Origin of the sequence: Streptomyces sp. NPDC052052 (genome assembly GCF_040680455.1) — a bacterium.
Lineage (GTDB): Bacteria > Actinomycetota > Actinomycetes > Streptomycetales > Streptomycetaceae > Streptomyces.
In genome coordinates, this window is sequence record NZ_JBFAWU010000009.1 from 170,890 (window position 1) to 228,384 (window position 57,495).

48 protein-coding genes and 1 pseudogene (2 of these 49 cut by a window edge) are annotated in these 57,495 nt (G+C 70.6%); 21 read left to right on the plus strand and 28 right to left on the minus strand.

Annotation, left to right across the window (positions count from 1 at the left end):
- Both AB0L71_RS13445 and AB0L71_RS13450 read left to right on the plus strand, forming a co-directional pair.
- On the plus strand, positions 1–1,230 hold the 3' portion of the coding sequence (locus AB0L71_RS13445; RefSeq protein ID WP_365241930.1) for a long-chain fatty acid--CoA ligase. It extends 570 nt beyond the left edge of the window; only the last 1,230 of its 1,800 coding nucleotides appear in the window; its start codon lies off the left edge, out of view; it ends in the stop codon at positions 1,228–1,230.
- Positions 1,231–1,371: 141 nt separating this feature from the next.
- Positions 1,372–2,208 carry an aldo/keto reductase gene (locus AB0L71_RS13450; protein ID WP_365241932.1) on the plus strand — a complete coding sequence of 279 codons (837 nt, stop codon included), beginning with the start codon at positions 1,372–1,374 and terminating at the stop codon, positions 2,206–2,208.
- A gap of 561 nt (positions 2,209–2,769) precedes the next feature.
- Here the strand turns inward: AB0L71_RS13450 and AB0L71_RS13455 are convergent.
- The 10 genes from AB0L71_RS13455 to AB0L71_RS13500 form a co-directional block, all read right to left on the minus strand.
- A complete protein-coding gene (locus tag AB0L71_RS13455) occupies positions 2,770–3,420 on the minus strand; it encodes a hypothetical protein (RefSeq protein ID WP_365241934.1) in 651 nt (216 codons plus the stop codon).
- 530 nt (positions 3,421–3,950) lie between these two features.
- Positions 3,951–4,928, minus strand: coding sequence for a class I SAM-dependent methyltransferase (locus AB0L71_RS13460; RefSeq protein ID WP_365241935.1), 978 nt, complete (start codon positions 4,926–4,928; stop codon positions 3,951–3,953).
- Between the two features lie 211 nt (positions 4,929–5,139).
- The gene (locus AB0L71_RS13465) at positions 5,140–5,445 is read right to left on the minus strand and encodes a 4a-hydroxytetrahydrobiopterin dehydratase (protein WP_365241937.1); all 306 of its coding nucleotides are present in this window, start codon (positions 5,443–5,445) and stop codon (positions 5,140–5,142) included.
- Between the two features lie 213 nt (positions 5,446–5,658).
- Positions 5,659–6,486, minus strand: coding sequence for a rod shape-determining protein MreC (locus AB0L71_RS13470; protein WP_365241939.1), 828 nt, complete (start codon positions 6,484–6,486; stop codon positions 5,659–5,661).
- A gap of 191 nt (positions 6,487–6,677) precedes the next feature.
- A complete protein-coding gene (gene ligA / locus AB0L71_RS13475; RefSeq protein WP_365241941.1) occupies positions 6,678–8,771 on the minus strand; it encodes an NAD-dependent DNA ligase LigA in 2,094 nt (697 codons plus the stop codon).
- Positions 8,772–8,850: 79 nt separating this feature from the next.
- Complete coding sequence (locus tag AB0L71_RS13480; protein WP_365241943.1) at positions 8,851–10,962, minus strand: phage holin family protein; 2,112 nt, start codon at positions 10,960–10,962, stop codon at positions 8,851–8,853.
- Between the two features lie 95 nt (positions 10,963–11,057).
- Positions 11,058–11,471: a hypothetical protein gene (locus tag AB0L71_RS13485; protein WP_365241945.1), complete on the minus strand. Its 414-nt coding sequence runs from the start codon at positions 11,469–11,471 to the stop codon at positions 11,058–11,060.
- Between the two features lie 161 nt (positions 11,472–11,632).
- On the minus strand, positions 11,633–13,072 hold the full coding sequence (locus AB0L71_RS13490) for a gamma-aminobutyraldehyde dehydrogenase (RefSeq protein WP_365241947.1): 1,440 nt from the start codon (positions 13,070–13,072) through the stop codon (positions 11,633–11,635).
- Positions 13,073–13,120: 48 nt separating this feature from the next.
- Complete coding sequence (locus AB0L71_RS13495; RefSeq protein WP_365241948.1) at positions 13,121–13,558, minus strand: nuclear transport factor 2 family protein; 438 nt, start codon at positions 13,556–13,558, stop codon at positions 13,121–13,123.
- Between the two features lie 41 nt (positions 13,559–13,599).
- Complete coding sequence (locus tag AB0L71_RS13500; RefSeq protein WP_365241950.1) at positions 13,600–15,141, minus strand: cytosine permease; 1,542 nt, start codon at positions 15,139–15,141, stop codon at positions 13,600–13,602.
- Positions 15,142–15,258: 117 nt separating this feature from the next.
- Here AB0L71_RS13500 and AB0L71_RS13505 point away from each other — a divergent pair, with 117 nt between their 5' ends.
- The 3 genes from AB0L71_RS13505 to AB0L71_RS13515 all read left to right on the plus strand — a co-directional run bounded on the left by AB0L71_RS13505 (position 15,259) and on the right by AB0L71_RS13515 (position 18,220).
- Positions 15,259–16,710, plus strand: coding sequence for a PucR family transcriptional regulator (locus AB0L71_RS13505; protein WP_365241952.1), 1,452 nt, complete (start codon positions 15,259–15,261; stop codon positions 16,708–16,710).
- 110 nt (positions 16,711–16,820) lie between these two features.
- A complete protein-coding gene (locus AB0L71_RS13510) occupies positions 16,821–17,603 on the plus strand; it encodes an MBL fold metallo-hydrolase (protein ID WP_365241954.1) in 783 nt (260 codons plus the stop codon).
- Positions 17,600–18,220: a DedA family protein gene (locus tag AB0L71_RS13515; protein WP_365241956.1), complete on the plus strand. Its 621-nt coding sequence runs from the start codon at positions 17,600–17,602 to the stop codon at positions 18,218–18,220. The genes AB0L71_RS13510 and AB0L71_RS13515 overlap by 4 nt, the downstream gene beginning before the upstream one ends.
- Positions 18,221–18,234: 14 nt before the next feature.
- On the opposite strand, the gene AB0L71_RS13520 is transcribed toward AB0L71_RS13515, so the two are convergent.
- Positions 18,235–19,299, minus strand: coding sequence for an MBL fold metallo-hydrolase (locus AB0L71_RS13520; RefSeq protein ID WP_365241958.1), 1,065 nt, complete (start codon positions 19,297–19,299; stop codon positions 18,235–18,237).
- Positions 19,300–19,342: 43 nt separating this feature from the next.
- Positions 19,343–20,593 (minus strand): aminotransferase class I/II-fold pyridoxal phosphate-dependent enzyme, encoded by a 1,251-nt coding sequence (locus AB0L71_RS13525; protein ID WP_365241960.1) that lies wholly within the window; start codon positions 20,591–20,593, stop codon positions 19,343–19,345.
- Positions 20,594–20,822: 229 nt separating this feature from the next.
- Here AB0L71_RS13525 and AB0L71_RS13530 point away from each other — a divergent pair, with 229 nt between their 5' ends.
- From AB0L71_RS13530 to AB0L71_RS13540, 3 genes are all read left to right on the plus strand, one after another.
- Positions 20,823–22,328 (plus strand): phosphatase PAP2 family protein, encoded by a 1,506-nt coding sequence (locus tag AB0L71_RS13530; protein WP_365241961.1) that lies wholly within the window; start codon positions 20,823–20,825, stop codon positions 22,326–22,328.
- A gap of 103 nt (positions 22,329–22,431) precedes the next feature.
- Positions 22,432–23,241 (plus strand): methyltransferase domain-containing protein, encoded by an 810-nt coding sequence (locus tag AB0L71_RS13535; protein ID WP_365241963.1) that lies wholly within the window; start codon positions 22,432–22,434, stop codon positions 23,239–23,241.
- A 24-nt stretch (positions 23,242–23,265) separates the two neighbouring features.
- A complete protein-coding gene (locus tag AB0L71_RS13540; protein ID WP_365241965.1) occupies positions 23,266–23,619 on the plus strand; it encodes a VOC family protein in 354 nt (117 codons plus the stop codon).
- A 67-nt stretch (positions 23,620–23,686) separates the two neighbouring features.
- Here AB0L71_RS13540 and AB0L71_RS13545 read toward each other — a convergent pair whose 3' ends face one another.
- A complete protein-coding gene (locus AB0L71_RS13545; RefSeq protein ID WP_365241967.1) occupies positions 23,687–25,657 on the minus strand; it encodes a DUF5107 domain-containing protein in 1,971 nt (656 codons plus the stop codon).
- A gap of 236 nt (positions 25,658–25,893) precedes the next feature.
- Between AB0L71_RS13545 and AB0L71_RS13550 the strand changes: the two genes are divergently transcribed.
- A complete protein-coding gene (locus tag AB0L71_RS13550) occupies positions 25,894–26,226 on the plus strand; it encodes a DUF6204 family protein (RefSeq protein ID WP_365241969.1) in 333 nt (110 codons plus the stop codon).
- A gap of 171 nt (positions 26,227–26,397) precedes the next feature.
- Here AB0L71_RS13550 and AB0L71_RS13555 read toward each other — a convergent pair whose 3' ends face one another.
- The gene (locus AB0L71_RS13555; protein WP_365241971.1) at positions 26,398–26,985 is read right to left on the minus strand and encodes a helix-turn-helix domain-containing protein; all 588 of its coding nucleotides are present in this window, start codon (positions 26,983–26,985) and stop codon (positions 26,398–26,400) included.
- Positions 26,986–27,228: 243 nt separating this feature from the next.
- On the opposite strand from AB0L71_RS13555, the gene AB0L71_RS13560 reads away from it, so the two are divergent.
- Positions 27,229–28,830, plus strand: a complete 1,602-nt coding sequence (locus AB0L71_RS13560) for an MDR family MFS transporter (RefSeq protein ID WP_365241973.1) — start codon at positions 27,229–27,231, stop codon at positions 28,828–28,830.
- 379 nt (positions 28,831–29,209) lie between these two features.
- On the opposite strand, the gene asnB is transcribed toward AB0L71_RS13560, so the two are convergent.
- Complete coding sequence (gene asnB / locus AB0L71_RS13565) at positions 29,210–31,057, minus strand: asparagine synthase (glutamine-hydrolyzing) (RefSeq protein WP_365241975.1); 1,848 nt, start codon at positions 31,055–31,057, stop codon at positions 29,210–29,212.
- 424 nt (positions 31,058–31,481) lie between these two features.
- Between asnB and AB0L71_RS13570 the strand changes: the two genes are divergently transcribed.
- On the plus strand, positions 31,482–32,072 hold the full coding sequence (locus AB0L71_RS13570) for a hypothetical protein (protein ID WP_365241977.1): 591 nt from the start codon (positions 31,482–31,484) through the stop codon (positions 32,070–32,072).
- A 48-nt stretch (positions 32,073–32,120) separates the two neighbouring features.
- On the opposite strand, the gene AB0L71_RS13575 is transcribed toward AB0L71_RS13570, so the two are convergent.
- On the minus strand, positions 32,121–32,624 hold the full coding sequence (locus AB0L71_RS13575) for a hypothetical protein (protein WP_365241979.1): 504 nt from the start codon (positions 32,622–32,624) through the stop codon (positions 32,121–32,123).
- Between the two features lie 92 nt (positions 32,625–32,716).
- Here AB0L71_RS13575 and AB0L71_RS13580 point away from each other — a divergent pair.
- Positions 32,717–33,873: pseudogene (locus AB0L71_RS13580) on the plus strand (IS701 family transposase).
- A gap of 288 nt (positions 33,874–34,161) precedes the next feature.
- On the opposite strand, the gene AB0L71_RS13585 reads toward AB0L71_RS13580, so the two are convergent.
- From AB0L71_RS13585 to AB0L71_RS13620, 8 genes are all read right to left on the minus strand, one after another.
- Positions 34,162–35,031, minus strand: coding sequence for an alpha/beta hydrolase (locus AB0L71_RS13585; protein ID WP_365241980.1), 870 nt, complete (start codon positions 35,029–35,031; stop codon positions 34,162–34,164).
- 115 nt (positions 35,032–35,146) lie between these two features.
- Entirely contained in the window at positions 35,147–35,647 is a 501-nt protein-coding gene (locus tag AB0L71_RS13590; RefSeq protein ID WP_365241982.1) for a hypothetical protein, read from the minus strand.
- 223 nt (positions 35,648–35,870) lie between these two features.
- Positions 35,871–36,362 (minus strand): hypothetical protein, encoded by a 492-nt coding sequence (locus AB0L71_RS13595; protein ID WP_365241984.1) that lies wholly within the window; start codon positions 36,360–36,362, stop codon positions 35,871–35,873.
- 128 nt (positions 36,363–36,490) lie between these two features.
- Positions 36,491–37,153 (minus strand): GNAT family N-acetyltransferase, encoded by a 663-nt coding sequence (locus AB0L71_RS13600; RefSeq protein ID WP_365241986.1) that lies wholly within the window; start codon positions 37,151–37,153, stop codon positions 36,491–36,493.
- Positions 37,154–37,263: 110 nt separating this feature from the next.
- Complete coding sequence (locus tag AB0L71_RS13605; protein ID WP_365241988.1) at positions 37,264–38,208, minus strand: LD-carboxypeptidase; 945 nt, start codon at positions 38,206–38,208, stop codon at positions 37,264–37,266.
- Positions 38,205–40,193, minus strand: a complete 1,989-nt coding sequence (locus tag AB0L71_RS13610; protein ID WP_365241990.1) for a prolyl oligopeptidase family serine peptidase — start codon at positions 40,191–40,193, stop codon at positions 38,205–38,207. The genes AB0L71_RS13605 and AB0L71_RS13610 overlap by 4 nt, the downstream gene beginning before the upstream one ends.
- Before the next feature lie 22 nt (positions 40,194–40,215).
- Complete coding sequence (locus tag AB0L71_RS13615) at positions 40,216–41,559, minus strand: M20/M25/M40 family metallo-hydrolase (protein ID WP_365241992.1); 1,344 nt, start codon at positions 41,557–41,559, stop codon at positions 40,216–40,218.
- Positions 41,552–42,385: a M55 family metallopeptidase gene (locus AB0L71_RS13620; RefSeq protein ID WP_365241994.1), complete on the minus strand. Its 834-nt coding sequence runs from the start codon at positions 42,383–42,385 to the stop codon at positions 41,552–41,554. The genes AB0L71_RS13615 and AB0L71_RS13620 overlap by 8 nt, the downstream gene beginning before the upstream one ends.
- Before the next feature lie 203 nt (positions 42,386–42,588).
- Between AB0L71_RS13620 and AB0L71_RS13625 the strand changes: the two genes are divergently transcribed.
- From AB0L71_RS13625 to AB0L71_RS13635, 3 genes are read left to right on the plus strand one after another with little or no spacing between them, the layout of a single operon-like run.
- A complete protein-coding gene (locus AB0L71_RS13625) occupies positions 42,589–43,533 on the plus strand; it encodes an ABC transporter ATP-binding protein (protein ID WP_365241996.1) in 945 nt (314 codons plus the stop codon).
- Complete coding sequence (locus AB0L71_RS13630; protein WP_365241998.1) at positions 43,530–44,504, plus strand: ABC transporter permease subunit; 975 nt, start codon at positions 43,530–43,532, stop codon at positions 44,502–44,504. Before AB0L71_RS13625 ends, AB0L71_RS13630 begins: the two co-directional genes overlap by 4 nt.
- 45 nt (positions 44,505–44,549) lie before the next feature.
- Positions 44,550–44,954: a GntR family transcriptional regulator gene (locus AB0L71_RS13635; RefSeq protein WP_365242000.1), complete on the plus strand. Its 405-nt coding sequence runs from the start codon at positions 44,550–44,552 to the stop codon at positions 44,952–44,954.
- 139 nt (positions 44,955–45,093) lie between these two features.
- Here AB0L71_RS13635 and AB0L71_RS13640 read toward each other — a convergent pair whose 3' ends face one another.
- On the minus strand, positions 45,094–46,140 hold the full coding sequence (locus AB0L71_RS13640) for a chitinase (RefSeq protein WP_365242001.1): 1,047 nt from the start codon (positions 46,138–46,140) through the stop codon (positions 45,094–45,096).
- Positions 46,141–46,448: 308 nt separating this feature from the next.
- Here AB0L71_RS13640 and AB0L71_RS13645 point away from each other — a divergent pair, with 308 nt between their 5' ends.
- From AB0L71_RS13645 to AB0L71_RS13655, 3 genes are read left to right on the plus strand one after another with little or no spacing between them, the layout of a single operon-like run.
- On the plus strand, positions 46,449–46,862 hold the full coding sequence (locus tag AB0L71_RS13645; protein ID WP_365242003.1) for a hypothetical protein: 414 nt from the start codon (positions 46,449–46,451) through the stop codon (positions 46,860–46,862).
- Positions 46,859–49,123: a bifunctional polysaccharide deacetylase/glycosyltransferase family 2 protein gene (locus AB0L71_RS13650; protein WP_365242005.1), complete on the plus strand. Its 2,265-nt coding sequence runs from the start codon at positions 46,859–46,861 to the stop codon at positions 49,121–49,123. Before AB0L71_RS13645 ends, AB0L71_RS13650 begins: the two co-directional genes overlap by 4 nt.
- Positions 49,123–50,265, plus strand: coding sequence for an acyltransferase (locus AB0L71_RS13655; RefSeq protein ID WP_365242007.1), 1,143 nt, complete (start codon positions 49,123–49,125; stop codon positions 50,263–50,265). Before AB0L71_RS13650 ends, AB0L71_RS13655 begins: the two co-directional genes overlap by 1 nt.
- 48 nt (positions 50,266–50,313) lie before the next feature.
- Here the strand turns inward: AB0L71_RS13655 and AB0L71_RS13660 are convergent, their stop codons facing one another.
- Positions 50,314–52,776 (minus strand): MFS transporter, encoded by a 2,463-nt coding sequence (locus tag AB0L71_RS13660; RefSeq protein ID WP_365242009.1) that lies wholly within the window; start codon positions 52,774–52,776, stop codon positions 50,314–50,316.
- Positions 52,777–53,015: 239 nt separating this feature from the next.
- Complete coding sequence (locus AB0L71_RS13665; RefSeq protein WP_365242011.1) at positions 53,016–53,459, minus strand: SRPBCC family protein; 444 nt, start codon at positions 53,457–53,459, stop codon at positions 53,016–53,018.
- 248 nt (positions 53,460–53,707) lie between these two features.
- Here AB0L71_RS13665 and AB0L71_RS13670 point away from each other — a divergent pair, with 248 nt between their 5' ends.
- Positions 53,708–54,253 (plus strand): GNAT family N-acetyltransferase, encoded by a 546-nt coding sequence (locus tag AB0L71_RS13670; protein ID WP_365242013.1) that lies wholly within the window; start codon positions 53,708–53,710, stop codon positions 54,251–54,253.
- A 291-nt stretch (positions 54,254–54,544) separates the two neighbouring features.
- Complete coding sequence (locus AB0L71_RS13675) at positions 54,545–56,143, plus strand: alpha/beta hydrolase (RefSeq protein WP_365242015.1); 1,599 nt, start codon at positions 54,545–54,547, stop codon at positions 56,141–56,143.
- Positions 56,144–56,266: 123 nt separating this feature from the next.
- Here AB0L71_RS13675 and AB0L71_RS13680 read toward each other — a convergent pair whose 3' ends face one another.
- The gene (locus tag AB0L71_RS13680; RefSeq protein ID WP_365242017.1) at positions 56,267–56,845 is read right to left on the minus strand and encodes an adenylosuccinate lyase; all 579 of its coding nucleotides are present in this window, start codon (positions 56,843–56,845) and stop codon (positions 56,267–56,269) included.
- A gap of 338 nt (positions 56,846–57,183) precedes the next feature.
- On the opposite strand from AB0L71_RS13680, the gene AB0L71_RS13685 reads away from it, so the two are divergent.
- Positions 57,184–57,495 carry the 5' portion of a 3-hydroxybutyryl-CoA dehydrogenase gene (locus AB0L71_RS13685; RefSeq protein ID WP_365242019.1) on the plus strand. 1,470 nt of this gene lie beyond the right edge of the window, so only the first 312 of its 1,782 coding nucleotides appear in the window; it begins with the start codon at positions 57,184–57,186; the stop codon falls past the right edge of the window.

A 57,495-nucleotide genomic window follows, 5' to 3' on the forward strand; every position in this document is an offset into this window, starting at 1 on the left:
ATCACGCACGCCAACCTGATGTTCGAGGCGGACACCATGGCCTCCCGGTGGGAGTCGGTCTTCCGCTCCAGACCGGGCGACGAGGCCGCGACCCTGCTCTTCCTCCCCCTGGCGCACGTCTTCGGCCGCATGGTCGAGGTGGCGGCAGTCCGCGGCCGGGTGAAACTGGGCCATCAGCCGGATCTGTCGGCGAAGGCCCTGATGCCGGACCTGGTCTCGTTCCGGCCGACCTTCGTCCTGGCGGTGCCGTACATCTTCGAGAAGGTCTTCCACACGGCCCGGCGCAAGGCCGAACGGGAGGGCCGGGTCGGGCCGTTCGACAAGGCCGTGGACATCGCGGTGAAGTACGCCGAGGCAATGGAGGCACGGGCGTTCGGCACCGGTCCCGGGCCGTCCGCCGGGCTGCGGATGCAACACCAGCTCTACAACAAGGTCGTGTACCGGAAGGTGCGCGAGGCGATGGGCGGCCGTATGCGGCACGCCATGTCGGGCGGTTCGGCGATGGAGCGGCGGCTCGGGCTGTTCTTCGAGGGCGCCGGCATCACGGTGTACGAGGGGTACGGGCTGACCGAGTCGACCGCGGCGGCCACCGCCAATCCGCCCGAGCGGCCCCGGTACGGCACGGTCGGACAGCCGATCCCCGGCACGACCGTGCACATCGCCGAGGACGGCGAGGTGTGGGTGCACGGCGGGAACGTGTTCTCGGGGTATCTCGGCAACCCGCAGGCCACCGCCGCGGTGCTGCACGACGGCTGGCTGGCCACCGGGGACCTGGGCGCGCTCGACGAGGACGGCTATCTGACGATCACCGGGCGGAAGAAGGAGATCCTGGTGACGTCGGGCGGCAAGAGTGTCTCGCCGACCGGTCTGGAGGAGCGGGTGCGGGCGCATCCGCTGATCGCGCAGTGCCTCGTGGTCGGCAACGACCGGCCCTACATCGCCGCGCTGATCACGGTCGACCAGGAGGCGGTGGACCACTGGCTCTCCCTGCAGAACCTGCCACCGATGCGACCGGAGGACCTGGTGCGCGATCCCGGCCTGGAGAAGGAGGTACGACGTGCGGTGGTCGCCGCCAACACCGCGGTGTCGCAGGCCGAGTCGATCCGTACGTTCCGGATTCTGGCGCATCCCTTCGACGAGGAGCACGGTCTGCTCACACCGTCCCTGAAGCTGAAGCGCAAGGCGATCGAGGCGGCGTACGCGGCGGAGGTCGACGCGCTGTACCGCTGAGGCGACGCCGCGCCCCGGCGGCACGGCGTCACCGCGAACGGGGCCGGCACGTGTGGGCCACCGGCGCGTCGGGGAATGCAGGGGTGCCGCTTGATCGTTGTGCAGGTCGGCATCAACCGACGACCCAAGGATCGCCCCCTCGTGAACAAGGTCCCCACGATCACCCTCAACAACGGCATCGAGATGCCTCAGCTCGGTTTCGGTGTCTGGCAGGTGCCGGACGCCGAGGCCACGAAGGCCGTCGCGACAGCCATCGAGGCCGGCTACCGGAGCATCGACACCGCCGCGATCTACGAGAACGAAGAAGGCACCGGCCGGGCCATCGCCGACTCCGGTGTCGCCCGCGAGGAACTCTTCGTCACGACGAAGCTGTGGAACTCTGACCAGGGGTACGACTCGACCCTGCGCGCCTTCGACGCCTCCCTCGACAAGCTGGGCCTGGACCATGTCGATCTGTACCTGATCCACTGGCCGGTGCCGGCCAAGGACGCCTACGTCGACACGTACAAGGCCTTGGAAAAGATCTACTCCGATGGACGTGCGCGGGCCATCGGCGTCTCGAACTTCCTGCCCGAGCACCTGGAGCGCCTGCTCGGCGAGACCTCCGTGGTCCCGGTGATCAACCAGATCGAGCTCCACCCCCAGCTCCAGCAGGCCGCATCGCGCGCCTTCCACGCCCAGCACGGCATCGCGACCGAGGCCTGGTCGCCGCTCGGCCAGGGCAGGGGCCTGCTGGACGTCCCGGCGATCGTCGCCATCGCCCAGAAGCACGGCCGCACACCGGCCCAGGTGGTGCTCCGCTGGCACATCCAGACCGGCAATGTGGTGATTCCGAAGTCCGTGACGCCGTCCCGGATCGTGGAGAATCTCGATGTGTTCGGCTTCGAACTGGACACCGACGACCTGGCCGCGTTCGCCGCCCTCGACGAGGGCAGGCGCCTGGGACCGAACCCGGGCGAGTTCAACGTCGGCGCCTGAGCCGTACGGCCGGCTCGATGCCTGAGCCGGGCCACCGCTGACGTGTACTGGACGGGCACGGCGTGGCCTGCCCGGACGGTTTCCTCAGCGGGTTCGTCCTCGGAAACGACCGGCGACCGCACAACACTCGGTGCGCTCGTCCCGCAGGGGTGGCTCCGGCTCCCCCGGCCAGTGGCGGCAGGGGGAACCGGAGCCCGGCACCCGGATGGGTCAAGCCGTTCCGTGGGCATTCGATCGCCCGGACGGTGGCGCCGACGGGTTCGCGGCCCAGAGCCTGGCCGGGTTACCGGCGGCCGGGTCGTGGGCGGCGTCTGCCGCGCCGGCGCCACGTTCTGCCGTCCCGGTCGCCGGGTCCCGCCAGGGCTCGGAGGCCGCGTACGGCGCGGCTGTTCCAGCCGGGCTGGCAGCGCCCCGCCGTACCGCTCTACTATGGCGAGGCAGAAGTACCCAGACTGGAACCCCGGCCCGATTCCGGCGGGCCGGGGTTCTACGTCAGGCGGGTGAGTCGTTCACCAGCCTTGTGTGCGGTGCCAGGTCACCGACCATCGTGAGGATGTTCGGTCACTTGTCTCCGTAGCCGCCCTCGTCGCCGCCACCGTAGCCGCCCTCGTCCTCGCCACCGTAGCCACCTTCCTCGCCGCCGTAGCCGCCGCCGTGGTGACGCTCGATCACGCGGAAGCTGCCGACCACGCCGTTGCGGACCTTCACGCCGCCCTTGACACGGCCCGGGTGAACGCCATCGCTGGAGCTCCACGGCCCGACAACCGCGAGCGGGGCGCCGTTGTCGCAGGTCGCGCCACGGAAGACCTCGACGGTCTTGCGGCTGTCGTTGCGGATGTTGAGGGTCTTGGAGCCGAGGCCGCTGACCACCGTCACGCAGCCGAGGCCGTCGGCAGTGTAGGTGCGCTCGTTGATCTGGATGCGGCCCTTGAAGTAGTGCCGCTTGCGCTCCTTGTGCTCCCTGTTGTTGCCCTTGTTGCCCTTCTCGTAGCCACCCTTGCCCTCGTTGCCCTTGCCCTCGTTACCCCTGCCCTCTTCACCATTGCCGGTGTCGCCAGTGAGAGCCGAAACGGGGGCGGCTGCCTGCTGCTGGACAACCGGGGCAGCTTGGGCCGGCTCCGTGGAGGCGGCCGAGGCGTACGTGATGCCGGTGGCGGCCAGAGCCGCGGCTGCCGCAAGTGCGGCGGTAACGCCTGTGGAACGCGTAACCATGTCACTTCTCCTGTCTCAGACAGATCGGCCGAGCAGCCGACCCGAGATTGAACGTACTGAGGGCCCACAAAGCTGTCATATCGGACACATTGAAGGGTCGGCACCCTAGGCGCCGATCGAGGTACACGCGACACCCGAATGCCATTTCCCGATAATCTGACAAGCTGTCAATCACCCTTATTTAAAGGCTCATTACTGTCTCTTTAGCCTGTCCAGGCGACTTGCTCATCACCGCTCACTCCTCGCGGCAGCGTGTCTTCGTTGACACGTCGCGGAACGGACTTGCGGGCCACTGCTCCGGCCCTCTGCCATCCATCGGCCCATCAGCCGTGACCTGCAGGAATCCGGCGATGAGGCGCGACGACGAAGTCCGTCCGCCACCGCCGGGAATCCGGCGGTGGCGGACGGACTTCGCATCCGGAGGGCTGTCTCCGGGGTGGGGCGCGCGGCCCGGTGCAAGGCGGCGCCCACCGGGCCGCGCCCCTGGATCAGGGGCCCCGGTGCACGGGGATCGCGGTGCGGGTCAGCGGTCAGCCCCGTCGGGCCAGGTGCACCGTACGGGCCGTCAGCAGGAAGAGATCGGGGCGGTGGTGCAGGCCGGCCGGATCCTCGGGATCGAGCAGCCGGTCCAGGACGGCGACGTCCTCGGCCGACAGAGAGGGGGCCAGCATCTCTCGTCGGCGGGCGAACTCGGCGATGACGTGGTCACGGGCCGGGCCGTCGAGCGGCGCCGGAAGGTCCAGCAGGAAGCTGCGGGTGCCCTGCGGGTCCAGACCCACCGCGGTGAACAGGGCGTTCCAGTCCTCGGTCTCCCGCCTCGTGCCGGGCAGGGACGCCCGCATGTCCTGGAACCAGTCCGCAGTGATCGCGTCGAGCCTGGCCTCCAGGCCCGGTCGTCCCATCCCGATGTCGCGCGGGAGCTGACGGGCCGGCAGCCCGCCCTCGACCAGCGCGAGCGTTCCACCAGGAGCCAGCAGTGCGCCAAGCCCGGCGAGGGCCGCGCGCTGGTCACCCACGTGATGCAGAGCGTTGCCCACCCAGATCAGATCCGCTTCCCCCAACACGGAGAGACCGTCGGGCATCTCGGCCTGCCGGGTGCGGACCCGGTCTCCGAGACCAAGCCGCTGCGCGCGGGCCCGGGTGCGTTCCAGGAGTGCCGGAGTGCCGTCGACGGCGACGACCTCCGCCTCGGGGAACACCTCGGCAAGCAGGCAGGTGATCACGCCGGGGCCACTGCCGATGTCGAGGACCCTGCCCACCCTCGGGGCCGTGGGGAGGGCGGCGACCCAACGGGCCGCCTCCTCGTACTGCGGGCGGCTGAGCTCGGCTTCCCGCTCCAGCAGCGGGCCCATGACGTCCCAGTCGAATGCGGTGGTGTCGTGGTGATGGCCTGGAGCGCCGCCGTGGTGATGGGCGTGAGCGGTGCCGTGGTGATGACCTGGGGAGGTGTCGTGCTGATCGCTGTCGGCTGCTTCGTGCCGGTGGCCGGGGTCGTTGTGCTGGCTCATGGGGACAGCCTCACCACACAGCAGTTGCGGCGACAAGCGTTGTTGCCGTTCCGGCAACCCGCCGCGCGTCGGGCCGGGGCGTTCGGCGGATCGGCAGTTCGCCGCCGAGCCGGTGGCCCGCTGCCCTCTGCCCTCTGCCCTCTGCCCTCTGCCGGGCCGGTGTACCGCGTTCATGACTCCCGGCGGGGAGGGAGCCATGAACGGGATCCGGTTACCTCACGCCGTGCCCGGGGGCGATCGCCGCCACCCGCGTGGCCAGGCGCAGATCGTGCTCGGTGACGACATGACCGGCGTCATGAGTGTTCACGGACAGGCTGACGGTGTTGTAGCCGAGGGTCAGATCGGAGTGGTGGTTCAACTCGTCCTGGATCTGGGCGACATGCACGGTCAGTCCGACGGCGGCGAAGTGCGTGTGGAGCCGGTAGGTGCAGGTGATCCGGTTCCCCTCCAGCGACCACCCGGGCAGATCGCCCAGGCGCTCCTCGATCTCCTCCTGCGACAACGGTGCGGCAGGCATGGTGCGACTCCCTCGTGAGCGTTCGGTTCCGGTCGGCGGTGCCGGTGACGTTACGGTCTGGATGCGGCGGCTGTCGCGCCTGACACGGAGGTGGTGTGTCGCCGCACAGCCGGTGGGAGCAGCGCCGTATCAGTCGGCCGGAGCCGGCACGGAGTACGCCGGAATCGGTGCGCCGCCTGACCTTCGTCGGGACGTTCCCGCCCGCCGGCCGGGCTACCGTCGGCCGTCCTCGGTGCCTGCCGCACCGGCGTGGTGGAGCACGGAGCTGAGTACCAGTCCGGCGCCGCGTACCACTGTGGTCGCCGGGTCGTCGGGGAGACGGACCGGAACCGAGAGCCCGGCCGCGACCCGGTGGGTGATGTCGGAGCGGGCGGCGCCGCCCCCGGCCAGCAACGGGCCTCTGCGCAGGGCTCCCAGGACGGCGCCGTTCCGGTCCTGCCTCCGCATCTCGTCGACCATGTCCACGACGGTGCGTACGACGGTGGTGGGTGGCTCCAGGGGGGCCAGATCGGTCAGCCCGGTCTCGGCCTGACGGGCGTCGCGGACCTGTCCGTCGACGAGGAGGGTCACCTCGGTCAGCTCGGCGCCGATGTCGACGACGAGCAGCGGGCCGCCGTTCCGGGGGCCGGCGCACGCGGCGGCGGCCCGCGCGCTGTCCAGGGCGATGACGGTCGTCGGCCCGAGTGCGGTGATCAGCTCGCGGGCCGCGGCGCGGTGCCCGGCCCCCGCCAGGACGGGGAGACTGAGGACGACCACGGCACCGGTGCGGTCGGCGCCCAGTGCCCGGTCGGCGATACGGTCGAGCATCCGGCCGCAGGTGACCGGGTCGACGATCCGCCCCCGGCGGACCGGTCCGCCCGGCCCCGGTCCGGCGTTGGCGTCGGCGGCGTCGCAGGTGTCCGTGTCGGGCAGGACGCCGAGTCCGGGCATCCAGGCACGGGTCCGGGAGCTGCCGAGGTCGAGGGCGAGGCCCCGGGTGACACCCCGGTACTCCCGGAGGCCGGACCGGCCGAGTCGCGGACCGGCGTGCGACACCCGCATGGCTCCTCCCCCCGGCCTGTCGAAGCGGCCGTTGGCGCACCCATCGCCCCGCTGAAAGCGTGGCGTGATCGAGCCCTCACTATGCAATAGAGAGGCAAAGAAAGCCACTCCCGGGCAGGATCGAAGGGCGGCGGTCCCTAGAAACCGCTGAGACGCCCCGCCCCTCACCTGTTTTCTGCTGCGGCTGGGAGCTACGGCAGGTAGGCGGCGATCAGTTCGGCGAACTCGTCGGGAGCGGCGATCCGGACCCCGAGGTCCTCGGCCTTGGTCCGCTTCGATCCGGCCTTCTCGCCGGCGACCAGGAGTGTGGTGCGCTTGGAGACACTGGACGAGGACTTCCCACCGGCTCGTTCGATCAGCTCGTTCATCTCGTTCCGGGACAGTGTCTCCAGCACCCCGGTCATCGCGCCGGTGACCACGACGGTCATCCCGTCCAGGGGCAGGCCCTCGGTCCGCTCCCCGTCCGCGGCGGGCGTGTCCTCGGCACCCGGCTCCGGCGGAGGCGTCGCACCGGGTTCCGTCATGTTGACCCCGGCCGCCACCAGCTTCTCGATCAGCGGGGCCAGCTCCGCCAGCTCCGCGACGACGCTCGCCGCCTTCTCCTTGCCGATGCCGTCGACCCGCTGGAGCTCTTCGGCGTCGGCGGCCCTGATGCGGTCCATGTCCGCGAAGTACCGGGCGATCCGCCGGGACATGGAGCGCCCGGTGCCGCGTACTCCGAGGGCGCAGAAGACCCGGGAGAGCGGCTGGGTGCGGGCGGTCTCGATGGCGGCCAGGAGGTTGTCGGTGCTGGTCTCCCCCATCCGTTCCAGGCCGAGCAGCTGCGCGCGGTCGAGGGTGAAGAGGTCGGCGAAGTCGGCCACCAGGCCGGCGTCGACGAGCTGGACGACCCGGGTGGCGCCGAGGCCCTCGATGTCGAGCTGATCGCGGCCCGCCGCGTAAGAGATGGAGGCGACGAGGCGGCAGTCGCGTCCCCGGACGCAGCGCCAGCGCTGTTCACTGGTGTCGATCTCGGAGCCGCACTGCGGGCAGGCCTCGGGGAAGACGATGGGCTTCTCGTCCCCCGTACGCAGATGGGCGACGGGCGCCTCGATACGGGGGATGATGTCGCCCGCCTTGTAGACCATCACGCGGTCGCCCAGGCGCAGATCCCGGCGGGTGATGTCGGCAGGGTTGTGGAGGGTGGCGTAGCTGACGGTCGAGCCGTCGATCTCGACCGGTTCCAGCACGGCGCGCGGTGCGATGATGCCGGTCCTGCCCACGTTCCACTCGACGCCGAGGAGCCGGGTGACCTTCTCGACGGCCGGGAGCTTGTAGGCGATGGCCCAGCGCGGCGCCCTGGTCCCCGACCCGGCCTCGCGCTGGTCGGCGGCGAGATCGGCCTTGATCACGATGCCGTCGATACCGAACGGCAACGACGCGCGCAGGGAGGCCACTTCCTCGACCCGGGCCTGGACCTCCTCGACGGTGGTGACGGTGCGCGGCGCCACATCCGTGTCCGCCGCGGTGTGCACGCCGAGCGCCGCGGCGTACTCCAGGACCTTGCTGTGCGGGAGCTCGGCGAGGGTGTCGGTCAGTGCTCCGGAGTCGGGCAGCGGCAGCGCGCCGTAGGCGAAGAAGGTCATCTCCACCGTGTACGCCCGGTCCTTGGCCCGGAGGGTGCCCGCCGCACCGTTCCTCGGGTTGGCGAAGGGGGTGCCGCCGTGTTCGGTGCGCACGGTGTTGGCCTGCTCGAACTGCTCGGTGGTCATGAGGATCTCGCCGCGCATCTCGATCGTCACCGGCTCGGCGAGCTGCTCGGGCAGGCCGAGAACGGTGCCGATCGCATGCGAGACGTCCTCGCCGGCGGTGCCGTCGCCCCGGGTGATCAGCTGTTCCAGCCGGCCCGCGCGGTAGCGGGCGGCGACGGCCAGGCCGTCGAGCTTCGGCTCCACGCTCCACGCGGCGACGGGCCGGCCGAGCCTGCGCTCCAGCGACGCCGTCCAGGTGACGAACTGCTCGGCGGAGAAGACGTTGTCCAGGGACAGCATCGGTGCCGTGTGCGGTATGTCCCCGCTCGCTGCGCCGCCCGCGACCTTGCCGGTGGGGGACGCGTCCAGGATCTCCTGCGGGTGCTGGAGCTCATAGGCGGCGATGCCTCGCACCAGGCGGTCGTACGCATCGTCGTCGAGCGTGCTCTCGCCCGCGGCGTAGTACGCGGCGGCGGCCCGCGCCGCTTCCTCGACCGCGGCGGCGTAGGCGGCGGTATCGGCGAGCACAACAGCTGAGTTCGTCATGGCCCCCATCCTGCCGCCCACCACTGACAATGCCGTCCTGCCCGGGCCGATGACGCTCAGCCCGCCGTCCTGCCCGGGCCGACGGCGCTCAGCCCGCCGCCCGGAACGTCCCGTCCGTGTCGTCCGCCTCGTCCGCGCCACCTGCCGCGCTCGTCGGCACGGCCAACGGGATCTGCGGTCCCGTGCTCTCCCGCAGCCAGCGCCGCAGCACCGCGTGCACCTGCTCGGCCCCCACCAGTTCCTCACCCTGTCCCACCGGAGCCGGCAGATCGGCCGGCCACAGCAGGAACGGCCGGGACTGCTCGCCGCCCAGACCGCCGTGCGAGCCGATCTGTTCCTCGAAGGCATGCACACCGCCCGTGGACCGGTCGTACATCGAGTTGACCATGATGTCGGCGACGTGCGGAAACGTGTCGGTGCGGCGCACCGCGGCCGCCGCGCCCGGACCGAAGGGGGCCAGCGGGCCCTCCCCGTCCGTCAGTTCCGACAGCGGGATCTCCGCGCCGTCGCGGCCCAGCACGAGCGATCCGTGCCGTTCGCTGCGGACCAGCAGGAATCCGATGCCGGGGTGGTTGGCGAGGGTGCCCAGCAGCGCGGGACGGCTGCGGTCCAGCTGTTCTCGCGAGGCGCGCCCCTCGATGTCGGGGAAGGAGATCAGCCCGAGGTTGCCGGAGGCGAGGACGACCGGGTCGGACGGCTTGGCGCGGTGTTCCGCCTCGCCCTCCTCTGCCGGCCTGCGGTGCAGGGCGATCCGCACCGCGTCGCGCGCCTCCGAGCCGCTGCGGGTGCGCTGCGCCCGGCGGGGTACGGGGAGCCCGCAGCCCGCCCGTACCAGGTCCTTGAGCGTGAGTCCGTAGGCCCCGGCGAAGGTCTCCCCCGGGCTCTGTCCGTGGTCGGAGAGCAGCACGATCCGGTACCTGCGCGGGGTGTGTTCGGCGCTCTTGACGATCAGGGCGAGCGAGCGGTCCAGCCGTGCGAGCACCTTCTGCGCGTCGCGGCTGTTCGGTCCGGAGTGGTGCGCCACCTCGTCGTACGCGACCAGGTCGGCGTAGACGGCGGTGCGTCCGGCGAACATGTCGCCGATCACGGCGGTGACCACGACGTCGCGTTCGACGACGGTCGCGAAGGCCCGGATGAAGGGGTAGAGACCGCCGCGCTTGATCCGGGGCGTGTCCTTGCGTATCCGTGCCCGGGTCGACTGGCCTATCTCACGGCAGACCTCGGCGGCGAACGAGAGCGCGGTGCGGACGGCGTTGGCCGGATCGGCGAAGTAGGCGAAGTACCCGGCGCGGGAGCGGCGGCCCTTGCCGAGCCGGGCCGCCATGGACAGCACGAGCGCCAGTTGGTCGGCGCCGCCGCTGAAGAGGTTGCCGCGGCTGGCGCCGTCGAGGGTGAGCAGGCCGCCGTCGTGGGTGCGTGCGATGGCGCGGCGCTGGAGTTCGATGGCGCTCGCGGGGCGGCTGGAGACCATGACTTCGCCGGTCTCCTTCTCGTACCAGCGGAAGGCGGGGACGTCGTGGTTGCTGCCGTGCAGGATGCCGAGCTGACTGGCGCCGGTCTGGCTGGACCAGTCGGTGCGCCACGGGGTGAGCCGGTGGCTCTCCTCGGCGAGCCAGTGCGCGACGGTCGGCATCAGGCCGGATGCGGCGGCCCGTGCGAGCACGTCGTGGCCGACGCCGTCGAGCTGGATGAAGACGGTGCCCGGGGGTCCGCTGCGCCTGCTGCCCGCCCCGCTGCGCCGACGGCGGCGGTCGGCGAGCCGTGAGAGCCGGCGCCGGTAGGCGTTGTCGTCACGGACGGCGAGTGCGGTGGAGGTCGCGGAGGCCACGGCCGACATCGCGGCCGCGACGACGACCGCGGTCTCGGGATTGGCGGCGCCGCGTCCGTCCGGTATGAGCCGCAGGGCGACCAGCAGCAGTGAGCCGTTCAGGAAGAAGACGAGCATCCCGAGGACGAGGGCGGGCACGATCAGCAGGGCCCGCACCAGGACCGGCCAGACGAGTGCGGAGAGCAGGCCGAATGCTCCGGCGCCCCACGCCGCGGTGAAGGCGATCTTGGTGATGCTGTCGCCGTCGTCCGACTGGAGCTGGAAGTCCGGCAGCAGCCCGGCGAGCACCAGCATCGTGAGCGTCGAGACCGCCCACACCACCACCACTCGCATCAGGGCGTTTCCGGCTGTTCGCCATCGCCCGTCACCCACGCCGCTCCACCTCACGTCCGGGCCCCGCCGTTCCGGGCCCACCCCAGCTTTTCACAGGGAGCGACCGAACACGGGCAGCCGGGGCTGCGGGCCGGTCAGCAGCCGTCGTATCCGGCGGTCGGCATGGAGAGCCTGCGGTGCACGCTCGCCTTGGTACGGGCGTCGTACCGCGGCTCGTCCAGTCCCGCGATCTCCAGTCCCACGCCGCGCCGCTCGCACTCCGCGGCGAACTCGGGCACCGAGGTGAGGGCCCGTGCCAGCACCCGGTCGTTGGCGGCGACGAAGAGCTGGACGGCGCCGCTGTCGACATCCGTCCACAGGGCGTGGTGGTCGGGCCGCAGTCCGTAGAAACGCAGCTGCCGGGTGACGACGTACCCCTTGTCGGTGGCCCAGCGGGCACACATCTCCTGCTGGCTCCGGGTGTCCACGAGGAAGGGGTCGCTGTCCAGCTCTTCGAGTGGTGTGAGACTGGCGATGGCCGCCACCCGTACGTCCGTTGCGTCCCCCATGGGCGGCCCCTCCGTGCGCGGTGTAGGGGGGCCGACCCTACCCCTCCTGGTCCCGCGCAAAAAGGCGCATGTCGGGACGTGAGGAGCACGGAGGACGGACGCGAACGCGCGTGCGCCCCCGAACCGGGACGGAACCGGACGAGGGCGCTCGCGGAAGGGGGTCAGAGCGAGGTCATGACGTGCTTGATGCGGGTGTAGTCCTCGAAGCCGTACGCGGAGAGGTCCTTGCCGTAGCCGGACTTCTTGAACCCGCCGTGCGGCATCTCGGCGACCAGTGCCATGTGGGTGTTGATCCACACGCAGCCGAAGTCGAGGCTCCGGGACATCCGCATGGCCCGTGCGTGGTCCTTGGTCCACACCGAGGAGGCGAGGGCGTACTCGACGCCGTTGGCGTACTCGACCGCCTGGGCCTCGTCGGTGAACTTCTGGACGGTGATGACCGGCCCGAAGACCTCGTTCTGGACGATCTCGTCGTCCTGCTTCAGACCGGAGACGACGGTCGGGGCGTAGAAGTAGCCCTTCTCACCGACCCGGTGGCCGCCCGCCACGATCTCGGCGTGGGCGGGGAGGCGGTCGATGAAGCCGCTGACCTGCTTCAGCTGGTTGGCATTGTTGAGCGGGCCGTACAGCACGTCCTCGTCGTCCGGCAGACCCGTCTTCGTCTCGGCGGCGGCCTTGGCGAAGGCGGCGACGAACGCGTCGTGGACGGACTCGTGGACCAGGACCCGGGTGGCGGCCGTGCAGTCCTGACCCGCATTGAAGAAGCCGCCGACGATCAGGTCCTCGACCGCCTTCTCCAGGTCCGCGTCCTCGAAGATCACCGCGGGGGCCTTGCCGCCGAGCTCCAGGTGGACCCGCTTGACGTCCTTGGCCGCGCTCTGGGCGACCTGGATGCCGGCCCGGACCGAGCCGGTGATGGAGGCCATCGCCGGGGTCGGGTGCTCGACCATCGCACGGCCGGTCTCCCGGTCGCCGCAGATCACGTTGAAGATGCCGCGGGGAAGCCCCAGCTCCTCCAGCACACCGCCGATGATCTCGGCGATCAGCACCGTGGAGGCCGGGGTGGTGTCGGACGGCTTGAGCACGACGGCGTTCCCCGCGGCGAGCGCCGGGGCGAACTTCCACACGGCCATCAGCAGCGGGTAGTTCCACGGCGCGACCTGCGCGCAGACACCGACCGGCTCGCGCCGGATGATCGACGTCATCCCCTCCATGTACTCCCCGGCCGAGCGGCCCTCGAGCATCCGCGCGGCGCCCGCGAAGAAGCGGACCTGGTCGATCGCCGGGGCCACCTCCTCGCTGAGGGTGAGGTGGAGCGGCTTTCCGGTGTCACGGCTCTCGGCGGCCACCAGTTCCTCGGCCCGCGCCTCCATCGCGTCGGCGATCTTCAGCAGAGTCCGCTGCCGTACGGAGGGGGTGGTGTCCCGCCAGACGGGGAACGCGGCGGCGGCTGCGGCCATCGCCGCGTCGACGTCCGCGTCACCGGAGAGCGGGGAGGTCGCGTAGACCTCGCCGGTGCAGGGGTCCACGACATCGAGGGTGCGGCCGTCCGATGCGTCCGTGAAGGCGCCGTCGATGTAGTTACGGAAGATGGTGCTCATGGAACCGGTCTTTCTCGGGGTCGGGCGGCGGTGCGGGGGTACGCGCGGTCAGGCGGCCGTACGGGCGGACAGGTGCTCGTGGACCGCGGGCCAGCTCCCGTCGGCGGCACGGACGAAGACGATGGTCTCCCGCTCGTGGACGGTCTCCTCGCCGGCCCGCGTGGCGACCGTGGTCTCCACGTCGTGGCTGAAGACGGCCGTACTGCCGTAGTGCTGGATCAGCTGTCCGGTCGAGGTGCAGCGCACGACGCGGAAGTCGTCCTCGGCCACCCACTGCTGCCACAGGGTGCGGTACTCGGCGGTCGAGCCGAGCCGCTGCGGGGTGGAGTGGAAGACGAACGTGGCGTCCGGCGCGAAGGAGCCGAAGTAGTCGTCGAGGCGCCCCTCGCCGAAGGCGGCGATCAGTGCGTCGGCGGCAGCCCGGACCTCCTGGACCTCACGGGTCTCCTGGGCCTCCTGGGTGTCCGGGGCGGGAGTGGTGCTCATGTACGGCTCCTGGTGCTGGTGGGGGTGGGGCAGTCCGGGGCTCAGACCGCGGCGGTCGGCTCCGTGGCGAGGGTCTCCTCGTCCGGGCCGCCGACGATCGGCGGAACCGGCCGGTCCGACGAGCCGACGAGACGCGGGCCCTGAGGGCCGTACACCCCGCGCGGCTCGGGGAACACCGTGAGCAGGCCGAGGTAGAGCACGGCCGCGAGGGCGAGGCCGATCGGCAGGGAGACGTCCACGCCGTTCGCGACGTTGCCGAACGGGCCGACGAACTGGCCGGGCAGGTTGGTGAAGAGCAGCGCCACACCGGCGGACACGAACCAGGTGCAGATCCCGCGCCAGTTCCAGCCGTGGCTGAACCAGTAGCGGCCACCGGTCTGGCGCCGGTTGAAGACCTGGAGGGCGTCCGCGTCGTACCAGCCGCGCCGGGTGACGTAGCCGAGGGTCATCACGACCATCCACGGAGCGGTGCAGGTGATGATCAGCGTCGCGAAGGTGGAGATGGACTGGGTGAGGTTGAGCGCGAAGCGGCCGATGAAGATGAAGGCGATCGACAGGGCACCGATGAGGAACGTCGACTGCACACGGCTCAGGCGGGTGAAGACGCTGGAGACGTCGAGGCCGGTGCCGTACAGCGCGGTCGTACCGGTGGACAGGCCGCCGATCAGGGCGATCAGGCAGAGCGGCAGGAAGTACCAGCCGGGCGAGATGGCGAGCAGCCCGCCGACGTAGTTGGGCGCGTCCGGGTCGACGTACGGGGCGGCCTTGGTGGCGATGATCGAGGCGGTGGCCAGGCCGAAGACGAACGGCAGCAGGGTGGCCATCTGGGCGAGGAAGGCGGCGCCCATCACCCGGCGACGGGGCGTCTCGGCGGGGATGTAGCGGGACCAGTCGCCGAGGAAGGCACCGAAGGAGACCGGGTTGGACAGCACGATCAGCGCGGAGCCGATGAACGACGGCCAGAACAGCGGGTCGGCGGTCGAGGCGAAGGCGCCCGCGTAGCCGGCGTCGAAGTCTCCGGCGAAGGCGAAGATGCCGAGGACGAACAGGGCCGAGGCGGCGACCACCGCGATCTTGTTCACCATCAGCATGAAGCGGAAGCCGTAGACGCAGACCACCAGGACGAGCCCGGCGAAGATCGCGTAGGCGATGCCGTAGCTGACATCGGACTCGGGGAGGTCGACGAGCCGGTGGGCACCGCCGACGAGTGCGTCACCCGAGGACCACACCGAGATCGAGAAGAACGCGACCGCGGTGAGCAGGGAGAGGAACGAACCGACGATCCTGCCGTGCACACCCAGGTGAGCGGAGGAGGAGACGGCGTTGTTGGTGCCGTTGGTCGGGCCGAACAGCGACATCGGGGCGAGCAGCAGCGCACCGGCGACGAGGCCGAGCACGGTCGCCGCGAGCCCCTGCCAGAAGGAGAGCCCGAACAGGATCGGGAAAGCGCCCAGCACGCAGGTCGCGAAGGTGTTGGCACCGCCGAAGGCGAGGCGGAACAGGTCGATCGGACGAGCGGTGCGGTCGGCGTCGGGAATCCGCTCTACACCATTGGTCTCGATTTCGGTGATCGATGCAGTCACGGGCGCTTCACCTCTTGTTCATGGGGACATTCCCGTTCATGGGGGATGGTCCCACAGTCTGTGGTCCGGAACCGTGGCCGACAATTGTGCAGACCACAGAGCACTACGCTGTTGTGTGTGGCTGTCAACAAACTCACCGTCGAGGATCTCCTCTCCTTCCCCGCTCTGCAGCTCTCCGTGAAGGCCGGCAGCAGCGGTCTGGGACGCTCCGTTTCCTGGGCGCACGCCAGCGAACTCGCCGATCCGACGCCCTGGCTGCTGGGCGCCGAGGTGATCATGACGACCGGCCTGGCGGTCCCGCGGACCGCCGCCGCGCAGCGGGCCTACCTGGAGCGGCTCGACGACGCCGGTGTCTCCGCGCTCGCCCTGTCCGCGCAGTTGCACATGCCGCCGCTGCACGACGCGTTCTTCCGGGCGGCCGACGAGCGCGGCTTCCCGGTGCTGGAGGTCCCGCTCGCCGTCCCGTTCATCGCGGTCTCCCAGGAGGTGGCCGCCGCGGTCCAGGAGGACGCCAGGCACCGTCTCGGGGCCCAGCTCCAGGTCTTCGGCTCGTTGCGCTGGCTGGTCGCCGAGGACCTCGACACGCCGACGCTGCTGCGCCGTCTGGAACGTCTCTCCGGTTACGACGTGTATCTGTGCACGCCCCAGGGACGCCCCCTGCTGCCCGGAGTGCCGGCGCCGGAGCCGGGAGTGCTGCCCTCCTCCGCGGAGGCTCCGCCGACCGTGCCCGGCGGCTTCGTGCTGCCCGTGCCGGCGCCCGGCGGCCCGGCGGGGTTCCTCGTCGCGTACGAGCGGGAAGGGGCCCAGCCGGCCGGGCTCGCCGTCGTCCAGCACATCGCCACCGTCGCGGCGCTGCGGGTCGCGATGGTGCGCAACGAACGCGAGACACTGCGCCGCGAGGGGGCCGAGACACTGGCCGAGCTCCTTCAGGAGGTGCTCGATCCGGAGGCGGCCCGGCGCCGGCTGGCCCGCCATGCGATCGAGGGCGACACCGTGCTGATCGTGGTGCGGCAGGCCACGGACGAGGCGCTGCTGCGCTGCCTCCAGGACCACCCGCATCTGTTGCTCACCTGGGGTACGGACCGCTATGTCCTGGGCGCCCCGGAGCTGGCCACGGAGATCGGCGAACTGCCGGACGTGGCGGCCGGGATGAGCCGCCCCTTCCAGCCGGGTGCCGCCCTGCGGGTGGCCCAGCGCGAGGCGCTCTGGGCGGTCTCGAAGGCCGTCGAGTCGGGCCGTTCCGTGGTCCGGTACGGCGAGGACTCCCTGGGACGCTGGCTGCCCGACGAACCGGCCGTGCTGAGCGCGCTGGTCGAGCATGTGCTGGGCGAGGTCCTGCGCTACGACGAGACCCACGACTCACAGCTGCTGGTCTCGGTGCGCACCTGGATGGAGCGGGACCGCCGTACGGAGACGGCGGCGGCCGCGCTCCACATCCACCCCAACACCCTGGCGTACCGGCTGCGCCGCTTCGGCGCGCTGGCCGGGCGTGACATGGCGTCGACGGGCGCCCTGGCGGAGGTCTGGCTGGCCATCCAGGCGGCCGGTGCCCTCGGACTCACCGACTGAGAGTGACCGTCCCCGGCGTGACCGGCTCACCCGATCCGGGGACAGCCCTTAGGCTCGATGCCGTAACCGAAGACACCGGAACAAGGAACCCGGGAACGAGGAGGCGCCGCGTGCCGGTGGAAGTCACCTGGTGGGGTCATGCCACGTGCACGATCGAGGACTCCGGGATCCGGGTACTGACCGATCCGCTCTTCGTACGGCGCTTCGCGCATCTGCGCCGCCGCCGCGGGGCGCTGCCCGGCCCCGAGGCCGCGGTCGCCGATGTGGTGCTCGTCTCGCATCTGCACTCCGACCATCTGCATCTGCCGTCGCTGGCCCGGCTCGCCCCCGGCACCCGGCTGGTCGTCCCGGTGGGCGCGGTGCGCTCGGTGCCGCGGCTTCGGGCGATGGGCTCGGCGCACGGCCTGCGGATCACCGAGGTGGCGGCGGGCGACACGGTCCGGATCGGCGAGGTGCGGATCCGCGCGGTTCCCGCCCTGCACGACGGCAGGCGCCTGCCGATGGGTCCGCACCGCTCCCCCGCGCTCGGTTATGTGGTCGAGGGCGAGGCGCGGACGTACTTCGCCGGGGACACCGGCCTCTTCGACGAGATGGCCCAGGCGGTCGGCCCGGTGGATGTGGCGCTGCTGCCGGTGGGCGGCTGGGGACCGAATCTGGGGCACAGCCATCTGGACCCGGGCCGGGCGAGCCAGGCGCTGGCCCGGCTGGCGCCGCGGTCGGCCGTTCCGGTGCACTACGGCACGTACTGGCCGATCGGCATGGACGGGGTCAGGCCGCACGAGTTCCACTCGCCCGGTGACGAGTTCGTCCGCAAGGCGGCGCTGCTGGCGCCGGAGGTGGCGGTGCACCGTCTGTCCCACGGCGAACGTGTGCGGCCGGAGGCCGCCGCGTGATCCAGGAGGTCGTGAGACAACTGCCCCCGGAGTCGACGCAGCAGGCGGTCGGATACCCGTCCCTGTTCCTGTTGGTGTCGCTGGGCTCGCTGGTACCGGTGGTGCCCACGGGGGCGCTGGTGAGTTCGGCCGCGGTGGTGGCGCTGCATCAGTCGTCGCCGTTCTCGCTGCTGATCGTCTTCGGGGTGGCGTCGGCCGCGGCGTTCCTCGGCGACATCTGCCTGTACTGGCTTGGCCGGCGCGGTGTGGCGTCGAAGAACGGTTCGAAGTGGCTGCGGGCGATCAGCGACCGGGCGGCTCCGGAACGGCTGGCGCAGGCGCAGCGGAAGCTGGACGAGAACGGCGGGGTGGTGCTGGTCCTGTCGAGGCTGGTGCCGGCGGGGCGGATTCCGGTGATGCTGGCCTGTCTGCTGGGCAGGATGCCGCTGCGCCGGTTCGCCCGCGGGGATGTGCCGGCGTGTCTGGCCTGGGCGGCGACGTACCAGTTGATCGGCATCCTGGGCGGTTCGCTCTTCCCGGAACCGTGGGAGGGGGTCGTCGCGGCGGTGGGGCTGACCCTGCTGATCAGCGGGTCGCCCGCGGTGTGGCGCAGGATGCGGGCCCGGTTCGGTCACTGATCACGCGACGCGGGTCAGCCGCCGAGCGGGCGCGGTTCCGGTTCCGGTTCCAGGACGCGGGAGCCGCCGATCGGCAGGTCCCAGAGCCGCTCACGCGGGTGTCCGGCCTGCTGCCAGGCGGTACGCAGCCGGGTCAGCGGTTCGAGGACCGGCTCCGCCGAGAGGAGGAAGGTGGCCCAGTGCATCGGCGCCATCGCACGGGCACCGAGGTCCTGGTACGCCTGCACGGCCTCTTCCGGATCGGTGTGCACGTCCCCGAGCCACCAGCGCGGTTCGTAGGCCCCGATCGGCATGAGGGTCAGGTCGATGCCGGGGTACCGGCGGCCGATCTCGCCGAACCAGTGCCCGTACCCGGTGTCGCCGGCGAAGTGGATCCGCTGTCCGTCGCGGCCGGCGGTGCCGATGATCCAGCCGCCCCACAGGGAGCGGCAGGTGTCGGTGAGGGTCCGCTTGGACCAGTGGTGGGCGGGCACGAAGTCGAAGCGGACGCCGCGCAGCTGCGCCGATTCCCACCAGTCGAGTTCGGTGACGCAGGTGAAGCGGCGGCGACGGCACCAGCGGCCGAGCCCGGCGGGGACGAACATCGGGGTGTCCCTGGGCAGTCTGCGCAGGGTGGGGGCGTCGAGATGGTCGTAGTGGTTGTGGCTGATCACGACGGCGTCGATGGGCGGCAGGTCCTCCCAGCGGACGCCGACCGGGGTGATCCTGGCCGGGGTGCCCAGGATGCGGCGGGACCAGACCGGGTCGGTGAGGATGGTCAGCCCGCCGGTGCGCACGATCCAGCTGGCGTGTCCGGCCCAGGTCACGGACGTGGTGCCGGCCGGGGTGTCGGGCAGGGGTTCGGGGGCGTACGGGAGCCGATGTATGCCGCGCAGCCCCTCGGCGCCGGGCCGCAGGGCGCGATCGCGCACCAAGCGCGACAGGTTCATGACACTCGGTAGCGGCACGGTGAGCCGGTCGGTGAAACTCTTGGGCCAGAGCCGGACCTCGCCGAGCGGACGCGGTGCGACGACCTCGCCGTGCGGGTACGGGTACGGGTGCGCGGGCGCGGTCCCGGTGCCGGGGCACTCTTCCGTCATCGAGAGACTCCCGTCTCGGAGCTCGGACCATATATGTCCGGGTTCATCGCAATTCGTCAAGGGCTGCACCGAACATGCTCAGGGCTCGCGCCACATGCGGCAATTCGAGGGGTTTCGCCGCGGCGAGGGAGGCCAGTTGCTGTTCCGGCGTGGACCCGAGGAGCGTTCCCGTACCCAGCCGCACGCGCAGCGCCCCCAGTTCGTCGCCGAACCGGTGACCGCCGGGCGCCGGGGCGCCGAGACGCTCCGTCAGGTACTCCTCCAGTTCCAGGGAGTCCGTGACGCCTCGGCTCGCGAGGCGGGCCCTGAGCGGTCCGAGGTCGGCGTAGAGATGGCGACCGGCCTGCGGGGGCCTGGCCAGCGCGCCCGCCGAGAGGACCGCGCGGTGGGCCGCCGCCGCGACCTGCGCCTGGAGCGCGGCCGACCGGCGGACCCGGTCCGTGACGGCAGCCGGTTCACGCAGCACATGGGCGGCGGTCGCGGCGACCGGACCCGCGACGTGCGCGCCGAGCGCGGTGAGGACGTCGAGCGTACGGGCCCGACGCGTCGCCGCCCGCTCGGTGTCCGGGAACCGGGCGACCGCGACCGGCCAGGCGGACGGCGCCAGGGCACCGGCGAGGTCGCAGACGACGGTGACGTCGTCGGGGAACATCTCGGCCGGGCTGAGCAGGACCGTGTCGCGCGGCCGGTGCAGGGTGTCGCGCCAGGTCTCGTCGCTGACGATGTGCAGGCCTTCGCCGACCGCGGCCTCGCAGGCCTCGCTCACGAGTTCCGGCGGGGCGACGGTGGCGGTCGGGTCGTCGACGACGGAGACCAGCAGCAACCGGGGCCTGCCACCCTCGGCCCGCACTCTGCGCACGGTCTCCAGCAGGGCGTACGGGTCGGGCACTCCGCCGCATTCGGCGGGGGTCGGCACGGGGTAGGCGGGCCGGCCGAGCAACCGGGCCTGCGGGATCCAGGTGGCCGCGCAGGGGCGCGGCATGAGCACGTCGCCGCCATGGGCGGCGAGCAGTGCGAGCAGCAGCGGCGGGGCGCCCGGAGCGGCAACGACGTTCTCCGGGCTGCCGTGCAGTCCGCGCCGTGCCCAGTAGCCCGTCGCGGCCTCGCGCAGGGCACCGCCGCCACCCATCGGTTCGGGCACGCCGCGGGCGGCCGCGGCGGCGAGCACCTCGGCCGACTCGGGCAGGACGGGCAGACCTGGATCCAGGGCGGGCGGCCCGTACCGGACGGGGCCGTGGCCCTCCTGCGCACGACCCGCACCGTGCACGGTCCGCCCGGTCTGCTCCCGCGCCATCCGGGCCTCCTTCGCCGCCGCCCCGTCGCGTGGGCCGTCGCCCCGCGCCCAGGCCCCTTTATACGAGGGTTCGTCCGGCCGCGCCCGCTCAACCGGACCGCCCGGGGACGCGCCCGCGACGCGGCGGGGCCGCCCGGGAGGCCGAACGGGTGACGAGATCGCGCCCGGGCCGGCCGGTGCGCTCGCACCCCCTGGTATCGCACGGCGGGGCGCGGGTATGCGCTGTCCCATGTCCGCACCACGACGAAGCCCGTTCACCGCCCCCTCGCCCAGCACACTGCGCAGCCGACTGCACCGCCTCGACCTCGCCGTGTTCCGCAGCCTGGCCCACCGGAACTGGCCGGCCGCTCAGCCGGTGCTCCCACGGCTCAGCCGCAGCGCCGATCACGGGCTGCTGTGGTTCGCGACCGCCGCGGGGCTGGCCGTGCTGGGCGGCAACGCCCGTGCCCGGCGGGCCGCCCTGCGCGGGACCGCCTCACTGGCCCTGGCATCGGCCGTCATCAACACCCTCGGCAAGGGTGCGGTGCGCAGGGAGCGTCCGCTGCTGGACATCGTGCCGGTCATGCGCCAGCTCAAGCGCCAGCCGTTCACCACGTCCTTCCCCTCCGGGCACGCCGCGTCCGCCGCGGCCTTCGCCACCGGCGTCGCGCTGGAATCGAAGGGCTGGGGCGCGGCCGTCGCGCCGCTCGCCCTGTCCGTTGCCGCCTCCCGCGTGTACACCGGAGTCCACTACCCGAGTGATGTGCTGGCCGGTGCGGCACTCGGAGCGGGGGCCGCGTTCGCACTGCGGGGGGTCGTGCCGACCCGTGGACAGCTTCCGGCACCGGGTGGCCGGCGCGGCCGCGCACCGGCCCTGCCGGGCGGCCGGGGACTGGTGGTCGTCGTCAACCGCGCGTCGGGCACGGCAACCGCGACAGCCGACCTGGTCCGGGACGCGCTGCCGGGCGCCGAGGTCGTGGAGTGCGCCCCCGAGGACGTGTCGGCCGCGCTGGAGGAGGCGGCGGGACGGGGCCGGGCGCTGGGGGTCTGCGGTGGGGACGGCACCGTCAACGGGGCCGCGGCGGTCGCCGCCGCGCACGGTCTGCCGCTCGCCGTCTTCCCCGGTGGGACGATGAACCACTTCGCGTACGACCTGGGCATCGAGACCATCGACGACGTGTGCACCGCGCTGACGGCCGGTGATGCGGTGCAGGTGGACCTCGGCCGCTTCCGGCCCGGTCCGGAGGGACCCGGGGGCCCGGACGGCCACTTCCTCAACGCGTTGAGTCTGGGCGTCTACCCGGAACTCGTACGGACCCGTGAGCACTGGACACCGCGGATCGGCAGTTGGCCGGCCGGCCTGGTCGCGGCCTGGGAGGCGCTGCGCGGCCAACGTCCGCTGGAGATCGGACTGGAGGGGCGGCGGCGCCCGCTGTGGCTGCTGTTCGTGGGCAACGGACTGTTCCAACCGGTGGGTCCGGCGCCCGGCCGTCGGCACGATCTCGCGGACGGTCTGCTGGACGTACGGGTGGTGCACGGCGGACGCACCCCTGGCGCACGACTGCTGCTGTCCGCCGTCGCGGGACCGCTGACCCGCTCCCCCGTGCACGCGGCAGGGCAGCGACGGACGATGCGCATCACCGGGCTGAAGCCCGGCACACCGTATGCGTACGACGGTGAGGTGGCCTACAGCCAGGAGGAGTTGACGGTCGACAAGCTCCCCAGGGCGCTGACGGTGTACTGCCCGATGACATGAGGTCCATATAGCAAGACGCATATCTCATGATGCGGAATCAGGGCGTAGCGTGGCCCCACCGGTCGGCGCGACCGGGCCGATCCGCGAGAGAGGAACCACGGCCATGCCGAAAGAGACCGCCGTGTACACCCACGGCCATCACGAGTCGGTACTGCGCTCGCACCGCTGGCGCACCGCAGCCAACTCGGCGGCCTATCTGATCGAGGGGCTCCGTCCCGGTATGAGCGTGCTGGACGTCGGCTGCGGGCCCGGCACCATCACCGCGGATCTGGCCGCACTGGTCGCCCCCGGCCGGGTGACCGGCATCGACACCTCCCGGGAGATCCTGGACCAGGCGGCCGATGTCGTGACCGAACGCGGCCTGGACAACGTCGAGTTCACCACCGGAGACGTCAACTCCCTGGACTTCCCCGACGACTCCTTCGATGTCGTCCATGCCCATCAGGTGCTCCAGCACGTGGGTGACCCGGTGCAGGCACTGCGCGAGATGCGACGCGTCTGCCGTCCCGGCGGGATCGTCGCGGCCCGCGACAGCGACTACGCGGCGATGACCTGGTATCCGGAGATCCCGGGCATGGACGCCTGGCAGAACCTGTACGGCCGGGTCGCCCGCGCCAACGGCGGGGAGCCGGACGCGGGACGCCGACTGCTCTCCTGGGCGCTGCGGGCCGGGTTCACCGACATCACCCCGACCGCCGCCAGCTGGTGTTACGCCACGCCCGAGAGCCGCGCCTGGTGGAGCGGACTGTGGGCGGACCGCACGGTGGGATCGGCCTACGCGGAGCGGGCTGTGAACGGTGGTCAGGCGAGCACCGAGGAGCTGACCGCGATCGCCGCGGCCTGGCGCGCGTGGGGCACCCACGAGGACGCCTGGTTCATGGTCCCGCACGGTGAGGTGCTCTGCCGGGCCTGAGTACCGCCAACTACCCTTGCGCGCATGGACATTCTGGGAACCACGCTCCGCATCTGCGTCGACGACCTCGACACCGCGGCGGCCTTCTACGAGGACCTCACGGGCAGTTCGGCGCTGCGCTTCGAGCGCGGCGGTGTCTCGGTCGCCGCGGTCAGCTGCTTCCTGCTGATGAGTGGCCCGGAATCGGAGCTGGAGATCCTGCGCAAGGTGACGGCGACGATCGCGGTCAAGGACGTCGACGAGGCCCATGCCTCGCTCACCCGGGTCGGCGCCCGGATCCTGGCGGGGCCGGTGCCGACACCGGCGGGCCGCAATCTGATCGCGATACATCCGGACGGTTCCGTCTTCGAGTACGTCGACCGGAGGGCGGCCGCCTGAACCGCGCCCCCGGCCCGTATCACCCGCCCCGCGCCCACCGAGCCGAGGCGCGGGCCGGGCGCCGTCGTCAATCCCTCGGACGCATCCGGTAGTTGTAGCGGGCGGGCAACGGCTCGTCGGTGAGCTCGGCCCACACCTCGTCCAGGATCTCCGCACCCTCGCGCAGATCCGCGACCTCGAAGCCCTCGTCGAACACGGCCCGGGCGGCCCCCCGTTCCCCTTCGGCGATCAGCAGCCGGGCCTCCAGCAGGCGGAAACGACCGCGCCCCTGGACCACCGACCCCAGGGCGGCCCACACCGCTCGCGCCGCCTCGGGACGCTTCGCGGCCAGCAGGGCCTCCATCGCCTCGCGGCCGAGCGCCGCCGTGACGGGCACCCAGGCGTCACCGTCGTCGTCGCGTTCCGCGCACAGGCCGTCGAACGCCTCGGCGTAGAGATCGGCCGCCCGGTCGCGCTGGCCGCTCTCCCCGGCCGCGACGGCGAGGCAGCGCAGCAGCGGCCAGCGCGACGGGGCGATCGCCAGCCCGCGTTCCCAGCTGCGGACCGCCTGGGCGCGGTCGCCGGCGTGCCACTGGGCGACACCGAGGTGGTACTCCGTGAGCGGGTCGGCGGAAGCGGTCTCCAGCATGTCGCGCCAGTACGGGGAGACCAGGGAGGGCCCGGGCCACGTCACCTCGCGCGGTTCGGGGAGGACACCCTGGTCCAGCAACTCCAGCCAGGGCGCCTGCTGTTCGCCGAGGGTCGACGCGTCGAACGGGGTGCCGGGAAGCCGGTGGGCGCCGCGCCGGACCTCGAGGGCGCCCCAGCCGGAACCGGTGGCGAGCGACTCGACCGGCTCGGTGTCGGCGTGCGGGCGCCAGGCCTCGTACGCCGCGTCGACATCGACGCGCGGCAGGGCGGTGGCGAGGCGGTGCTCGACCTCGGCCCGGGCCGCGGCCCAGTCGCCGCCGTGCACGGCAGTGGGGTCGGCGCTCAGCGGCCCGTACGCCTCCAACCAGCTGAACTCCGCGCCCGGTTCCAGCGGAACGTGTTCCAGCTGGGTACGAGCGAGTCCGGCCTGGATCTCGGCGTAGCCGGTGGTGCCGGGCTCGGTGAGCCAGTCCTGCCAGCGTCGGCCGCCCGGGCCGCTGCCCCACAGGAACAGCTTCCGGCCACGCAGCAGATCGGTCGACGTCTGGACGAGCCCGTGGCCGCCCTCGTCGAGGGAGGCGATCCAGCGGCGGGCGCCGTCGGGCACCTCGTAGAAGTAGTCGGCGGGGAACTCGCTGCGCAGCGGGTAGGTGCGGTCGACGCCGTCGGTCCCGGGGACGGGGACCCGGGTCAGGGTCCGCTCGTAGCCGAAGTGCCAGGCCTCGTCGGCCGGGGCCAGCACACGGGTGCGCTCGCCCTCGGGGACGGCGATGTTGGACCACCAGTAGACCGGGACGGTGTGTTCGTGCGGGTTGCGTATCCGCACCCCGACGTGGAGGAAGTCGGAGTCCTCGGGCAGCCAGAGATCCACCTGGAACGGCAGGTCGCGCAGCCGCTCCCACTCCCAGAGGCGGAGCATCTCACCGCCGTCGGGTGCGGGCACCCGCGCGGCGTGCACCGGCGCGCAGGACAGTGTGGAGTGGCCTGTGGCACCGATGTTCCACTCGATGCCGCCGGAGAACCAGGCGCCGTTGAGCGCGAAGTCGGCGGGCTGCAGGACGGGGTTGGTGTAGAGGAGTTCGCGCCCCGTCGGCTTGTGGTGGAGGGAGTGGACGCGCCCGCCGAGTCCGGGCAGGACGGTGGCCCGCAGCCGGTCGTCCTCGATGACGATCGCGTCCACCGCGGTGGGGGTGCGTGCGCGTCCGTAGCCGTCGAGCATGCGGACCGGCAGCACCGTGGCCAGGGGCGCGTAGCCGATCTGGCGCGCCATGTCGCGTGGCAGCGCGGCCCGGTCGCGGTCGTCGACGACATGCATCTCGTCGAGCGGGCGCAGCGCGGGCAGCGGGTTCTCCGGGCCCAGTGGTGCGGCGGGCATGTTCAGTACGGTACGGCGTACGGTCGTGGCCAAGGCAACCTCGCTCCCTCACACGGGCCGCCGCAGGTCCGGGCGCCCCCGACGACCATGGAACACGCTGGACAGTGGCCCGGCCAGGGGCACTGCCCTCCGACTTCGGCAGAAGAGCCGGAATTCACCGGCAGACAGCCCGGGGCCACCGCTCGGGCGATATTCGGATGCGCTCCGCCCCCGCCTCCGTATCCTTGGCCCTCGACGGTTCACGAGCGACGGGCGGAGCAGGACACACGATGAGCACGCAGCACACCTACCGCGTGATCGTGCGCGGCACCTGGGACGGTCTGACGGACGAGGCACGCGCCCGGCTGCTGTCCGAGGTGGACGAGCACGGTCTGACCGCGATGCGGTTCACCGAGGAGGGCTCGCTGACGTACGACCGTGTGCTCAAGCACTTCAGCTTCCGGTTCGTGGTCGTGTCGGACGCCGAGGACGGCGAGGAGATGGCGGCGGCGATCGCCGAGGACCGGGCCGAGGCCCTGCTGCGGGAGCAGGGATACGGCCATGGCGCCCTGCGGTCCACCGTGACGGACCTGGACACCATGAAGATCAACTACAAGGGGTAGTGGGGGCGGCGGCGAGGTGACACCGCGCAGGTGGTTGCCACAGGCGCCCTGATCAGGGACTTCCCACCTTTCGGCGCAGTCATCGGCTGACCGGTTTGCACACCGGATCATCCCCGGAAGTTCCTCCGACAGAGCCGAAGTCCGGGGCGCCGACCAGCTCGACCAGGCCGGTCATCGCGTCTCGGTACTCGGCGTCCCACCCGGTGGAACCAGCAGGTGCGCTATACCTCGCGCCACCGCGGCGATCTGGGCGTCGGATGCCTCCAGCCCCTGCGCTGCCAGCAACACCACATTGACGCTGAGCAGCGCAGCACGTAGGCGGAGTTCCTCTTCCACGGAGGCGTTCGGGCCGGTCAGGATCTCGAAGAGTTCGGCGAGCTTCTCGAATGCATTCTCCCGGCCGGGGTGAAGGTCACGCACGACGTGCTGGTTGGCCAGCGCGAACCGCATGGCGGGAAGGCCGTCCCCGGTGACCAGGTCGACCATCCGGTCCACGGCGCGGTTGTGCAGGTCGGGGCCAGGAGGCTGCTCCCGAGCCCAGTCGACCATGGCATCCAGAGCGTCCAGGTGCGCGGAGAAGAGCGATCGGACGATGTCTTCCTTGCTGCTGAAGTGGTAATAGAGGGCGGCCTTGGTGATGCCGAGGCGCTCGGCGATCTCCCGCAGGGACGTCGCCTCGTAGCCCTGCTCGGTGAACAACTCGATGGCCACCTCACGGATCTCGGCTTTCGTGTCACTGCCCCGCCGCCGCCCTGCCATCACCATCTGTTCCTTCCATGACCGCCTCGGCACCCCATGCGCCCTGGTCATCGTCGTCGGACTGCTCTCGAGTTGCCAACTTACCGGGTGGCAAGTAATCTACTTACCGGCCGGTTAGTAACTGCCACGCCGACGGCTGCCGCGGAGGCGCCCCTCCTCCCGCAGCAGACTCGCCTTCGCCCCATCCCTTTCGTTCGGCCCTCCGCTCGCCGGGCGCTCCTCTTCCGCTGAAAGGCATGCACTGTGCCGCACACCGCGCCGGAAACGGCAGCCGACGAGACGGCCCCGCCGTCACGCTTCACCCATCGCGAGATCATGTTGACCATGAGCGGCCTGGTCATCGCCATGCTCCTGGCCATGCTGGACAACATGATCGTGGCACCGGCTCTGCCCACGATCGTGGGCGACCTCGGCGGCCTGAACCATCTGGCCTGGGTGACCACCGGCTATGTCCTCGCCTCCACCGCCGCCACCCCGATCTGGGGCAAGCTCGGCGACCTGCTCGGCCGCCGGATCACCTTCCTCTCCTCCATCGCTTTCTTCCTGATCGGCTCCGCACTGTGCGGGATGTCGCAGAACATGGGCGAACTGATCGGGTTCCGCGCACTGCAGGGGCTGGGCGCGGGCGGCCTGATGGTGGGCGTCATGGCCGTGTTGGCCGACATCGTGCCGCCCCGGGACCGCAGCAAGTACCAGGGCGTGATGATGGCGGTCATGCCGGTCGCCATGATCGGCGGACCCCTGGCCGGTGGATTCATCACCGACCACCTCAGCTGGCGCTGGGCTTTCTACGTCAACCTGCCGCTGGGGGCCGTCGCCCTGCTCGTCTGCTGGTTCGTGCTGGCCAAACTGCCCCGCAACACCTCCGGGCAGGTACGCATCGACTGGACCGGCGCCGCACTGCTGACCGTCTGGATCACGACCCTCGTTCTGATCACCACCTGGGGCGGCACCGAGTACGACTGGGGCTCGGCCGTGATCATCGGCCTCGCCGTGGTGACCGTGGCGGCCTTCGCCGCGTTCGTCATGGTCGAGAGGCGCGCAGCCGAGCCGATCATGCCGCTGTCCGTCTTCACCAACCGCAACTTCAGCCTCTCCGGCGCCCTCAGTTTCGTCGTCGGCTTCGCCATGTTCGGCGGAATGACGCTGCTGCCGCAGTTCCAGCAGTACGTACAGGGCTCCTCGGCGACCAACAGCGGTCTGCTGCTGATGCCGATGATGCTCGCCGCCATGGTGTTCTCCCTCGGCGGCGGGGCCTTGACGAGCCGCACCGGCCGCTACCGCGCTCTCCCCATCCTGGGCAGCGTGCTGATGGCTGTCGGGCTCGGCCTGTTCGCCACGATGGGCCCGGACACCTCGCGAAACGTTACCGCCCTCTACATGGTGGTCCTCGGCGCCGGCATGGGTTGCCTGATGCAGACCACCATGCTCATCGCCCAGAACAGTGCGCCGCTGCGCGACATCGGCGCCGCCACCGGCGCCGCCACGTTCCTGCGCAATATGGGCGGTTCCCTCGGTGTCTCCGTCCTGGGCGCCCTCTACACCAGCACCCTCAGCGACTCCTTCGCCTCCGCGGCCGGCGGCTCCGGTGACGCGGCGAACTCCGGCACGCTGGCACAGATGACTCCGGAGGTGCTGCGCGGCCTGCCCGAGACCGTCCGCGACGCCTTCGCCCAGGCCGTCAGCAACGGGATCGACACCGCCTTCGCCTGGGGCGCCGGCGCGGCGGCCGTCGGCATCGTGATCGCCCTCTTCATCCGGCACGTGCCGCTGCGCGGCTTCAACGCCGGTCCGGACACGCAGGCAGTCGAGGGTGAACCTTCCCCTGCCCTCACCACGACCTGACGGACCGGCCGACAGGCCGTCACACAGGGCCCCGTACGGCCGGCAAAGCCGTACGGGGCCCTTCCAGTCGGTCCACGCCGGCCGGTCGTCACGGCACACCGCACTGCCGCATCTCGGAGTCGCGTCGCCGGGAACAGTTCCCACGAGATGGACCGTGTCCCCGATGGGAAGAACCCGTCGGAGCTGATGCTTGCTGGTCGCCGAGGCCACGCACACGCGTTGATCTCCCCGGCAGACGTGCCACCACACCGTCTCGTCCGTGAGGTCCCGCAGTTCCGTCGGCACCTGGTCGACGGCGACAAGGGGCGGCGCGGCTCCGGCGCGGTGTGACACCGCACAGCCGGCGGCCGCACCCGACCAGAGGGCACCCGACAGGCCCTCAGCCGAGGACCACCTCCGGCTCGTACAGATCCAGCCACATCGCAAGATCCAGGGTGCGTTCCAGGCCGCGGCGGGACTCCGAGGTGATCCGCGGTGCGTCGTGGTCGACGACCCGTTGCAGCCGGGCGCGGTCGATGAGGTCGAAGACCCGGTGGTCCGGGCGCCCGAGGAGATCACGGGCCTGTCCCTGGAGGGCGGCCGCGTACTTGGGGTCCTGGGTGGACGGATAGGGGCTCTTGGTCCGCTCGTACACGGACCGCGGGAGCAGATCCGCGGTCGCCTCGCGGAGCAGGCTCTTCTCCCTGCCGTCGAAGGACTTCAGGGCCCAGGGCGTGTTGTAGACGTACTCCACGAGCCGGTGGTCGCAGAACGGCACCCGAACCTCCAGTCCGACCGCCATGCTGGCACGGTCCTTGCGGTCGAGCAGGACGCGGACGAACCGGGTCAGATGCAGGTGGCAGATCCTGCGCATACGGAATTCGAAGTCGCTCTCGCCGGTGAGCCGTTCGATCCCGGCGACAGCGGAGCGGTAGCTGTCGCGGATGTACGTCTCCAGGTGGAGTGCCTGCTTGAGATCGTCGCGGAGCAGGCCGCCTTCCTTGCCGAAGCGCTCGGCGAACCGTACGAGCCAGGGGAAGGTGTCGGCCCTGCGGGCATCCTCGTCGAAGAACTGGAGGTAGCCGCCGAAGACCTCGTCGGCCGATTCGCCGGACAGGGCGACGGTCGAGTGCTCGCGGATGGCCCGGAAGAGCAGATACAGCGAGGCGTCCATGTCGCCGAAGCCCATGGGGAGGTCCCTGGCCCGGATCACGCGGGCGCGGACCTCGGGGTCGGCGAGGGTGTCCGGGTCGAGCACGATGTCGCGGTGGAGTGTGCCCGCCCGTTCGGCCACGTCGTGCACGAACGGGGTGTCGGGAGTGGTGCGCAGTTCGTCGGCGACGAAGTTCTCGGTCTGCCCGACGAAGTCGACGGCGAAGGTGCGGACCTTCTCGCCGGTCCGGGCGAGCTGACGGGCGGCGAGCGTGGTGACCGCGGAGGAGTCGAGGCCGCCGGAGAGCAGGACGCAGCGGGGTACGTCGGAGACCAGCTGCCGACGCACGATGTCGTCGAGGAGCGACCGCACATGGGCGATCGTGGTGTCCCGGTCGTCGGGGTGCGGTCGGGTGCCGAGCTGCCAGTAGACGCGCCGGTGCAGCCCGCCGCGGTCCACGGTGACCACGGTGCCGGGCTCCACCTCGTACATGCCGTCCCACACGGCGTGGCCGGGGCTCCTGACGAGGGCGAACAGCTCCCGGATCCCGTCCAGGGTCACCCGGGGGCGGGCCGCCGGATGGGCGAGGACGGCTTTGGGTTCCGAGCCGAAGAGCACTCCGTCGGGTGTCGGCCAGTAGTAGAAGGGTTTGACGCCCATCCGGTCGCGGATCATGACGAGCTTGTCGTGGCGGCTGTCCCAGAGCGCGAAGGCGTACATGCCGTTGAGCCGTTCGGCGACGGACTCGCCCCACTCCAGATAGCCGTGCAGCACGACCTCGGTGTCCGAGTCGGTGAGGAAACGATGGCCGCGGGTGGTGAGTTCGGTGCGGAGTTCGGTGAAGTTGTACGCCTCGCCGGAGTAGACGAGCGCGATGTCCCCCTCGGGGGTGCCGACCGTCATGGGCTGGCGTCCGCCGGGCAGGTCGATGATGGCGAGCCGCCGGTGTCCGAGCCCCGCGTGCGCGGCGATCCAGGTCCCCTGGTCGTCGGGGCCGCGGCAGGCCATGGTCTCCGTCATCGCGTCCAGCGCCGCGACCTCCTCGGCTGCCCGCAGATCACGGTCGAAGGAGACCCGGCCGACGATGCCACACATACGCGTCCTCCCGATCGGGTCCGGCCCGGGACGTGATCGTGCGCACGGCGCCGTCCCGTGGGCGGCGCACCGAGCACAAGAGCCCGGCGGAACCAGTTGTATTCGGCAGCTATATGACGAGCCTCCGCCGCGGATTGCGTACGGTCAACACGGGCGTTGCATCGGCACGGGCCGGTCCCTGCTGTTTTCGGCCGTCCCTTGCCCTTTTCTGTACGGGACGCCGCGCGCCGCTGCCCGTATGGAAGGGGCGGAATGGGCACCGGCGTCGGCCAGAGGGGCCGAATCGGCCACCGGCAAAGACTTGTCCAACCCGGAATGGGCCACGGGGGTGCACCCTGCGGGCCCGGCCGGGCCATCGGGAGTGATGCACGGGCAGGACTCGTTCCGGAGCCTAACCGCCGTACCAGAGGGGAACGGTCAACGCATGTTGGTATCCACGCGACTGCGCGACCACCTTCGGACCCATGCACCCACGTACGTCGGTCTCGCAGCTGTCATCGGCACGGTCATCGCCGGGCATCTCCAGGCGCAGAGCGTTCTGGAGACGGGAGAGAGACAGGCGGCAAGCGTCCTGGAAGCGACGCGGGACGAGGTGGCCGGCCGACAGGACCAGGACCGGGCGCGTGAGCAGGTGACCCGCTACGGCGAACTGATCCAGGCCTCCACCCGCATGCGCCTGCTGATGCAGCGCTTCGAGAAGCTCGACGCCCCGTCCCGACGTGATCCGGCGGTCGTCGCGGAGTTCACTGCGGGCACCGACGACCTGGCCGCGAGGGCGAACTCGGCGGCGGTGATCCTGCAGAGCCATGAGAGCGAGGTGGTGCGGGAGAACTCCCACGGCATCGCCTTCACGCTTCCTTACGCCGCCCAGTGCCTGGAGACGGGTCTGCCGGGCAACGCGAACGGCTACCGGGTGGATTACCCGGGCCGGGGCCTCATCAGGTGCGGAGACCTGCGGGACTGGCTGGAAGTCCACGAGACCAACCTCGCCAAGGAGTTACCCACCTTCTCCTAGTACGACAGCGGCAGTTGCTGGGTGCGCACGGAAGACTCGTAGATTCGATCAGCCGGTGCCGGACCCACGCACGGCCTGCTCCCACAGGTCCAGCCCCTCTCGAAGGAGTTCGCGCACGGCCGCGGTCTCCTCGTCCGTCCAGGCTCCCTCGCCAGCGGTCGGCTCGAGAGCGTCACCGCCGAAGATCTTTTCGTAGGCGCTGTCGTGGATCGATCCTTGGGAAGGAAGGAATGGGCCGGCCTTCAGGCTGTGGGAGAGGTCTTCGAAGAAGTTCCACGCCTCCAGCAGCAGTCCTGCCGAGACCGAGCCAAGGCTAGGGTGCTCGACCCACCGCCGTACGGCGCCCAGATCGAGAGTGCCTTCGCCCTCCCAGACAAGCTCCCAGCCGTTGCGATCACAGTGTTCCTGCAGCGTCTTGAGGTCATGGAACGCGAGAAGTCTTCCGAGTTCATCAACGGCGAGCTCATCGGGGGCATCGCCCTCTCCGGGCCGCCAGATCAGCGTTGAGTCGCCTCTCCTGGTCACGATTCGGTACGGATAGTAGTCGGCCATGCCGGGTCTCCCTGGTGCCGCGGCGGCACTCACCGCGTGGGTCATCTTGCCTGCAGTGATCGTCGTGTGGTGACTTCTGATCAGGTGAAGCTGTGGGTTCGGAGCTGGCGGGTCTGGGGCCGCGGATCGCTCGGGGTTTCGAGCGGTCGGAGCCGCGGGCGACAGCGGTCACCTATGTAGAGGGGCTGCTGGCGGACGTGCCGCGCAAGAACGGGTGACAGCTGGCTGAGCAAGCCGGTGCCGCGACGCCCTGGTCGACGCAGCGGCTACTGGGGGCCGCCCGCTGGGATGCGGACGAGGTCCGCGATGTGGTGCTTTCCTACGTGGTCGAGCGTCTGGAGAGCCCGACGCGGTGCTGGTCCTGGACGAGACGGGGTTCTTGAAGAAGGGTAGCCGGTCGGCGGGCGTTCAGCGGCAGTACACGGGCACGGCGGGACGGATTGAGAACTGCCAGGTGGGGGTGTTCTTGGGCTACGCGTCCTCGCGCGGGCGGGTACTGATTGACCGGGAGTTGTACCTACCGGACGAGTCGTGGGCGCGTGACGCGGGTCGGCGCAAGGATGCGGCGGTGCCCGAGGAGGTGTGCTTCGCCTCCAAGCCGGAGCTGGGCCGTCGCATGTCGGCCCGTGCACTGGCGGCCGGGGCTCCGTTCGCGTGGGTGGCCGTGGATTCGGTCCACGGTCAACATCCAGGTCTGCGGGAGTGGTGCGAGGCGAAGGCTCTGCGGTATGCGATGGCGGTCCCCTCGCACTTCAAGGTCATGGCCGCCTGCCGGTCCGTCCAGGTTCACACCCTGATGCCCCGGATTCCCAAAGAGGCCTGGGAGAGACGTAGTTGCGGTCAGGGCTCCAAGGGGGTGCGAAGCTACGACTGGGCAACCGTCGAGGTGGGGGTGCGGCACTCGGCCCGACGAGGCGCGGCTCTGGCCGCACCGGCTGCGGGCTTCGAGCATCTGTTGTTGGTGCGGCGTTCCATCGCCGATTCGGCCGAGATCGCGTTCTTCCTCGTCCACGGGCCGGTGAGGACCGCGCTGGAGGAGGTGGTGGCCGTGGTGGGCGCGCGCTGGTCGGTCGAGGAGTGCTTCGAGACCGCAAAGAATGAGTGCGGTCTCGACCAGTACGAGGTCCGCACGTGGTCGGCCTGGTATCGACACATAACACTGGCCATGCTTGCCGCCGCCCTCCTGGCGGTGATCCGGGCCGACCACTCGACCCCAAAGGGGGCGGTCACGCGAGACAAACCAAGCTGATTCGCCTGTCCTGCAACGAGATCCGCAAGCTCCTCGCGCGCACACTCCCACGGCCGCTCGACGACCTCGCCCACACTTTGGCCTGGTCTCGCTCCGCCGCCACCACCAGGCCCAGGCCGAGATCAGCCACTGGCGACGACACGGCTACCCTCACCATCTACAAGTGCCGCTGTAGTACTGGTGCCGCAACAGGAAACGTCTGCCCCCTGCCTTCGATCACCGGAGGCCCGAAATGGCTCGCCGGTCGACCTGCCAGACCGCCCCGGATTACCGAGGCCGGGGTGCGGGTCAGGCGCTCACCGCCTCTTGGTGGGAGAGCCAGAAGTCGAGTAGAGCAGAGGTCACCTCGGCGGGCCGGTGAACATTGGGAGAATGCCCACCGCCCTCGATCCTGACCAACCGTGCCCCCAGATCTCGGGCCATCCGTTCGACTCCCTCTGGCGCCCATGTTTCATCAGGGGTTCCTGAAATCACGGCTTTGGGGGTTGACAGCCGCGCCAGTCGAGGCGTCTCGTCCTCCTCGTTCAGCATCTGCTCCGCGGCAGCTACCAGCTGCATGGGGATATTGCTCAACCACCGCTTCTCCAAGAAGAGCTCAACATCCTCGGGGGCCGCGACATCCTTGTTTCGCACGAAGGGCCACATGTCAGCCAGATTCATCGAGTCGATGACGGAAAGCAGCAGTTGGAGACGTTCCTGCTGCCAGGAAGAGACACGGGCAGGACCGAAGTTCATCAACGTGACCGACGCCCAGAGGGAAGGATCTCCCTGACTGGCGAGCACTGCTGCGCGTGCGACGATCCCTCCGTGCGAGTGCCCCAGGAGATGCACGGGTCCAGCGTTGAGGTGCTTGACGATGGCAACCAGATCACTCGCCAGATCGTCGCGGGAGTATGAGGGTTCTGACGACGCCCTACCGGTTTCGTACTGGCCCCGGCCGTCGACGGCCAGTACCCGCACGCCCTCTTTGCTGAGGTGAGGCAGCATGGGGAGGAAGTCCTCCTTGCTACCCATGAATCCGGGAACAAGTACGGCCGTCGCCCGGGACGGACCTTGTCCACCAGGAGCGACGTCGAGGGCCGTGAAGACTCCTCGCTCCGTATGAAGGCGAACGAGACGTGCATTGTCAGGAATTTCCAGGCTCAATAGCTGACTCATGGGACAGCATGATAGGCACGCCATCGAAGCATCACGTGCCCGACGCGATCGGGCTTCATCCTTCAACCTCGTTTGTTTGAGGCGGGGTTCGACCCTCGCGCTGATACTCGGAGCCTTATCGCGGCCTGGGCAGCCTCACCCGCGGATCGTTGCGATGCCACCCGCCGAAGCGCCCAATCGCCTTCCAGAATTTCCTTTCTCCGTTCCTCTGCACCTGCCTGCCGGATTCCCACGAGAGGACCTCACGCCCGTATGCGCTCCGAGCGATGTCATTCACGTCCTCCTCGATGAGCCGCAGGTGCGCACCCAGCCTCTGGATGCCGTCGTTGCTGTCCCGCAGGTACACGTAGGCGATCAGCAGCACGATCCCCACAACCAGAATCCGCCAGAGCCCCAGATCGCTACCGAGAGTTGCCGCAATGGCAGTTGCCGCGCCGGCGTACCCGGCCAGTTGCTGCCTTGCACCGATCCTTTGCACCACCTCGTCCCGAAGGGACTCGTACTCCTTCATGCGAAGTTCGATGACCTCACGAGCCTTTTCAATCTCATCGGTCCCGCTCATGACACCTCCCCTTTCAGGGATGATGCCCTCCAGCAGTCCGACAAAATCCTTCACCTGAGCAGCCCCAGCGCGCCGTCTCTTCCAGCTGGCGAAACTGATCCGCGACGCCAGGACCGCACGGTACGGATGACGTCCCGGAACTTCCGTCGGGTTGGTCTCACGGCGCTCACGACGGATCACCTGCGATACGTGCCACTCCCGTGGGCCTGGTGCGGGTGGCGGCGCTGACGCAAGGACCCCCGGCACGAGCCGGGGGTCCTTGCCGCCGCCGGGGACGTCAGACGCAGATCTCGTCTCTCCAGGTCTGCGTCGCCGTGTCGGAGGTCTGCTTGAAGTGGATGACCGCGCACTGGAAGCGCTGCTGAATCTCAGCGCCCACCTTGCGCTCGTAGGAGACGGGGTAGCCGATCGGCCCTCGCTCGCATCCCTGGTCGCACCAGTATTCACCGATGGCTCCCCAGACGGGCCAGGCGCCGCTGCGCGGGGACCAGTAGATCGTTCCGTGCTCGAACTGGGTTCGCCGGCCGAACCCGTCGGGGTTGACCAGCTCGTCAGTGAGAGGGCATCCGAGCGGCCCGGAGCGGCCGTTCATCTCGATGTACCTCTTCTCGATGTCTCCCACGACCTTGTGCCCGCAGTAGGGGTCTTTGGTGTCGGCATGTGCGGTCGGTGAGACCGCGGCACAGAGGCCGGTCAGAAGGACCAGGGCGCCCAGCCCTACGCCGGTCCGGTTTCGAATTCCTCGCTGGCGGACTGCCCCGAAAAGCATGACGTCGCCACCTTCCTTGGTTGGTCACTGCTCACGGGTCAACGAGGTGAGCCGCCAGGGGAAACGGCGGATCACCTCGTTCGGGTCTCTCGGCCGGCCGCCCCCGCGGACGTCGTGGACGACACCGGTCACCCGGTCGCCGGACGCTCCCCGGACGGGCCCGAGTCCGGAAGCGTGGTCTCCGCACCCGGGCGTACGGCACGGCCCGGGCCCTCGACGCCGTCCTGGCCCTCCCGGCTCAGCATCTCGGCCGTGATCGCCCACCGCTCGTGGTCGCGCCAGGCCCCGTCGATGAAGAGGAAGTCCGGCGAGAACCCTTCGAGGCGAAAGCCGGCCCGTTCGACGAGGGCACGCGAACTCCTGTTGCCGGGCTGGATGTTGACTTCGAGACGGTGCAGGCCGAGCGGTCCGAAGGCGTATCGCAGGACCAGTCCCAGCCCTTCGCCCATCAGACCGCGCCCCGCCGCATGGGCGAAGGCGCCGTATCCGAGCGCACCGCACTGGAAGGCGCCGCGGACGATGTTGTTGATGTTGATGAACCCCGCGATCGCGCCCCCGGCCCCGCCCGGGCCGCCCCCGCGCTCGCAGACCAGAAGGCCCTCCTTGGCAGGGTCGTCGATCAGCCGGTCCGCGTAGGCGGCGTACGCGCGGGCGTGGTCGGGCGGGAAGAGCCAGGGGTGGTGCAGGTCCCGGCTCTCCCTCGCCCGGGTGGTGAACTCCTCGGCATCCGCCCGGGTGAGGGGCCGGATCGCCGCGCGGGGTCCCTCGGCCAGATATTCGCTTTCAGGCATCAGGCCACCTTAGGGGCTGCCCCCGCGGCCAGGGGCGGGCCGGCGCACGGCGTCCGATATGGTGCACCGCAAGGCGTGGCAGGCGCCCGCTCCCTCGCGGACCGGGACCGTCACACCAGGGCGGGCACCTCCGTGGTCAGCGTGGCGGGGCCGCCGTCGGCCGGTGCGTCCAGTACGGCGGGCACGCCGAGCGGAACCGTGAGCGTCGTCGGCCCGTGCCCGAAGCCCAACTCCTCGACGACAGGCACTCCGAGCGGTCCGAGCCGGTCGGCGAGGACCGCCCGCACCTGCTCGTACGGGCCGCACCCCGCCCAGGAACCGCACGCCACCCCGACGATCCCGTCGAGCGCCCCGGCCCTCAGCAACTGGGTCAGGATGCGGTCGATACTGTACGGGTCCTCGGTGGTGTCCTCGATCACCAGGAGTCCGCCCCGGGCGGAGCTCCGGGCGTGCGGTGTGCCGAGGTCGGCGGCGAGCAGGCTCACGCAGCCGCCGTAGGTGATCCCGCGGGCCCGGCCGGGAACCAGCCCCCGCGCACCGGGAAGGCCGAGGGTCCGTACCGACTCGGGCTCGAACAGGGTGGCCCGCAGGGACTCCTGGGTGTCCGGGTCCTTGAGGAAGGTGTCGGTGCCGACCATCGGGCCCTGCAGGGTGGCGAGCCCCACCCGGCCGGCGAACGCCTCGTGGAGCACGGTGATGTCGCTGTAGCCGACGAACACCTTGGGCCCGGCGGCACGCATCGCCGCCCAGTCGACCAGGTCGACCATGCGGTGCGCGCCGTACCCGCCGCGGGCACAGATCACCGCGTCGACGGACGGGTCGCACCAGGCCGTCTGGAGGTCCCGGGCCCGCGCCTCGTCCGTACCGGCGAGGTAGTCCAACTCCGGGTGCACCTCGCGGGAATGGGGCATCTCGACGGGTTCGAGATCCCAGCCGCGCAGGATGTCGAGCCCCGCCTCCATCCGGTCGGCGGGCACCGGCCCGCTGGGCGAGACGACGGCGACCCTGGCCCCCGGACGCAGCCGGGCGGGACGGGTCAGTGGGACGAGGGTCACTTCGTCAGCTCCAGACGCGGCACGTCGGGCCGTTCGAAACCGAACGTCTGGCTGTACAGGGAGAGTTCGGCCTCCAGGGAGCGGATCATGGTGTCGGCACGGCGGAAGCCGTGCCCCTCTCCCTCGAAGGTGAGATAGGCGTGCGGAATGCCGCGCCCCTCCGCCTTTGCGAGGAACCGATCGCACTGGACGGGCGGGCAGATCGGGTCGTCGAGCCCCTGGAGCAGGAGGAAGGGGGTGGTCAGCCGGTCGACGCGGGTCACCGGCGACCGGTCGTGGTAGCGGTCCGGGACCTCGGCGAGCGGACCCACCAGGGACTCCAGGTACTGCGACTCGAAGTCATGGGTCTCGCCCGTGCCCCATCCGGTCAGATCGAGGATGGGATAGATGATCGTGCCGCAGGCGTAGACGTCGGTGCTGGTCAGCGAGGCCGCCGTGGTCCAGCCGCCGGCGCTGCCGCCCCGGATGGCCAGCCTCCGTCCGTCGGCCGCCCCCTCGGCGGCCAGGGCCTGGGCGACGGCCGCGCAGTCCTCGACGTCGACCACGCCCCACTGTTCGCGCAGCCGGTTGCGGTAGGCCCTGCCGTAGCCGGCGGAGCCGCCGTAGTTGACCTCGGCGACACCGATGCCGCGCGAGGTGAAGTAGGCGATCCCCAGGGCGAGGACGAGCGAGGCGTGGCCGGTGGGGCCGCCGTGCGCCCAGATCACATAGGGCGGCAGTTCCCCCTCGGGACCGGTCCGGTCGGGGTTGCGGGGCGGGTAGATCTGGGCGTGGATCTCACGCCCGTCGACCCCGGTGAAGGTGCGTTCCTCGGGCTGCGGGTAGTAGGCGGGGTCCACCGCGTCCTGGTGCGGTGAGCCGATGACCCGGGTACGGCCGGTCGCGGTGTCCAGTTCGACGACCTCGTAGGCGCTGTACGGGCTCGCGGCGATGCCGATGACCCGGCTGCCCTGCACGGCGAGCGACCCGGCCCATTCGGTCCAGGGCCCGGCGACGTCGGTGAGTTCGCCGGTCTCCGGGTCGAGGATGCCGAGCGTGGTGGTGCCCGCGCCGTGGATGGTGCCGATCAGGCCGTTCTCCAGCGGCCGGAACCAGCTGAGACCGATCTTCCAGAGCGGTCCGGCGAACTCCTGCTCCCGGGGGCAGAGTGCGACCACCCCCTGGTCCGGGTCGGCGCGGTAGAGGTTCCACCAGCCGCTGCGGTCGCCGGCGAGGAGGAGCTGTCCGTCGGCACCCCACTCGATCTGCGGCACCGACTCCTCGGGACCGCCGCAGAAGCTCCGTACCTGGTGGAACGTACCGTCCTCGGTCACGTCCGCGAGCATCACCTCGGTGCCGTCCCACGGCATCCGCGGATGGTCCCAGGCGATCCAGGCGGCCTGGCGGCCGTCGGGTGAGAGCTTGGGTCCGGTGACGAACCGGTGGCTGTCGTCGGTGAGTTCGCGGATCGCCGACCGGTCGTCGGCCGCCGAGCCGTCCAGCGGTACGGCGGCGATCACCCGGCGCAGATCGGTGGGGGCCTCACCGGTGAACTCCTCCAGGACGCACCACACCTCCCCCTGCTCCCCGCGGTCGAGGTGGAGTCGCGGGTCGACCCAGCGCAGCCCGCCGCCGATCGCCGAGACCGGGGTGAGCGGCCGGGGCTCATCGGGCAGGTCCGGGGCGTAGGCGTAGAGCCGCTGGTCGGCGAAGTCGACGAAGACGACCAGCGGGCCGCCCTCGGCGCGTTCGGCCCCGGCCCAGGACTGTCCGCCGTACTCGATGACGCGGCTCCGTACGTTCCACGGAGCGGGCAGCACACTGCCGACGGCGCCGTCCGCCGTGCACCGCATCAGGGTGTAGCGGCCCGCCTCGGCCGGGCGCGGCTCGGTCCACCACACCTCGTCGCCGACCACGCCGACGTAGTCCGGGCGGCCGTCGTGCGAGGCGGCAAGCCGGGCGTCGATCGGCGACGGCCATGTTCCGTAGGCCTCTGTGGACTTCATCTTCAACTCCCCCAATACCGGGTCAGGCAGTACGCAGATAGTGATCGAGGACGCGGACGCCGAAGTGCAGTGCCTCGACGGGGACGCGTTCGTCGACGCCGTGGAACAGCGCCTGGTAGTCGAAGCCGACGGGCAGCTTCAGCGGCGAGAAGCCGTAGCCGGTGATGCCGAGCCGGGAGAACTGCTTGGCGTCCGTGCCGCCCGACATGCAGTACGGCACGGCCCGGCCTTCCGGGTCGAAGCGTTCGACGGCGGCACGCAGCTTCGCGAAGGTCGGCGAGTCGACCGGGGCCTGCAGAGGGACTTCGCGGTGGTGGAACTCCCAGTCGACATCGGGTCCGGTCAACTCGTCCAGGGCGGTGTGGAACTCGTCCTCGCAACCGGGGAGCATCCGGCCGTCGATGAAGGCGGTGGCGTGGCCCGGGATGACGTTGACCTTGTACCCGGCCTCCAGCATGGTCGGGTTGGAGCTGTTGCGGACGGTCGGCTCGACCAGGGCGGCGGCCGGTCCGAGCTTGCCGAGCAGCTCGTCCACGTCGAAGCCGGGTGCGTCGAGGTCGGCCTGGATGCCGTGGAGGGCGGCGAGCTCGGTGAGTGCGGCGCGGACGGTCGGGGTGAGCCGGACCGGCCAGGCGTGGTTGCCGATCCTGGTGACGGCAGCGGCGAGGGCGGTGACCGCGTTGGCCCGGTTGACCTTGGAGCCGTGTCCGGCCTTGCCGTGTGCGGTGAGTTTCAGCCAGGCGGTGCCGCGTTCACCGGCCGCGATCGGGTAGAGCGGCAGGTCCGGTCCGGCGTGGAAGGTGAAGGCGCCGGATTCACTGATGCCCTCCGTGCACCCCTCGAAGAGTGCGGCGTGCTGGTCGGCGAGGAAGCCGGAGCCGTCCTCGGCGCTGGCCTCCTCGTCGGCGGTGTACGCGATCACGATGTCGCGGCGGGGCCGGACGCCGGTCCTCGCCCAGGCCCGGGCGACGGCCAGGACCATGGCGTCCATGTTCTTCATGTCGATGGCGCCGCGCCCCCAGACGACACCGTCGCGGACCTCCCCGGAGAAGGGGTGCACGGTCCAGTCGTCGGGCTCGGCCGGGACGACGTCGAGGTGGCCGTGGACGAGCAGGGCGTCGGCGGAGGGGTCGGTGCCCTCGATCCGGGCCACCACGTTGGTCCGTCCCGGCGTGCGCTCCAGCAGGGTGGGTTCCAGCCCGGCGGCGGCCAGCCGCTCGGCCACGTACTCGGCGGCCGGGCGTTCCCGGCAGTCACCGCTGCCGCGGTTGGTGGTGTCGATCCGGATGAGTTCGGAGGTGAACGTCACCACCTCGTCGAGCGCCCGCTGATCGATGTTCTCCGTGGGGTCGGTCGTCTCAGCCATACTGCTCCTCCACGGCGGACGAAACGACCGTCGTCACTGCCTTGAACGTGCGGATACCTTCGTACATCGTCGAGCTGGTGTAGGCGACGCGCCGTTCCCCACTGGGCACGACGCCGGGGACCACGGTGGCCGCCGCGGACAGGTGCGCGGCGTCGAACTCCAGCTCGATGGTGAAGGGTCCGCCCTCCACCGGGGTGTGGCGCACGGCGAGTGCGGCCGCTTCCCTGGCCGCCGCGCGGATGTCCGCGGCGGTACGTTCCGGGGTGCGGCACACCGCCGCGTACCGCGACACGTAGTCCTTCACGGCGACCTTGCCGGCCGCGGGGGCGTAGCCGTCCGCGTCCCGGCAGGTCAGGTCGTCGCCGGTGACCAGGACGACGGGGACGCCGTACTCGGCCACGACATGCGCGTTGAGGAGACCCTCACTGGCCCGGGTGCCGTTGAGCCAGACCCCGGTGATGGAGTTCGCCAGATAGGTGTGGGCCAGCACGCCCTCCGCGCCGGCGCCCGTGTGATAGCCGACGAAGGCGATGCCGTCGACGTCGCCGTGCTGGATGCCCTCCACCATGGAGAGGGACTTGTGCCGGCCGGTGAGCATCTGGACCCGGTTGTCGAGCTGCTCCAGCAGGAGGTTGCGCATGGACCAGTGGGCCTCGTTGATGAGCACCTCGTCGGCGCCGCCGTCGTAGAAACCGAGCGCCGCCGCGTTCACGTCGGAGGTGAACAGGGAACGGCACCGTTCCCATTGGGGGGTGCCGGGCAGCACATCGGCCGGCCAGGTCACACCGGTGGCGCCTTCCATGTCCGCGCTGATGAGGATCTTCATGCGGGCTCACGCTACGCGTCGAAGAACCGCCAGGCCAGAGCCGGAGAAAGGTTCAGTGGTCCAGTCCTCCGAAGGAAGGGCGCCCCCTCCCCCGAACAGCCACATTCCCGGCGTTCCCCAGCCCGCCCCTCCGGCAGGGACTTGACGCCCTTCACCGCAAAGGCAATGATTCCATTAATTGATTAATGGAATTGGGGGAGTGAATGACAGCGACACTGGCGCCGGACGGAGCGTCCGGCGGATGGGCGCTGGAGGCCCGCGGCCTGGGTAAGCACTACCGCCGCGGCTGGGCACTGCGCGACTGTTCCTTCCGGCTTCCGGCCGGGCGGATCTGTGGTCTCGTCGGCCCCAACGGGGCGGGCAAGAGCACCCTGCTGGGTATCGCGACCCGACAGGTATCGCCGACCCAGGGCGAACTACGCGTATTCGGCGCACCGTTGGACGATCCCGCGACGATGCCGAGGGTTGCGTTCCTCGGCCAGGACAAGCCGCTGTTCAAGCGGTTCACCGTGGCGGAGACGCTGCGGATGGGCGAGGAGCTCAACCCGGGCTGGGACGCGGCGGCGGCGGAGCGAATCGTCCGGTCGGGCCAGGTGCCCATGGACGCCCGGATCGGCACGCTCTCCGGTGGCCAGCACACCCGGGTGGCGCTCGCCCTCGCCTTCGGCAAGCGGCCCGACCTGCTGCTGCTCGACGAGCCGATGGCCGACCTCGATCCCCTGGCACGCCACGACATGAGCGCCCTGCTGATGTCGGAGGCCGTGGAGCACGGCACCACGGTGATGATGTCCTCGCACCTGCTGTCCGAGCTGGAGGACATGTGCGACTACCTGCTGGTCCTGGCCGACGGCCGGGTCCGGCTGGCGGGTGACGCGGACGCGGTCGTCCCGGCCCACGCCCTGGTGACGGGGGTGGCCGGTGACGGCAACCCGGCCGAGCTGCTGGCCCCCCACACGGTGGTCGAAGTCCGCGTCCGGGGCAGGCAGTTCCAGGCACTGGTACGACCGGACGGCCCGCTGCCGGCCGACTGGGTCGTCGCGGAACCCAGCCTGGAAGAGGTGCTGTTGGCGCATCTCCGCTCAACCGACGCACCCGCCCTGTTCACACCCGGTGCCGGTATCGAGGCCGAAGGGATCCCCACCGCATGACCGCCCTCTCCACCGAGACGCCCCGCACCGGACGGAAGTCCGGCCCCCGTCTGCTGCACGGGCTGAACTGGCTCGTCGTGCGTCAGCACCGGGCCGCGCTGTCGGCCGTACTCGCCGCGACGGTCCTCGGCTCGGTCTGGATCGTGTACCAGCGCGACGAGATGCGCCAGTTGCTCGAAGCGGCCGGCTGGCCGGAGGAGGATCTGTCGCAGCCGACGTTCAGCTCCACGGGTGTGAGCCTCACGCTGACCGCACTGTCCGCGCTGCCGTTGGTCCTCGCCGTCTTCCTCGGTGCCCCGCTGTTCTCGGGCGATCACGAGCACGGCACCGCGCGGCTGGTCACCACCCAGTCCGTGTCCCGCCTTCGCTGGGCGGCGACCAAGCTCGCCTGGTGCTACGCGGCCGTGATCCTGTGCGGCGTCGCGCTCTCCGTGTTCTTCACCTGGTGGTGGAAGCCCTACCGCTCGGTGTTCCCCAGCCTCTGGTCGGAAGGGACGATCTTCGACAGCACCGGTCCGGTACTCCCCGCACTCTGCCTCTTCCTGACGGCCCTCGGCATCACGCTCGGTGTGCTGCTGCGCCGTGTCCTCACGTCCATGGTGGTCACCTTCGCCGTCGGCGCGTTCCTCGTCGTCGTCTGGGACCAGATGCTCGTCCACCTGGCCCCGTCGCGCATGCTCGCCTACCCGCTCAACACCGACACGCCTGCGCGGCTGAACGAGATGAGCGAGCTGGACCGCTGGATCGGCTCGGCCGACGGCCATCTCTACGGCTGGGGGCTCTGCGCCAAGGCCACCGAAGCGGCCTCGGACGCCTGCATCAAGGAACACGGCATCGTCAACGACGTCGTCGAGTACCTCGGTTACGACCAGATGCCGGCCATGCAGTGGACCGGGGCGGGCATCCTGCTCGCGGCCACCGTGGCGCTCACCGCTCTCACTCTGTGGCGGGTGTCGCGGAGGCCGCTCTAGGGCGGCGTACGGCGGTTTCGTATCGTTTCGACAGTCCGACAGGAGGTGAAGGCAGTGGTCGTGTTCCGCATCGACAGACGCAGCGGGGTGGCAACCTACCTCCAGATCGTGCGACAGGTCGAACAGGCGCTTCGGATGGGTGCGCTGGTGGCCGGCGACCGGCTGCCCACGGCCGCGCAGGTCGCGGCGGATACCAAGGTCAACCCCAACACGACGCTGAAGGCCTACCGCGAGCTGGAGCGCGGGGGCCTCGCCGAGGTCCGGCAGGGAGCGGGTACGTTCATCACGCGTTCCCTCGCACCGGCCCAGGAGGGCCCCGACTCCCCGTTGCGCTCCTCCCTCGTCCAGTGGCTGGACGAGGCACGGACCCAGGGCCTCAGCGGCCAGGAGGTCACCGCCCTCTTCCGGTCGGCCCACGCGGCGGTGTACCCGCCGGACGCGGAGGGATGAGGAGCGGCGCGGCCTCCGGCACGTTGGCTGAGGGTGCGTCGTCCGCCGGCGCACCTCCTTGCCGGGCGGGCCGGCGAGGTGGACGCCAGGCCCGGACGGCTGACACGCCCTCCGTCCACGCCGTCGCGGAAGCCGGGGGTCAGCCACTCAGCGCCTGCGCGAACGCTCCCGCCTCCTGCGCGACTCCGCTGCAGGTGTCGTCGGCCTTCGAGGTGTCCTCGTCGGCGCACTCCTGATCGCGGAAGGTGGCCCACTGGGAGAGCGCGCCCACTCCCCTGCGTTGGGCAAAGGCGCGCAGGGACGCCGCGTCGGCGAGAGTGAACGTCTCCCCCTCCACGTCGTTGACGCCGATCATCACGGTGATGTGCAGCGCCCGCCAGGCCGCGGTGTCCGACAGGCCCAGTACGTCGGTGAGCTGGTCGTGGGCCGCCTCGGCGGCCTGCTGCGCGTAGTCGCCCATGTCTCCGTCGTGTGCGGAGCTGTAGTTCATCGCCATGATGTTCACGGCGGACACCTCGACGTTCCGCTCTGCGGCGTCGCTCAGCAGGTCGATCCCGCTCGTCTCCAGGCCGTCCGGCATCACGGGCAGGGTGTACGTGACATCGAGGTCCCGCTCCTTCTGGAGCAGGCGCAGTGCCTGATCGCGGCGGATGACCGACGCCCGGTCGGTGAGCGCGTCGCCCTCGATGTCGAAGTCGGCCTTGGCCGCACCGACCGCGTCGAGCACCTGCGCGTAGGCGTCGGCCAACTCCCGGGCGCTGTCGCAGGTGAGCGCGAGCTCGTTGCCGGCAGCCCCGCCGAAGGAGACCCGGATGTCCGCGCCGGTCGCGGTGAGCGCGGCGATGCGCGAGGCCACCGCCTTGTCACCGGCCTTCGTGGTGCCGCCCCACAGGGGGGTGCAGCGGTCGCCGTCGGCGACGACGAAGGCGAGGTTGTACGTGTCGGGGGAGCCGGCCGAGTCCGTGTCGGCGGCGGTCGTGGCGCTGACGTACGGGGTGTACGCCGTTGTGGACGCCGAGGCTCCGGGGGCGGTCCCCGGCCCCGCGCTCCGTTCCTGGATCGCCGCCGTACCCGTCGCACAGGCGGAGCAGGCGAGTGGGAGTGCGAGCAATCCGGCGACGACGGACGTGACGCGCTTCGCGCGGCTGCCCGTACCACCGGAGGACCGCTTCGCTGAAATGTGCATGATGTTTGCACCTGCTCTCGTGAGGGTTGCCTCGAAACAGCGACAAGGAGGGACCGGAACACACTGAAACCTCTCATGCGCCCACTGTGAACGAGTCCACAGGACACTCACCGAAAAGAGCGGGAGCGAGGCGTTCATCAGCGTCAAACAGCAGGCCAGAGAGGCGGTTTGAGCACGCTGGACCTAGGGGCATGAGGGGCCGCCGGAGCGTTCATCCTCTCAGCTCTTCAACAGGTTGACCGCCGCTCCACAGCGTGCGGCCAGGAAAGGCCCAGATTTCACACATCGCCGTTTGCAAGCATGCGCACATGCAATCCGACGCCGCCATCGAGAACGACTCGACGCCACCCGACCGCCGCCGCAGGCACGCAGGTGCACACCGATCGCGTGCCGGGAGAGGAACCGGGGGCCAGGAGGGGCCCGTATTCGTGGACAGCTCCGGGCGCCGCGCCAGGCTGCTGCGCCGCGCGGGCATAGCGCTGGGCGTCTCCTGTGTCGGTTACGCGGCCGTGCTCGGCCTCGCGTTCATGGGAGGCATCTCCGTGTCGCCCTCGCAACTGCTGCCCTTCGGCGGCACTCCTGCCGCGCAGGGTGGACCGGCCGGGGGCATGCCTCCGGGCGCCGCGGTGGCGCCGCCGAGCGGGAGCCCCGGCGTCGGGGCGGACGGGTCGCTGTCACCCGCGGCTTCTCCCTCCGCTTCCGCCACCGGAGCCGCCCGATGAGTCAGACCCGTGACCGTTCCGCGGCCGGGCGACGGCACGCCACGCCGAGCAGGATCGGACGGGTCCGCCGCCAGGCGGTCCCGGCACCGCGCGTCGTCATCGCGCTTCTGCTGCTGCTCGGTCTCGTCTGCGTGATGCTGCTCGACGGCTATCTGCGGGCCGAGGTCGGAAACGACCAGCGGGTCCGCTCCGGAGCGAGCGCGAGCAATGTACCCGAGAGCGTCCTCGACGGCGGCCCCTTCCTCAGCTTCGAGGGAGGCACGGCGCGCACCCAGTCGGTGCCGGACAAGACGATCGTGCTGACCTTCGACGACGGTCCCGACCCCGAGTGGACCCAACAGGTCCTCGACATCCTGGACGACAACGACGTGCCGGGTACGTTCTTCCTCGTCGGCTCGATGATCTCGCGCTACCCCGACGTGGTGCGCCGCATGGTCGACGACGGCAACGAGGTGGGCATCCACACGTTCACACACGTCGACCTGTCGTACCAGAGCTCCTCCCGCGTCACCCGGGAGATCGCCCAGACGCAGCTCGCCCTCGCGGGGGCCGCGGGCATCACGACGACGCTGTTCCGCGCCCCGTACTCCTCCACCAACGACGCCATCGACAACTACAGCTGGCCCGTCTACCAGAAGCTCGGCGCCATGGGCTACACCAGTGTCTTCGTCGACACCGACAGCGAGGACTGGCAGAAGCCCGGCGTCAGCAAGATCGTCAAGTGGGCCACTCCGAAGAACGGCAAGGGCACTTCGGTGCTCTTCCACGACGCGGGCGGCGACCGGTCCCAGACGCTCGAGGCGCTGCCGCAGTACATCAAGAAGATGAAGGCGAAGGGCTACACCTTCACCACGGTCAGCGGCGCACAGACGACTACCAACACATCGACCGCACAGTCCACAGCGGGTGCCCCCAACGGACCCACCACCTCAAGCGACACCCGGCAGAACAACCCCGAGCAGGCCGCTCACCGGGCCGCGGACACCGTCACCCACGGGGAGGGCCGCGCCCTCCTCGCCGCGGTGGCCATCGCGGAGTGGACCGTGCCCGGCCTGGCCACCGCACTGGTGGTCGTCGGAGTCGCCGTGATGGGCAGGTTCGCCCTGATGCTCCTGCTCGCCCGGCGCCACTACCGGCAGCGCAACAGACGCCGCTTCGTCTGGGGACCCACGGTCACGGAACCGGTGAGCGTGATCGTGCCCGCGTACAACGAGAAGGAGTGCATCGCCAATACGCTCAAGTCGCTGGCGGCGAGCACCCATCCGATCGAGATCATTGTCGTCGACGACGGTTCGACCGACAACACCGCCGAGATCGCCGAGTCGCTGGGACTGCCCCATGTGCGGGTCGTCCGCCAGGAGAACGCGGGCAAGTCGGCCGCGCTCAACAACGGCGTGCGGCAGGCACGTTACGACATCGTCGTGATGATGGACGGCGACACCGTCTTCGAACCCGACACCGTCCACCGGCTCGTGCAGCCGTTCGGCGACCCTGAGGTCGGCGCGGTGGCCGGAAACGCCAAGGTCGGCAACCGCAACACACTGATCGGCGCCTGGCAGCACATCGAGTACGTGATGGGCTTCAACCTCGACCGCCGGATGTACGACCTGATGCGCTGCATGCCCACCATCCCGGGTGCGATCGGCGCCTTCCGCCGCGAGGCCGTACTGGCCGTCGGCGGAATGAGCGAGGACACGCTCGCCGAGGACACCGACATCACGATCGCCCTGCACCGCGCGGGGTGGCGGGTCGTGTACGCCGAGCACGCACGTGCCTGGACCGAGGCCCCCTCGTCGCTGGGCCAACTGTGGCGGCAGCGCTACCGCTGGAGCTACGGCACGATGCAGGCGCTCTGGAAACACCGCGGATCGGTCACGGACCGGGGGCCCTCGGGACGCTTCGGCCGGGTCGGCATGCCGCTGGTCGTCCTCTTCCAGATCGTCACGCCCGTCTTCGCCCCGCTGATCGACGTGTTCACGCTCTACGCGATGATCTTTGTCGACCTCAAGGCGTCCCTGCTGGCCTGGCTGGCCGTACTGGTGGTCCAACTGGTCTGCGCGGCCTACGCGTTCCGCCTTGACGGCGAGAAGTACCGCTACCTGCTGATGCTTCCGCTGCAGCAGCTGGCCTACCGGCAGCTGATGTATCTGGTGCTGATCCACTCATGTGTCACCGCCGCGACCGGCGGCCGGCTGCGCTGGCAGAAGCTGAAGCGCACCGGCGAGGTCGGTACGCCGACACCCGGCACGGAGGTGCGCTGATGGCGGGCGCACACCGCAGGGGAGCACCACCGCGGCCGCCGCGCACGCGGGAACCGGGGGCGCACCTCGTCACCGATGAGCCGGAGCACGCACCGTCGGGTCCCTCGGGCCCTGGCGCCCGGCGCGGCGGCCGTGACCGCTATGTCGACGCACTGCGGGCCTTCGCCCTGGTGCGCGTGGTCACGTATCACACCTTCGAATGGCCCTGGCTGGGGCTGGTCTTCCCGTCCATGGGGGTGATGTTCGCGCTCGCCGGATCGCTGATGGCGCGATCCCTGGAGCGGCCCGCCGTGCAGGTGATCCGCGGCCGGCTGCGCCGGCTGCTGATCCCGGTGTGGGTGTTCGCACTGGTGCTCGGTGTGGCGATGCTGCTGCACGGCTGGCTCCCCGGCGCCGACGCCCTGTACTGGGTGCTGCCGGTGGGCGATCCTCCCGGCAACGCGTGGGGCGAACAGGCGTGGGCGGTGCTCTGGTACCTGCGGGCCTATCTGTGGTTCGTCCTGCTGTCGCCGCTCCTGCTGCGCCTCTTCCGCCTCGCCCCGCTTCCCGTGCTCGCTCTGTCCCTCGTCCCCGTCGTGCTCCTGACGGTGGTGTGGAGCGTGCCGGACGGACGTCTGGGCAGTGCGCTCAGCGATCTGTCGATCTTCCTGTTCTGCTGGCTGCTGGGCTTCGCGCACCGGGACGGTGTCCTCGACCGGCTCCGTCCCGCGGCCGTCCTGGTCGCGGCGTCGGCCCTGATGGCGGTGGGCGGCTGGTGGGCTCTCCATCACCGGGTCGACGGTTCCTACGATCTCGACGACATCCCGCTCGCCCAGGCGCTGTGGTCCGCTGGATTCGTGCTGGTGCTCCTGCGCTTCCGGCCGGACTTCGGGTGGCTCGCCCGGCACTCCGTGGCGGACCGGATCGTGAAGGTCTTCAACGCCCGCGCCGTGACGGTCTATCTGTGGCACGAGGTCGCGCTGATGGTGAGCGTGCCGCTGATCGACCTGATGTGGAACGTGCCGGCCCTGGAACGGGATCTTCCGCTGGACAGCCCGTGGTTCCAGTTCGCGGTCGCCTGGGTGCTGATCGCCGGGGCGGTGGCGCTGTTCGGCTGGGTCGAGGACCTCGCGGCGAAGCGGGGGCCGCGGCTGCTGCCGTGACCTGTCCGCCCGCCGCGTCCCCGGCCGTCGACCGCCGGCCCTGAGCTGTCAGTCGGCGTGCCCCAGTTGGAGGTCACGTTCGGTACGCCCGCCACCGGCGACCTGGAGCACGGTGGCCACCGGCGGGTACCCGGCCGCGATCACCGTGTACTCACCGGTGGACAGGTCCACGAACCGGAAGGCGCCGTCGGGTCCGGTGGTGAGCGTGTCGACCACATTGCCCGCCGCGTCCAGGAGGGTGACCCGGGCGTCCTCGACGAGTCGGCCGCCGCTCGCCCGGACGACGCCGCGCAGCACCGCTCCCCCGGCGAGTTCGATGTCCTGCCGGGTCTCCCGGGCGGCCTGCACGCTCACCGGCAGCGCGGCAGGCCGGAAGGCGGGGGCACTGGCGGCGAGGGTGTACTCCCCGGCCACCAGCTCCGTGATCACGTAACCGCCTTCGCGACCGCTGCGAGTGGACGCGACGACTTCGCCCCGCACGTCGGTGAGTGTCACCGCGGCGTCGCGCACCGGAATGCCGTCGGCGGTGACGACGGTCCCGGCCAGGCGTCCGGCGCCGCCGAGCACCACGTCGAGGTCCACGGGCCGTTCGCCGACGGTCACGCTGACGGCCTGCGGCTGATGGCCCCCGGCAGCCGCGATGAGCACGTACGAGCCCGCGCCGGGCACGCTCAGCGCGTACCGCCCGTCGTCCGCGCTCGCACCGCGTCCGACCTGCTTTCCCTGGACGTCGATGAGGGTGAGCGCGGCACGTGGGACCTTCGTGCCGTCGGGGTGCTGGACGCTGCCGCACACCGGTACGCCCGACAGGTACACGGCGGACGACGGGGCTGCGGCGGCGGTGGGCGTGGTGCGTGCGGTGGGGATCGGCGCGGTTTCGGCGGAGGACTCGGGGCTTTGAGAGGTCACCAGCGGTTTCTCCTTGAGGAAGAAGGCGAAGAGCAGGCCGAGCACGAGCACCGGCACGAGGTAGAGGAAAATGCGCGGCATCGCGTCGGCGTATGCCTGGATGTAGCTGTCGCGGAGCGCGGGCTCCAGGGAGTGGACCAGTTGCGGGGTGATCGATTCGGGGTCGGGAAGGTCGACCCCGGACGGCAGACGCACCGCGAGGGCATCTGCCAGACGGCCCGCGAACAGCGTCCCGAAGACGGCGGCGCCGACGCTGCCGCCGATCTGCCGGAAGTAGTTGTTGGCGCTGGTGGCGGCGCCGAGGTCGGTGGGCTTCACGGAGTTCTGCACGGCGAGCACCAGAACCGGCATGACCAGGCCGATCCCGATACCGAGCACGGCCTGGGCGATGCTGTACTCGACGCGCGGGGTGTCCGTCTCCAGCCGGGAGAGCAGCCACATGCCGACCACCGAGATCGCGCCGCCGAGGATCGGATAGACGCGGTAGCGGCCGTTGCGGGAGATCAGCTGGCCGGAGACGACGGACGCGGCGACGATGCCGCCCATCATCGGGAGCATCAGCAGCCCCGACTCGGTGGCCGTGGCGCCGTCGACCATCTGAAGGAATGTCGGCAGGTAGCTGGCGGCACCGAACAGCGCGACCCCGACGACCGCGCCGACGAGCGCGGTGATGTTGAAGATGGAGTCGCGGAACAGCCGCAGCGGAATGATCGGTTCGACCGCCCGGCGCTCGACGACGAGGAAGAGCAGGGCCGTTCCGACGGCTCCGGCACCGAGCCCGAGGATGGTGGGCGAGCCCCAGGCGTACTCCGTGCCGCCCCAACTGGTGAGCAGCACCAGGCAGGTGGAGGCGGCGGCGAGCAGCAGCGCACCGAGGATGTCGAGCCGGGGCCGGGCGGTGGGCCTGGGGAGCTTCAGTACGACGGTGATGACGGCGAGGGTGATCAGGCCGAAGGGGACGTTGATGTAGAAGCACCAGCGCCAGGAGGCGTGGTCGGTGAAGAATCCGCCGAGCAGCGGGCCGGCGACGGAGGCGAGGCCGAAGGCGGCGCCGATGAGTCCCATGAACCGGCCGCGTTCCCTGGGCGGTACGACATCCGCGATGATCGCCTGGACACCGATCATGAGTCCGCCGCCGCCGATGCCCTGGACGGCACGGAAGGCGATCAGTTCGTCCATGGTGCGGGACCAGCCGGCCAGCGCCGAGCCGAGGACGAAGACGACGATCGCGAACTGGAAGACGCCCTTGCGGCCGAAGAGGTCGCCGAGCTTTCCGTAGATCGGCAGCCCGATCGTGGAGGCGAGGAGGTAGGCGGTGACGGCCCAGGACATCTTCTCCAGGCCGTGCAGCTCACCGACGATCTTGGGCAGTGCGGTGGCGACGATCATCTGGTCGAGCGCCGCGAGCAGGAGCGTGAGCATCAGCCCGAGGAAGACCAGCCGGATGTGGCGGGGGTCGGTCCCCGGTGCGGCGGGCGTTGCGACGGGTGCCGCTTCCTCTTCCGCCGCTGCCGCAGGAGGCGATAAGGCCGGCGTGTTCGCCGCCCCGGCGGTGCCCGCACCGTCCGGCCCGTCCTCCAACAGAGTGATCCCACCCGCCACGTACCGCTCCCCTCATCGCATCCGCGCCGCCCATTTCTCGCATTGCGCGACGAGGAAGGGCAAACCGATGAGGGGGCGCTGACGGCGCACTCGGGAGGCTTAGCCGCCGGTGAGAGGCACTACGGCGCACAACCGGGGAGGCCGGGAGAACCACCCGATCCGGTGAGACCGATCAAGAGACCGGGAAGCCGCTTCCCGGTCTCTTCTACTTCCCGGTCCTGGCTACTTCCCGGCCTCGGCTACTTCTCGACCTCGGCGGCGAGGTTCTGCAGCAGTTCGTCGTAGATCCTCGCCAGACCCTTGGGCGCGAAGGTCCTCTCGAAGAATCCGCCGATGCCGCCCGCACCGTTCCAGACGGTCGACACGACCGCCTTCGACTTGCCCTCACCGGCCGGAGTGACGATCCAGGTGGTGACCATGGAGGAGTTGCGGTCCTTCTCCACGAGCTGCCCGTCGGTGGGCTCGGTGACCTCCAGCAGGCAGTCACGGACCCGCTTGCTGGTGGCCTGGAGCTTCCAGTGGACGAGGGTGCCCTCGCCGTCACCGCCCTCGCGCACCTCGTACTCGCTGAAGTGTCCGGGCAGCACCTTCCTCCGGGTCTCCTGGTAATCGGCCAGCGCGTCGAACACCGTCTCCGCGTCCGCCGCGATGACCCGCTCCGTCGTGGCCTCGACCTGCGCCATGCCTGCTCCTCCAGCACTTGGTTGTTCGGGTGTGCCGAGCCAACCATCTCCGGCAGTCCGCTCAAAATCGGGATGGGACGAATGGGGCGAAATGATCAATGGAATACGCGTTCCCTTCTCCGGCCAGTGTCCACATCGCTGAGCGCCGAGCCTGCTTGCCGCACCTCGTGAGCGTGAGGGTCCGGTCGGTGGCCTGATCGGTACGCGAGCCTTGATCGCTTCCAAGCTCGGTGGCTAGGTTGGCCGGCATGGCTGACCCCAGACCCCTCGCCTGGCCACCTGCCCCGATCAGGACCGAGCGGCTCGTACTCCGCGAGTCCGAGGCCCGGGACCGCGCGGCAGTCATTGAGCTGAGCGCCTCGCCAGAGGTGGGCACCTACCTCGGCGGCCCTCGACCGCGCGCCGAACTCGAACGCACGGTGCCCGAGGTGCCCGGGCGGCGCCCAGGCTTCTTCATGGTCGAGCTCGACGGAGCGACGATCGGCACCCTCCAGCTCGACCCGCACGACCCCGAGCGTCCGGGGAACCGTCCGGAGGCCGGGGGGACCGAACTCGGATACTTGTTCCTGCCGGGGACGTGGGGACGCGGATACGCCACCGAGGCGTGCACGGCGGCACTCGACTGGTTCGCCGGCGCGCTGCCCGGTGAGCCGGTGGTGCTCTACACCCAGACCGCCAACACCCGCTCGATGCGCCTCGCGGCGAAGCTCGGGTTCACCGAACTGGAACGGTTCGAGGCGTACGGCGCCGAACAGTGGCTCGGCGTGTGGTCTTCGGTCACGCCGCCCGCTTGAGCTCGCGCTCGACAGCGCGGATCCATGGTGTCATCGAGCGGTGGCCGGCCTCGGCGCGGACGGCCATCGCATACGCCAGAGCCGTGCGAGGGCGACAGGCGACGTGAACCACTCCTCAACTCGGCTTGAATCCGTGGTCTCCAGACGCTCGTGACTGCGGGATGCCCGACCCGTCCGCACAGGCAATTGGGTCAACTCTCGACAGAACAGGTCCATCCGGGCATCGATGTGGGGAGCATGCGGCGGGGGCTGCATCCCGTGCAGCCGCATTCCCCCACCACGGGAGGCCATATGACGAAGCGTCCAGGAATTCTGCTCGCCGCCGGTGTGACGGTCGCCGGCCTGGTGACCGCCGCTCCGGCCACCGCCGAGACCGCTGCGCGGCACGCACCGGATCGGCTCACATGGACCGACTGCCCCACCAAGACGTATCCGAGGCTGCAGTGCTCATCGGTCAGCTCTCCGCTCGACCATGACGATCCGTCGGGTCGCCGCATCACCCTCGCCCTGTCCCGGATCCCGCACACCGCGACGACCTTCCAGGGCCCTCTGTTCGTCAATCCGGGCGGCCCCGGGGGCAGCGGGCTGTCGATGGCCGGTTTCGTGGCGTCCTCGCTGCCGAAGGCGGTGGCCGCGCAGTACGACGTGATCGGCTTCGACCCGCGCGGCGTCGGGAAGAGCCGGCCGGCGCTGGACTGCGTACCGAAGTACTTCGAGCCGCCGCGCCCCGCCTCCGTGCCGGATGCGCCCGGCGTCGAGGAGGCCAACCGGAACCGGGCCCGTTCGTTCGCCGAGGCCTGTGGGCAGAAGTACCCGGATCTCCTGCCGTACATGGACACCGTCAGCGCGGCCAAGGACCTCGACGTGATCCGCGAGGCGACCGGCTCCGGGCAGATCAACTACTTCGGTTACTCCTACGGGACCTACCTCGGCGCGGTGTACGCCAAGCTGTTCCCGGAGCGGGTGCGCCGTCTGGTGCTGGACTCGAACGTCGACCCGGACGGCGTCTGGTACGACGACAACATCGGGCAGAACTACGCCTTCGACGCCCGGCACAAGGCGTTCGCCGCCTGGGTGGCGAAGCACGACAGCAGCTACCGGCTCGGCAGCGACCCGGCGGAGGTCGAGGCCGCCTGGTACGCGATGCGGAAGGCCGTCGGGGCGCGCCCCGCGGGCGGCAAGGTCGGGACGGCCGAACTGGAGGACACGTTCCTTCCCGGCGGCTACTACAACGGCTACTGGCCCTCCCTGGCCGAGGCGTTCGCGGCCTATGTGAACGACCATGACGAGGACGCGCTGGTGAAGGCGTACCAGAGGTACGGCGCGGTCGACGCGAAGGGCGACAACGGGTATGCGGTCTACTCGGCCGTGCAGTGCCGCGACGCCGAGTGGCCCCGCCCCTGGAGCACCTGGCGCAACGACAGCTGGCGCGTCCAGGCCAAGGCACCCTTCTACACCTGGAACAACACCTGGTACAACGCGCCGTGCGCCGACTGGCCGGTGGAACCGCTGAACCCGGTCCGGGTCACCAACAGGAGCCTGCCGCCGGTGCTGCTCTTCCAGGCGACCGAGGACGCGGCCACGCCGTACGAGGGCGGAATCACCCTCCACCGCCAACTGCACGGCTCCCGGCTGGTCGTCGAGCAGGGCGGCGGCAACCACGGCATCACCCTGAGCGGGAACGACTGCCTGGACACCTACCTCGCGGACTATCTCGCCAAGGGCGCCGTCCCGCGCGCGAAGGGCAGCCGCGCCGACCCGGACGCCTTCTGCGCCAAGTCCCCGGACCCGCAGCCGCTGACCGACCAAGCGGCCCCGAAGTCGGCCCGGGGAGCGGAGTCCGCCACCAGGGGCAGCATCCTGCACAGGCTGCTGGGCTTCCGCGGCTGACGGCACACGGCCTCTGGCCGACATCACCCGCGGGTCGTCACGGCGCGGATGCGCCACGACGGCCCGCGGCACGTCCACGGTCCGGGCCCGGCCCTGCGCCCTAGGTGCGCTGGGTGCGCACGCTCATCCCCTCTGCCCCGGCAGCCGGCTGAGGGCGTCGCGTGCCGCGTCACCCAGGCGCGGGTGCGGCAGGGCCGCCTCCAGCACCGGGCGGGCCTGCCGGTCCCCGAGCAGGCCGAGCCCTTCCACACAGGCGAGCGCGACCCGCCAGTGCGGTTCGTCCGAGGCCAGGAGGCGCCCCAGGGTGCTCATCAGCGCCGGTACGGACTCCGGGGCCCGCAGCGTGGTGAGCAGCCGCACCGGATGCAGGGCGTAGGCGGTGCGCAGGGTGTTCGTCGCCAGTGCGGCGGCGGCCCGGGGCGTGCGGGGGTCGCCGAGGCGCGCCAGGGCGTGGGCGGCGCTCACGCAGCGCTCCGGGTCGCGGTGGTTGAGCAGCAGGACCAGCGTCTCGAAGGCCCGCCGGTCGCCGTCGCAGCCGAGCCGGAACGCGGCGAGTTCCCGGGCCCACAGCGGGCGGTCGGGTTCCACCAGGACCCGGGCCAGTTCCTCGTGGTCATCGGTGGCGAGCAGCCCGCGGTAGGCTGCCGGCTCCCCCGCCTCTTGCGCCAGCCGGTCCACCAGCGACCGGAACTCCTCGTCCATGACCGTCAGCGTATCGACGACGACCGTGCGTGTGACCCGAAGCACAGGAATCCGGGGCTGGCGCGCTCGTTACCGACCGGTTAAGCTCATGTGAGCGGGACACACTCCCGTCGGCTCCGGTGGCCTGGTGACGCAGCCACCCGGAGTGCTTGTCGGTTCGGCAGCATCGTGAGACGTGACTCCGGGACAGAGTCCGTCGCCCCTTCCCGGTCCGGGCGTGCCCCGCGCGCCCCGGTCCTGAGCACCACGACACGCAACTCCCGCACGCCCTGCGCCCTTTCATCCCCTCAGCGCGCCGTGCCTCCTCACAGCCGTCACTCATTCTCTGGAGTCCCGTGATGGACACCCCGCTCAGCACCATCGCCGTCGTCGGTCTCGGCACCATGGGAACCGGCATCGCCGAAGTCCTGACCCGTGCAGGCCACGAGGTCATCGGTATCGACATCGACGGCGCGGCCGCCCGTCAGGCCGTCGCCACCCTGGAAGCAGCCACCGCCCGCGCCGTGCGGCGCGAGCGGATCACCGAGGAGGAGCGGAGCGAGATCCTCACCCGGTTCCGCACCTCCGGCGACCTCCGGGCCGCCGCGGAGGCTGAGCTGGTCATCGAGGTCGTGCCCGAGTCGTACGAGCTCAAGCAGCAGGTCTTCCGG

Coding starts and splice junctions, on each gene's coding strand:
- AB0L71_RS13455 (WP_365241934.1), bottom strand. CDS start 3,420: ATGGTTACGCGTTCCACAGGCGTTACCGCCGCACTTGCGGCAGCCGCG.
- AB0L71_RS13460 (WP_365241935.1), bottom strand. CDS start 4,928: ATGAGCCAGCACAACGACCCCGGCCACCGGCACGAAGCAGCCGACAGC.
- AB0L71_RS13465 (WP_365241937.1), bottom strand. CDS start 5,445: ATGCCTGCCGCACCGTTGTCGCAGGAGGAGATCGAGGAGCGCCTGGGC.
- AB0L71_RS13470 (WP_365241939.1), bottom strand. CDS start 6,486: ATGCGGGTGTCGCACGCCGGTCCGCGACTCGGCCGGTCCGGCCTCCGG.
- ligA (WP_365241941.1), bottom strand. CDS start 8,771: ATGGGGGCCATGACGAACTCAGCTGTTGTGCTCGCCGATACCGCCGCC.
- AB0L71_RS13485 (WP_365241945.1), bottom strand. CDS start 11,471: ATGGGGGACGCAACGGACGTACGGGTGGCGGCCATCGCCAGTCTCACA.
- AB0L71_RS13490 (WP_365241947.1), bottom strand. CDS start 13,072: ATGAGCACCATCTTCCGTAACTACATCGACGGCGCCTTCACGGACGCA.
- AB0L71_RS13495 (WP_365241948.1), bottom strand. CDS start 13,558: ATGAGCACCACTCCCGCCCCGGACACCCAGGAGGCCCAGGAGACCCGT.
- AB0L71_RS13520 (WP_365241958.1), bottom strand. CDS start 19,299: ATGACGGAAGAGTGCCCCGGCACCGGGACCGCGCCCGCGCACCCGTAC.
- AB0L71_RS13525 (WP_365241960.1), bottom strand. CDS start 20,593: ATGGCGCGGGAGCAGACCGGGCGGACCGTGCACGGTGCGGGTCGTGCG.
- AB0L71_RS13530 (WP_365241961.1), top strand. CDS start 20,823: ATGTCCGCACCACGACGAAGCCCGTTCACCGCCCCCTCGCCCAGCACA.
- AB0L71_RS13535 (WP_365241963.1), top strand. CDS start 22,432: ATGCCGAAAGAGACCGCCGTGTACACCCACGGCCATCACGAGTCGGTA.
- AB0L71_RS13540 (WP_365241965.1), top strand. CDS start 23,266: ATGGACATTCTGGGAACCACGCTCCGCATCTGCGTCGACGACCTCGAC.
- AB0L71_RS13550 (WP_365241969.1), top strand. CDS start 25,894: ATGAGCACGCAGCACACCTACCGCGTGATCGTGCGCGGCACCTGGGAC.
- AB0L71_RS13555 (WP_365241971.1), bottom strand. CDS start 26,985: ATGGCAGGGCGGCGGCGGGGCAGTGACACGAAAGCCGAGATCCGTGAG.
- asnB (WP_365241975.1), bottom strand. CDS start 31,057: ATGTGTGGCATCGTCGGCCGGGTCTCCTTCGACCGTGATCTGCGGGCA.
- AB0L71_RS13570 (WP_365241977.1), top strand. CDS start 31,482: ATGTTGGTATCCACGCGACTGCGCGACCACCTTCGGACCCATGCACCC.
- AB0L71_RS13575 (WP_365241979.1), bottom strand. CDS start 32,624: ATGGCCGACTACTATCCGTACCGAATCGTGACCAGGAGAGGCGACTCA.
- AB0L71_RS13585 (WP_365241980.1), bottom strand. CDS start 35,031: ATGAGTCAGCTATTGAGCCTGGAAATTCCTGACAATGCACGTCTCGTT.
- AB0L71_RS13595 (WP_365241984.1), bottom strand. CDS start 36,362: ATGCTTTTCGGGGCAGTCCGCCAGCGAGGAATTCGAAACCGGACCGGC.
- AB0L71_RS13600 (WP_365241986.1), bottom strand. CDS start 37,153: ATGCCTGAAAGCGAATATCTGGCCGAGGGACCCCGCGCGGCGATCCGG.
- AB0L71_RS13610 (WP_365241990.1), bottom strand. CDS start 40,193: ATGAAGTCCACAGAGGCCTACGGAACATGGCCGTCGCCGATCGACGCC.
- AB0L71_RS13615 (WP_365241992.1), bottom strand. CDS start 41,559: ATGGCTGAGACGACCGACCCCACGGAGAACATCGATCAGCGGGCGCTC.
- AB0L71_RS13620 (WP_365241994.1), bottom strand. CDS start 42,385: ATGAAGATCCTCATCAGCGCGGACATGGAAGGCGCCACCGGTGTGACC.
- AB0L71_RS13625 (WP_365241996.1), top strand. CDS start 42,589: ATGACAGCGACACTGGCGCCGGACGGAGCGTCCGGCGGATGGGCGCTG.
- AB0L71_RS13630 (WP_365241998.1), top strand. CDS start 43,530: ATGACCGCCCTCTCCACCGAGACGCCCCGCACCGGACGGAAGTCCGGC.
- AB0L71_RS13640 (WP_365242001.1), bottom strand. CDS start 46,140: ATGCACATTTCAGCGAAGCGGTCCTCCGGTGGTACGGGCAGCCGCGCG.
- AB0L71_RS13645 (WP_365242003.1), top strand. CDS start 46,449: ATGCAATCCGACGCCGCCATCGAGAACGACTCGACGCCACCCGACCGC.
- AB0L71_RS13650 (WP_365242005.1), top strand. CDS start 46,859: ATGAGTCAGACCCGTGACCGTTCCGCGGCCGGGCGACGGCACGCCACG.
- AB0L71_RS13655 (WP_365242007.1), top strand. CDS start 49,123: ATGGCGGGCGCACACCGCAGGGGAGCACCACCGCGGCCGCCGCGCACG.
- AB0L71_RS13665 (WP_365242011.1), bottom strand. CDS start 53,459: ATGGCGCAGGTCGAGGCCACGACGGAGCGGGTCATCGCGGCGGACGCG.
- AB0L71_RS13670 (WP_365242013.1), top strand. CDS start 53,708: ATGGCTGACCCCAGACCCCTCGCCTGGCCACCTGCCCCGATCAGGACC.
- AB0L71_RS13675 (WP_365242015.1), top strand. CDS start 54,545: ATGACGAAGCGTCCAGGAATTCTGCTCGCCGCCGGTGTGACGGTCGCC.
- AB0L71_RS13680 (WP_365242017.1), bottom strand. CDS start 56,845: ATGGACGAGGAGTTCCGGTCGCTGGTGGACCGGCTGGCGCAAGAGGCG.